The 56,842-nt window shown below is 63.7% G+C and carries 52 protein-coding genes and 1 tRNA gene (2 of these 53 only partly in view); 20 read left to right on the top strand and 33 right to left on the bottom strand.

Annotation, left to right across the window (positions count from 1 at the left end; genetic code table 11):
• The 7 genes from RCH14_RS13025 to RCH14_RS12995 form a co-directional block, all read left to right on the top strand.
• Positions 1-38, top strand: the 3' portion of a protein-coding gene (locus RCH14_RS13025; RefSeq protein WP_343026522.1) for a sigma-54 dependent transcriptional regulator. 1,297 nt of this gene lie to the left of the window's left edge; 38 of the gene's 1,335 nt are visible here — the last part of the coding sequence; its start codon lies off the left edge, out of view; its stop codon occupies positions 36-38.
• A gap of 375 nt (positions 39-413) precedes the next feature.
• The gene (locus RCH14_RS13020; RefSeq protein ID WP_343026521.1) at positions 414-2,693 is read left to right on the top strand and encodes a hypothetical protein; all 2,280 of its coding nucleotides are present in this window, start codon (positions 414-416) and stop codon (positions 2,691-2,693) included.
• A gap of 100 nt (positions 2,694-2,793) precedes the next feature.
• Complete coding sequence (locus RCH14_RS13015; protein ID WP_343026520.1) at positions 2,794-3,195, top strand: hypothetical protein; 402 nt, start codon at positions 2,794-2,796, stop codon at positions 3,193-3,195.
• On the top strand, positions 3,192-3,881 hold the full coding sequence (locus RCH14_RS13010) for a C39 family peptidase (RefSeq protein WP_343026519.1): 690 nt from the start codon (positions 3,192-3,194) through the stop codon (positions 3,879-3,881). The genes RCH14_RS13015 and RCH14_RS13010 overlap by 4 nt, the downstream gene beginning before the upstream one ends.
• Before the next feature lie 12 nt (positions 3,882-3,893).
• Positions 3,894-4,403, top strand: coding sequence for a hypothetical protein (locus tag RCH14_RS13005; RefSeq protein ID WP_343026518.1), 510 nt, complete (start codon positions 3,894-3,896; stop codon positions 4,401-4,403).
• A gap of 38 nt (positions 4,404-4,441) precedes the next feature.
• A complete protein-coding gene (locus RCH14_RS13000; protein WP_343026517.1) occupies positions 4,442-5,848 on the top strand; it encodes a hypothetical protein in 1,407 nt (468 codons plus the stop codon).
• 193 nt (positions 5,849-6,041) lie between these two features.
• Positions 6,042-6,248, top strand: a complete 207-nt coding sequence (locus RCH14_RS12995) for a cold-shock protein (RefSeq protein ID WP_183554103.1) — start codon at positions 6,042-6,044, stop codon at positions 6,246-6,248.
• Positions 6,249-6,596: 348 nt separating this feature from the next.
• Here the strand turns inward: RCH14_RS12995 and RCH14_RS12990 are convergent, their stop codons facing one another.
• The 7 genes from RCH14_RS12990 to RCH14_RS12960 all read right to left on the bottom strand — a co-directional run bounded on the left by RCH14_RS12990 (position 6,597) and on the right by RCH14_RS12960 (position 14,088).
• Positions 6,597-7,328: a PEP-CTERM sorting domain-containing protein gene (locus RCH14_RS12990; protein ID WP_343026516.1), complete on the bottom strand. Its 732-nt coding sequence runs from the start codon at positions 7,326-7,328 to the stop codon at positions 6,597-6,599.
• A 190-nt stretch (positions 7,329-7,518) separates the two neighbouring features.
• Complete coding sequence (locus tag RCH14_RS12985) at positions 7,519-7,956, bottom strand: DUF971 domain-containing protein (RefSeq protein ID WP_343026515.1); 438 nt, start codon at positions 7,954-7,956, stop codon at positions 7,519-7,521.
• A gap of 12 nt (positions 7,957-7,968) precedes the next feature.
• Positions 7,969-8,400: an HIT family protein gene (locus tag RCH14_RS12980; protein ID WP_343026514.1), complete on the bottom strand. Its 432-nt coding sequence runs from the start codon at positions 8,398-8,400 to the stop codon at positions 7,969-7,971.
• Positions 8,397-12,410 carry a DUF3683 domain-containing protein gene (locus RCH14_RS12975; protein WP_343026513.1) on the bottom strand — a complete coding sequence of 1,338 codons (4,014 nt, stop codon included), beginning with the start codon at positions 12,408-12,410 and terminating at the stop codon, positions 8,397-8,399. Before RCH14_RS12975 ends, RCH14_RS12980 begins: the two co-directional genes overlap by 4 nt.
• A gap of 219 nt (positions 12,411-12,629) precedes the next feature.
• Complete coding sequence (locus RCH14_RS12970) at positions 12,630-13,202, bottom strand: flavin reductase family protein (RefSeq protein ID WP_343026512.1); 573 nt, start codon at positions 13,200-13,202, stop codon at positions 12,630-12,632.
• Positions 13,203-13,233: 31 nt separating this feature from the next.
• Entirely contained in the window at positions 13,234-13,542 is a 309-nt protein-coding gene (locus tag RCH14_RS12965) for a DUF1272 domain-containing protein (RefSeq protein WP_343026511.1), read from the bottom strand.
• 42 nt (positions 13,543-13,584) lie between these two features.
• Complete coding sequence (locus RCH14_RS12960) at positions 13,585-14,088, bottom strand: YqaA family protein (protein ID WP_343026510.1); 504 nt, start codon at positions 14,086-14,088, stop codon at positions 13,585-13,587.
• 183 nt (positions 14,089-14,271) lie between these two features.
• Between RCH14_RS12960 and ilvA the strand changes: the two genes are divergently transcribed.
• The 6 genes from ilvA to RCH14_RS12930 all read left to right on the top strand — a co-directional run bounded on the left by ilvA (position 14,272) and on the right by RCH14_RS12930 (position 20,445).
• A complete protein-coding gene (gene ilvA / locus RCH14_RS12955) occupies positions 14,272-15,810 on the top strand; it encodes a threonine ammonia-lyase, biosynthetic (RefSeq protein ID WP_343026509.1) in 1,539 nt (512 codons plus the stop codon).
• Between the two features lie 12 nt (positions 15,811-15,822).
• On the top strand, positions 15,823-16,659 hold the full coding sequence (gene queF, locus RCH14_RS12950; RefSeq protein ID WP_343026508.1) for an NADPH-dependent 7-cyano-7-deazaguanine reductase QueF: 837 nt from the start codon (positions 15,823-15,825) through the stop codon (positions 16,657-16,659).
• A 378-nt stretch (positions 16,660-17,037) separates the two neighbouring features.
• Entirely contained in the window at positions 17,038-17,520 is a 483-nt protein-coding gene (locus RCH14_RS12945) for a PTS sugar transporter subunit IIA (RefSeq protein ID WP_183554119.1), read from the top strand.
• 67 nt (positions 17,521-17,587) lie between these two features.
• Complete coding sequence (gene hprK / locus RCH14_RS12940; RefSeq protein ID WP_343026507.1) at positions 17,588-18,523, top strand: HPr(Ser) kinase/phosphatase; 936 nt, start codon at positions 17,588-17,590, stop codon at positions 18,521-18,523.
• Positions 18,524-18,581: 58 nt separating this feature from the next.
• Positions 18,582-19,460, top strand: coding sequence for an RNase adapter RapZ (gene rapZ / locus RCH14_RS12935; protein ID WP_343026506.1), 879 nt, complete (start codon positions 18,582-18,584; stop codon positions 19,458-19,460).
• Positions 19,461-19,680: 220 nt separating this feature from the next.
• The gene (locus tag RCH14_RS12930) at positions 19,681-20,445 is read left to right on the top strand and encodes an SDR family oxidoreductase (RefSeq protein ID WP_343026505.1); all 765 of its coding nucleotides are present in this window, start codon (positions 19,681-19,683) and stop codon (positions 20,443-20,445) included.
• 197 nt (positions 20,446-20,642) lie between these two features.
• On the opposite strand, the gene RCH14_RS12925 is transcribed toward RCH14_RS12930, so the two are convergent.
• From RCH14_RS12925 to RCH14_RS12890, 8 genes are all read right to left on the bottom strand, one after another.
• Complete coding sequence (locus RCH14_RS12925) at positions 20,643-21,719, bottom strand: enoyl-CoA hydratase/isomerase family protein (RefSeq protein ID WP_343026504.1); 1,077 nt, start codon at positions 21,717-21,719, stop codon at positions 20,643-20,645.
• A 99-nt stretch (positions 21,720-21,818) separates the two neighbouring features.
• A complete protein-coding gene (gene hpf / locus RCH14_RS12920; RefSeq protein WP_183554132.1) occupies positions 21,819-22,175 on the bottom strand; it encodes a ribosome hibernation-promoting factor, HPF/YfiA family in 357 nt (118 codons plus the stop codon).
• 74 nt (positions 22,176-22,249) lie between these two features.
• On the bottom strand, positions 22,250-23,737 hold the full coding sequence (locus RCH14_RS12915; RefSeq protein WP_343026503.1) for an RNA polymerase factor sigma-54: 1,488 nt from the start codon (positions 23,735-23,737) through the stop codon (positions 22,250-22,252).
• A gap of 14 nt (positions 23,738-23,751) precedes the next feature.
• Complete coding sequence (gene lptB, locus RCH14_RS12910; RefSeq protein WP_343026502.1) at positions 23,752-24,507, bottom strand: LPS export ABC transporter ATP-binding protein; 756 nt, start codon at positions 24,505-24,507, stop codon at positions 23,752-23,754.
• Entirely contained in the window at positions 24,504-25,052 is a 549-nt protein-coding gene (gene lptA, locus RCH14_RS12905) for a lipopolysaccharide transport periplasmic protein LptA (protein ID WP_343026501.1), read from the bottom strand. The genes lptB and lptA overlap by 4 nt, the downstream gene beginning before the upstream one ends.
• Before the next feature lie 45 nt (positions 25,053-25,097).
• Positions 25,098-25,703 carry an LPS export ABC transporter periplasmic protein LptC gene (gene lptC, locus RCH14_RS12900; protein ID WP_343026500.1) on the bottom strand — a complete coding sequence of 202 codons (606 nt, stop codon included), beginning with the start codon at positions 25,701-25,703 and terminating at the stop codon, positions 25,098-25,100.
• 5 nt (positions 25,704-25,708) lie between these two features.
• Positions 25,709-26,245 carry an HAD family hydrolase gene (locus RCH14_RS12895; RefSeq protein ID WP_343026499.1) on the bottom strand — a complete coding sequence of 179 codons (537 nt, stop codon included), beginning with the start codon at positions 26,243-26,245 and terminating at the stop codon, positions 25,709-25,711.
• On the bottom strand, positions 26,245-27,267 hold the full coding sequence (locus RCH14_RS12890) for a KpsF/GutQ family sugar-phosphate isomerase (protein WP_343026498.1): 1,023 nt from the start codon (positions 27,265-27,267) through the stop codon (positions 26,245-26,247). The genes RCH14_RS12895 and RCH14_RS12890 overlap by 1 nt, the downstream gene beginning before the upstream one ends.
• Positions 27,268-27,376: 109 nt before the next feature.
• On the opposite strand from RCH14_RS12890, the gene RCH14_RS12885 reads away from it, so the two are divergent.
• Entirely contained in the window at positions 27,377-29,356 is a 1,980-nt protein-coding gene (locus tag RCH14_RS12885; RefSeq protein WP_343026497.1) for a cation:proton antiporter, read from the top strand.
• A 3-nt stretch (positions 29,357-29,359) separates the two neighbouring features.
• Here RCH14_RS12885 and RCH14_RS12880 read toward each other — a convergent pair whose 3' ends face one another.
• The 4 genes from RCH14_RS12880 to RCH14_RS12865 form a co-directional block, all read right to left on the bottom strand.
• Entirely contained in the window at positions 29,360-30,478 is a 1,119-nt protein-coding gene (locus RCH14_RS12880; protein ID WP_343026496.1) for a DUF484 family protein, read from the bottom strand.
• Between the two features lie 111 nt (positions 30,479-30,589).
• A complete protein-coding gene (locus tag RCH14_RS12875) occupies positions 30,590-31,435 on the bottom strand; it encodes an MOSC N-terminal beta barrel domain-containing protein (RefSeq protein ID WP_343026495.1) in 846 nt (281 codons plus the stop codon).
• A 181-nt stretch (positions 31,436-31,616) separates the two neighbouring features.
• Positions 31,617-32,708, bottom strand: a complete 1,092-nt coding sequence (ychF, locus tag RCH14_RS12870; RefSeq protein ID WP_343026494.1) for a redox-regulated ATPase YchF — start codon at positions 32,706-32,708, stop codon at positions 31,617-31,619.
• Between the two features lie 139 nt (positions 32,709-32,847).
• Positions 32,848-33,960, bottom strand: a complete 1,113-nt coding sequence (locus RCH14_RS12865; protein WP_343026493.1) for a patatin-like phospholipase family protein — start codon at positions 33,958-33,960, stop codon at positions 32,848-32,850.
• A gap of 106 nt (positions 33,961-34,066) precedes the next feature.
• On the opposite strand from RCH14_RS12865, the gene RCH14_RS12860 reads away from it, so the two are divergent.
• Entirely contained in the window at positions 34,067-35,815 is a 1,749-nt protein-coding gene (locus RCH14_RS12860; protein WP_343026492.1) for a DUF3857 and transglutaminase domain-containing protein, read from the top strand.
• Between the two features lie 21 nt (positions 35,816-35,836).
• Here the strand turns inward: RCH14_RS12860 and pth are convergent, their stop codons facing one another.
• The 7 genes from pth to RCH14_RS12825 form a co-directional block, all read right to left on the bottom strand.
• On the bottom strand, positions 35,837-36,421 hold the full coding sequence (pth, locus tag RCH14_RS12855; protein WP_258837205.1) for an aminoacyl-tRNA hydrolase: 585 nt from the start codon (positions 36,419-36,421) through the stop codon (positions 35,837-35,839).
• A gap of 125 nt (positions 36,422-36,546) precedes the next feature.
• Complete coding sequence (locus tag RCH14_RS12850; protein WP_332530634.1) at positions 36,547-37,140, bottom strand: 50S ribosomal protein L25/general stress protein Ctc; 594 nt, start codon at positions 37,138-37,140, stop codon at positions 36,547-36,549.
• 204 nt (positions 37,141-37,344) lie between these two features.
• Positions 37,345-38,295, bottom strand: coding sequence for a ribose-phosphate pyrophosphokinase (locus RCH14_RS12845; RefSeq protein ID WP_183554159.1), 951 nt, complete (start codon positions 38,293-38,295; stop codon positions 37,345-37,347).
• A gap of 145 nt (positions 38,296-38,440) precedes the next feature.
• Positions 38,441-38,517, bottom strand: a tRNA-Gln gene (locus RCH14_RS12840).
• 83 nt (positions 38,518-38,600) lie between these two features.
• Positions 38,601-39,494, bottom strand: a complete 894-nt coding sequence (ispE, locus tag RCH14_RS12835; RefSeq protein ID WP_343026699.1) for a 4-(cytidine 5'-diphospho)-2-C-methyl-D-erythritol kinase — start codon at positions 39,492-39,494, stop codon at positions 38,601-38,603.
• Between the two features lie 11 nt (positions 39,495-39,505).
• Positions 39,506-40,132, bottom strand: coding sequence for a lipoprotein insertase outer membrane protein LolB (lolB, locus tag RCH14_RS12830; RefSeq protein WP_343026698.1), 627 nt, complete (start codon positions 40,130-40,132; stop codon positions 39,506-39,508).
• Positions 40,133-40,194: 62 nt separating this feature from the next.
• Positions 40,195-42,036 carry a tetratricopeptide repeat protein gene (locus tag RCH14_RS12825; RefSeq protein ID WP_407070076.1) on the bottom strand — a complete coding sequence of 614 codons (1,842 nt, stop codon included), beginning with the start codon at positions 42,034-42,036 and terminating at the stop codon, positions 40,195-40,197.
• A 60-nt stretch (positions 42,037-42,096) separates the two neighbouring features.
• On the opposite strand from RCH14_RS12825, the gene mutM reads away from it, so the two are divergent.
• The 5 genes from mutM (at position 42,097) to RCH14_RS12800 (ending at position 48,053) form a co-directional block, all read left to right on the top strand.
• Positions 42,097-42,930 carry a bifunctional DNA-formamidopyrimidine glycosylase/DNA-(apurinic or apyrimidinic site) lyase gene (gene mutM / locus RCH14_RS12820; RefSeq protein ID WP_343026490.1) on the top strand — a complete coding sequence of 278 codons (834 nt, stop codon included), beginning with the start codon at positions 42,097-42,099 and terminating at the stop codon, positions 42,928-42,930.
• Between the two features lie 21 nt (positions 42,931-42,951).
• Positions 42,952-44,904, top strand: coding sequence for a dynamin family protein (locus RCH14_RS12815; RefSeq protein ID WP_343026489.1), 1,953 nt, complete (start codon positions 42,952-42,954; stop codon positions 44,902-44,904).
• On the top strand, positions 44,901-46,013 hold the full coding sequence (gene mutY, locus RCH14_RS12810) for an A/G-specific adenine glycosylase (RefSeq protein ID WP_343026488.1): 1,113 nt from the start codon (positions 44,901-44,903) through the stop codon (positions 46,011-46,013). Before RCH14_RS12815 ends, mutY begins: the two co-directional genes overlap by 4 nt.
• Before the next feature lie 134 nt (positions 46,014-46,147).
• Complete coding sequence (locus RCH14_RS12805; RefSeq protein WP_343026487.1) at positions 46,148-47,242, top strand: type IV toxin-antitoxin system AbiEi family antitoxin; 1,095 nt, start codon at positions 46,148-46,150, stop codon at positions 47,240-47,242.
• Positions 47,205-48,053 carry a nucleotidyl transferase AbiEii/AbiGii toxin family protein gene (locus RCH14_RS12800; protein ID WP_343026486.1) on the top strand — a complete coding sequence of 283 codons (849 nt, stop codon included), beginning with the start codon at positions 47,205-47,207 and terminating at the stop codon, positions 48,051-48,053. Before RCH14_RS12805 ends, RCH14_RS12800 begins: the two co-directional genes overlap by 38 nt.
• 50 nt (positions 48,054-48,103) lie before the next feature.
• Here the strand turns inward: RCH14_RS12800 and RCH14_RS12795 are convergent, their stop codons facing one another.
• The 7 genes from RCH14_RS12795 to RCH14_RS12765 all read right to left on the bottom strand — a co-directional run.
• Positions 48,104-49,240, bottom strand: coding sequence for a deoxyguanosinetriphosphate triphosphohydrolase (locus RCH14_RS12795; RefSeq protein WP_343026485.1), 1,137 nt, complete (start codon positions 49,238-49,240; stop codon positions 48,104-48,106).
• 8 nt (positions 49,241-49,248) lie between these two features.
• Entirely contained in the window at positions 49,249-50,859 is a 1,611-nt protein-coding gene (gene aroKB, locus RCH14_RS12790; RefSeq protein WP_407070079.1) for a bifunctional shikimate kinase/3-dehydroquinate synthase AroKB, read from the bottom strand.
• 151 nt (positions 50,860-51,010) lie between these two features.
• On the bottom strand, positions 51,011-53,068 hold the full coding sequence (locus RCH14_RS12785; RefSeq protein ID WP_343026483.1) for an Ig-like domain-containing protein: 2,058 nt from the start codon (positions 53,066-53,068) through the stop codon (positions 51,011-51,013).
• Between the two features lie 96 nt (positions 53,069-53,164).
• On the bottom strand, positions 53,165-55,375 hold the full coding sequence (pilQ, locus tag RCH14_RS12780) for a type IV pilus secretin PilQ (RefSeq protein WP_343026482.1): 2,211 nt from the start codon (positions 55,373-55,375) through the stop codon (positions 53,165-53,167).
• Positions 55,372-55,914: a pilus assembly protein PilP gene (locus RCH14_RS12775; RefSeq protein ID WP_343026481.1), complete on the bottom strand. Its 543-nt coding sequence runs from the start codon at positions 55,912-55,914 to the stop codon at positions 55,372-55,374. Before RCH14_RS12775 ends, pilQ begins: the two co-directional genes overlap by 4 nt.
• Positions 55,914-56,597: a type 4a pilus biogenesis protein PilO gene (locus tag RCH14_RS12770; RefSeq protein ID WP_343026480.1), complete on the bottom strand. Its 684-nt coding sequence runs from the start codon at positions 56,595-56,597 to the stop codon at positions 55,914-55,916. The genes RCH14_RS12775 and RCH14_RS12770 overlap by 1 nt, the downstream gene beginning before the upstream one ends.
• A protein-coding gene (locus RCH14_RS12765; protein ID WP_343026479.1) for a PilN domain-containing protein crosses the window boundary here: on the bottom strand, positions 56,594-56,842 show its final stretch. 369 nt of this gene lie beyond the right edge of the window; the window shows 249 of its 618 coding nt (coding positions 370-618); its start codon lies beyond the right edge, outside the window — the gene reads right to left on this strand; its stop codon occupies positions 56,594-56,596. The genes RCH14_RS12770 and RCH14_RS12765 overlap by 4 nt, the downstream gene beginning before the upstream one ends.

Below are 56,842 nucleotides of genomic sequence, written 5' to 3'. Positions count from 1 at the left end.
TGTATCGCCTGATGGCCAAGCACGAAATCTCGGTGTAGGCGCGAACCTTCATCCCGCGTCAGCCCCGTCCTACCGCGTTCCCCCTTGAATTTACAGCGTTTTTAAGCAGCCTGCTTGCCAGACGGCAGCACGCTGGCGTACCGCATTCGCTCTACAAACCGTCATCGTCGCTTGCAATTTGATACAGTTTTTTGAGTAGTTCTGCAACACTGTAACAAGCGCGGGACACTTGTCGTTTCAGCTATTGGTGTGCTTCATCGTTCGGCTGCAAGGCTGGCGAACTCATCAAATTAGTCCTACAAAATCAACGACTTGCTCAAGCGGCCTTTGCTGGCACGACACCTGCTAATACGGAAGTGGACCGGGCGTCATGAGACCTCGGGAACGTAAACCACGATATTAGGGGAGCAACAATGAAGCGCACTATCCTGGCTACCGCGATCGCCCTGGCTTTCAGCATGGCCCACGCACAAGAGAACACCGTGAACGACGTCCGTGGCGGCAATACCCAAACGTCGACGATGACCAATACCACCAATACCAACACGGACAACAGCTCGCTGACCGATTCCCGCAACAGCAACAATACCGCAACGAGCACCAACACCGACAACAGCCAGTCGAACAGCAACAATATCGCGACCAACACCAATAACAGCCAGGCCGACAGCAACAACACGGCAACCAACACCAGCACCAATACCAACAACAGCCAGAACGACAGCAACAACACGGCGACCAACACCAACACCAACAACAGTCAGAACGACAGCAACAACACGGCAACCAACACCAACACCAACACCAGCACCAACACCAACACCAACAATAGCCAGAACGACAGCAACAACACGGCGACCAACACCAACACGAACACCAATACGAGCACTGTCAACAACCAGGTGGACAACTCGGACAACCGCGTCACGAACAACACGACGACCAACAGCAACAGCCAGACCAGCAATCAATCCGACACCCGCAACAACACCAGCAACACGCAGATTGACAGCAACGACACGACCAACACCGCCACCACCACCACGACCACCAACAGCAGCGACAGCAGCCAGGACAGCTCGGGCCAGAACAACAGCTCGGGTGACGCCCGTGCCGAAGTTGCCGGCGCAGCAGCCGCCAACAACGGCGGCACCGCCAGCTCGTCGGTGGCCAATTCGTTCAACACTTCGTCGGCGACCGCCACGAGCAGCCTGACGGGCAACGTCAGCGGCAACACCATCAGCAACATCGGCAACACCGCGCAGAACTCGGGCGGCGCCAACGGCGCATCCGGTTCCGGCGCCGCCGGCGGCGTAGGCAATGGCGGCGGGGCCAACGGCACCGGTGCAGCCGGCGGCGCAGCCTCGGGCGCGGCAGGCGCGGCAGGTGGTGCGACAGGCTACGCTGCCGCTGGCACGGCCTCGACGGGCGCATCAACCGTCGGTAACGCCGCCGGTGGCGACGGCGGCGCAACGGGTTCTGCAAGCGCCACGGGCGGTTCAGGCGCATCCGGCGCCATGGGCGGTTACGCTGCCGGCGGCAACGGCGCCGCAGGCGGCGTCGGCACAGGCGGCTCGGGCGCAATGGGCGGCGCGGCCAATGGCGGCGCGGGCGCGGAAGGCGGCGCGGCCACCGGTGGCGCAGGCGGCTCGACCGGCTCGCTGGCCGGCGGCAATGGTGGCGGCAGCGGCGCGGCCACAGGCGGCGCAGGCGGCGCGGGCGGCAATACCGGCTGGGCATCCGGCGGCGCAGGCGGCGCGGGCGGCCTGGGCGGCGCAGGCGGCATGGGTGGCACCTCGTCAGGCTCGAGCCTGACCGCCTCGAACGGCGCCAGCGGTGGCGGGGCCAGCATCGGCGACGCCACGGCCACGACGGGTGCCGGCGGCACGCCGGGCAGCGATCCGGCAGCGGCCGGCGGCGCCAGCGGCGCATCGACCAATACCGGTGGCACCAGCACGGCCGGCAGCCCGACCAGCGGCGCCAGCACCAACGGCGCGGGCGACTCGATGGCGGGTGCGGGTGGTGCCGGTGCAGCCGGCGGCGGCGCCGGCTCGGGCGCCGCATCGTCGAACACCTCGGGTAGCGGCGCAGCGGGCGGCGCGTCGACCGGTGGCACCGGGGGCGCCGGCGCGGCACTGGCCGGCACGGGCGGCGCAGGCGCCACCGGCACGGCAGGTGCCGGTGGTTCGGGCGCAGCAGGCACGGCGGGCACGGGAGGCAACGGTGCGACCGGCACCGGCGGCGCCGGCGGCGCCGGCCAGGGCGGTACGGCAGGCACCGGCGGCATGGGTGGTTCGGGCGCTGAAGCGACCGCATCGACCGGTGCCAGCGGCGCGGGCGGCGCAGCAACTGGCGGCTCGGCCACGGGCGGCTCGGCGAGCTCGGGTGATGCAAGCTCGGGCGCCGGCGGCAGCGGCGGTGCCGGTGGTGCAACCACATCCGGCGCAGGCGGCTCGGGCGGCGAAATGATGGCCGGTGCAGGTACCGGCGGCTTCGGCGGCTCGGGCACCGGCGGCAATGGCGGCACCAACAACGTCAGCTCCGGCTCCTTCGACATGTCGAACTCGATGAACAACATCGCCCAGTCGGCAGCCGGTATCTCGATCATCAGCCAGAACAATGGCTTCTCCTCGCTGATCCAGCAAAGCGTCAACGTGCAGTCGAACTTGAGCGTCGGCGGCGCAGGCCAGTAATCAGGCAATGGGTGCAGCACGCGCAGCGATCACGCTGCGCGTGCTGCACTCCCGCCATGCGGCGCTTTGCCCGCATGGCGGCTCTTTCGAGCGAGGCATCATGAAAAAATTACACCAGATTGGATTTCTATTGCTGACGGCAGGCGCTGTTTTGCCATCGGCGGCCCAGGTCAACGAGCCGGCCAGACTGCCGGTGGTGGTGAGCTTCCTGTCGACAGTGAACGTGGCGCCGGCCGACGGCGACGATCTCGCGAGCGGCTGGGGCACCACCACCGACGCCGCTGTGCTGGGCGACCTGCGCGGCGGCACCGACATCATCACCACCGAGGCGACGCTGCGCGGCACGGTCGGCAACAACACGGCCACCAACGTTACCAGCGGCATGAACGTGATCAGTGGTGGCTCGTTCGCCAACTCGTCGGGCTTGCCGGTCGTGATCCAGAATTCTGGCGCGAACGTCCTGATCCAGAACGCGACCGTCATCAACCTGCAATTGCAATGAACATGACACCAGGCCCTTACTTGGTGCTGCTCATCGCACTGTGCGGCGCCCTCCTTGCGCCGCACAGTGCGAGTGCGCTGGATCTTGCCGTGGTCGGGCGCGTCAACGTGCCGGTGACCAGTCTCAGGGACATCAAATTCCAGCGTACGCTGCGCCAGCAATATGACTACAGCTGCGGCGCCGCCGCGCTGGCCACCTTGCTGTCGCACCACTATCACACGCCCACCCTCGAGCAGGACGTGTTCCAGCAGATGTACGCCAGCGGCGACCAGGACAAGATTCATAAAGAAGGGTTTTCGCTGCTCGACATGCAGCGTTTTCTCGCCACGCGCGGCTTTCGCGCTGACGGCTTCAAGCTGCCCATTGAAAAACTGATCGCCGAAGAACTGCCGGCCATCGTTCTGATCACCGACCGCGGCTTCAACCATTTCGTCGTCATCAAGGGTGCCGAGGACGGCCGCATCCTGATTGGCGATCCTTCCACCGGCAACCGCGTCGTGAGCATGGAGCGGTTCCAGGAAATCTGGCGCAACAAGATCCTGTTCGTGATCCACAGCCACAAGGACCAGGTCGCCTTCAACACGCCGGAAGACTGGCGTGGCGCGCCGCGTGCGCCGCTGGGCATCGGCATGCACCAGGACCAGCTCAGCGCAACCTTGCCCAAGTTCGGGCCGGGCGATTTTTAACGGGGACCTGCCATGCGCCTTCCACCCTACCCTTTGCACACTGTCCTGCTGGGCCTGCTCACGGGTGCCCTGCCGCTCGCCCAGGCGGCCGAGTCATTCATACCGGCGCTTGGCATACCGGTTGACGCCGCCGCCCTGGACGCCGCCCGTGGCGGCTTCGAGGTGGCCGGCGGCCTGTCGCTCTCGCTCGGGATCGAGCGTGTCGTGTCGGTCAATGGCGAAATCATGGCGCGCACCAACATCGCCATTCCCGACCTGGCGGCCATGACGGCCGAGCAGGCGCGCCTGACCCAGGATGCGCTGGGCGCGGCGCGGATGATCCAGATCGGCGGCAACAACTACGCCGCTGCCGACCTCAACCTGCCCAATGGCGCAACGCTGCTCCAGAACACGCTCAGCGGCCAGGATATCCGCACGGCGACCACCATCTCGTCGACCGTCAACAGCATGTCGCTGATCAAGGACATCAATTTCCAGTCGACGATCCGTGACGCCGTCGTGCGTTCCCCGGGCGGACTATAAAACGACAAAACCATCAACAACCACTCTGGAGAATCTGGATGTATCCACACGTCGCGCGGCTCGGCGCTGCGGGCCTGGCGGCGGCCCTTCTGGCGCCGCCCGTACTCGCTCAACAAGGTGTCCCCCTGTCGAATCATGGCGCACAGCCATTCTCTACCGAACTGTCGCAATTAAAGGACGAACTGGCGCAGCAGCGCGCGCTGGTCAATCGCCTGCTGCAGGAAGTGCAGGCGCAGCGCGAGCAATTGCAACGCATGGGCACGCCAGCGGATGGCGTGCTGCTGTCGCAGCAGCGCGGTACGGGCGGCGCGATGAGCGGCCAGGCGCCGGTGGCCGAGCCGCCCGCACTGCCGCAGATAGTGACGGGTGTACCGGCACCGCTGCCGCCACAGCCCCGCCCGGACCAGCCCGGCATGCCCGCCCCTGCGCCGGCCCGGGCCACCGCACCGGCGCAAGCGCAAAACACCAGCCGCCAGCAACCGAATCGACCGCCGGAAGTGGCACCGATCGGCGACCAGCCGGGCGTGCTCACGGCGCGTGGCACGTACGTGCTCGAGCCATCGATGCAATACGGCTACTCGTCGAGCAACCGCGTGGCCCTGGTTGGCTACACGGTGATTCCAGCCCTGCTGATTGGCTTGGTGGACGTGCGTGAAATCAAACGCAATACCTTCACCACCGCGATCACCGGCCGCACCGGCATCAACAACCGGATGGAAGTCGAGGTCAAGGTGCCGTATGTGTACCGCTCCGATGCCACCGTCAGCCGGGAAATATTCACCGGCACGGCGGTCGAACGCGTGTTCGATACGACCGGCAAGGGCATGGGCGACGTCGAAGTCGCCGGCCGCTACCAACTCAATAACGGCGGCGCCGACAAGGGCTATTACATTGCCGGCCTGCGCTACAAGAGCCGGACAGGTCGCGACCCGTTCGAAGTGGTCACCGACTGCGAACGTCGCTGCATTGGCGAGAACGTCACCGGCACCGGCTTGCCGCTGGACCTGCCCACCGGCTCGGGCTTCCACTCACTGCAAGGCACGCTGACCTGGCTGTATCCATCCGATCCGGCCGTGTTCTTCGGCAGCCTGAGCTACGTGCACAACTTCAAGCGCGACGACGTGACACGCGTGGTGCGCAATGGCGAGCGTGAACCGCTCGGCTCGCTGCAACCGGGCGCCGTGCTGGGCTTTAACTTCGGCATGGGCCTGGCGCTCAACGACAAAGCGTCGCTGAGCCTGGGCTACGATCACAGCACGATCGGGCGCATGCGTCAGAACGGCGCGACCTCGATCGGCGCGGTACGCACACAGCTGGGAACCCTGCTGCTGGGGTACTCCTACCGCCTCAGTCCGAAACGCTCGCTCAACATCGCCGTCGGCGCTGGCATCACGCGTGACACGCCGGACGTGACGCTGACGCTGCGTGTGCCAATGACTTTCTAACCAGAAATTTATCCTTGAAATTGGTCATGCAGGGGGGATGACTTGTGGTAAATACGGAGACGATTGAAAAATCTTGCTTCCAATTTAAGAGTTTGCCCTATAATCAGATTCGCAATGTAAGGCGTCACCCTGGTTTTTGTCCTAGGTACGCAAACAGGGCATCAACGTAAAATTAATTTTTGAGGGAATAAAAATGGCGACTGGCATTGTTAAGTGGTTCAATGACGCAAAAGGTTTCGGTTTCATCACGCCTGACGGCGGCGGCGAAGATCTGTTCGCACACTTCTCGGCGATCAACGCCAACGGCTTCAAGTCGCTGCAAGAAAACCAGCGCGTGACGTTCGACGTCACCACCGGTCCTAAAGGCAAGCAGGCTTCGAACATCCAGCCGCAAGCTTAAGGTCCGCTGGCCCGCCACGGCGGGCAAGCAACGCAAAAGAGCACATCTTCGGATGTGCTCTTTGTCTTTGTGGCGACAGAAAAGCGGGGGTCAGGTCTGACATTCGACAGAAAAGCGGGGGTCAGGTCTGACATTCGGACACGATCTCGACAGTCGGCTATCCCAAACCGGCTGGCGTGGGGCAATGCTGATACGGGCAAGACACCATCGCAAGTGGTTAAAGCTGAGGTCGTGTCTGAATGTCAGACCTGACCCCGGCTGTTGGGCCCCGGCTGTTGGCCCGCGCCTGTGTGCTCCACGAAAAAAAACCTCCCGTCAGGGAGGTTTTTCAATCCGATAGCAACAAGGTTATTTGCTGATGCGACGACGTGCCAGACCGAGACCTGCCAGGCCGAGGCCGAGCAACGCGAGCGAGGCCGGTTCTGGGACCGGCGCAACGTTATAGCCAACCACCAGGTTATCGACCTCGAACGCGCGGGCGGTGGTTCTGAAGCTGAACGACGTGAACTCTTCTTCGGGTGTGAAGAACAGATTGACATAGATGTTCGAGGTATCCGCGTTCTGGTTGCCCGGCTCGCCCTGGAACATGTCGATCAGCGAAGCACCCGTCACCGTCTGGATGACGGCGCCGACAGCGTTATAGAAGATCAGGTCGTTGTACATATCGATCGATCCGTAATACAGGCCCAGATAGTTCAGGCTTGCCCCGCCGCCGAGAGAGTTCAGCAAGCCCGTATAGTTGAAATTGATTTCTGAACTGGTCGTGCTGCTGCCGGCGCTCGGACCATAGGCAAAATAGGTCGTGTCGTTGGCCGGTGCTGCGTACACGCCCGGGAGATGCCCTTGCGCATAGCCCAGCGCGCCGCCTGACACGGTCGAGATAGCGACCATATCGGCGGCCATCGTCGGCCCCCCACCAGGTGCATCGAACGTTTCGACAAACACGTTGTTCGTTTGCAGACTGGTTTTGCCAGACCCGTCCGCCGCGACTGCGTAGGCGTACGTGATTTCTACAGCGTGTGTCACGGAAGCCGACATCAGCAATACCGATGCCAGCCAAGGAACCAATGCGTTTTTCATGAAGGTCTCCGGTGGATTGAAACCTGGTAGTTAGCATTAACCATGCCACCGGAAAAAACTTCTAATAAACAGTCACTTAACAATAAATCTTTGTGGAAACGTAATTGTTATCGACAGTATATTACTGTTACATACTCACTGTTACATTGACCTTTATACGAGGCCGGCTGACAGCCAGTTCGCCGCCAAATCAGCAGCCGCAGCTGCCCGAACCGCAACCGCCGCCGCCCGATTTCGCCGCCGCCACCTGTGCGAACTGCGTCACCGGCGCGCGGCCGCTCTCTTCGTCGTAGCCGGCCGCCTGCAGGCGCGCCACGTACTGCTTCCACAGCGATTCCTGGCTGCGGCCCAGCTCATACAGATAATCCCAGCTGAAGATGCCGGAATCGTGGCCGTCCGAGAAAGTTGGCTTGATCGCGTAGTTGCCGACCTGCTCGACGTCGGCGATGCCGACTTCGCGCTTGCCCAGTTGCAGCACTTCCTGGCCGGGGCCATGGCCCTTCACTTCGGCCGATGGCGAATACACGCGCAGATATTCGAACGGGAGCGAAAAGGCGCTGCCGTCGTCGTAGGCGACGTCGAGCACGCGCGATTTCTGGTGGACAGTCAATTCGGTAGGATGGGGCATGACACTCTCTATTCAGGAAAAACGGCGCGCGATGGCGGCGCCCAATTGGTCGTGCAGCGCACGACGCGCCGCGAGGATAGCAGGTTCTGTCGCGCGCACCGCCTGCGCCCAGACAGGCGCCGGGAAATGCGCATCGTCGGCGTAGCGCGGAATGACATGCCAGTGCAGGTGCGGCACTACGTTGCCGAGGCTGGCCACATTGACCTTCAATGGCTGCATCACCTCGCGTACCGCCGCCTCCACCTGGAACACGGCGTCGTTGATCAGCAAGCGGTCATCCGCAGACAGGTCGCTCATCTCGCGCACATGGTCGTGCCAGATCACGCGGCAAAAGCCGGGATAGTTGGCGTCGTCGACGACGATGACGCTGAACTTCTCGCCGGCCCAGGCAGCAGGCGCGGCGAGCTCGCACAACTCGCAGCCTGGCTCGCGCAACGCCGTCATACCAGCACCCGCTCGATGCCGCCGGCATTGGCGCGGGCGACGTACTCTGGGAGCCAGTTCTCGCCCAGCAGGTGCTTGGCGATTTCAACGACGATGTAGTCGGCCGTGGTGCCGGAATCGTCGTTGTAACGGCTCAGGCCCTGCAGGCACGATGGGCAGCTGGTGAGAATCTTGACGTCGCCCTTGAAGCCGTCTTCGCGCAGCTTGTCGGCACCCTTGACCATCTCGCCTTCCTTGCGCGAGCGGACCTGGGTCGCGATGTCCGGGCGCGAAACGGCAAACGTGCCCGACTCGCCGCAGCAGCGGTCGTTCTTCTCGATCTTCACGTTGTCCACCGTCGACACCAGCGCGTTGACCGTCTTGATCGAATCCTGCAGCTTCATCGGCGTGTGGCACGGCTCGTGGTACATGTAGCGGGTGCCGTTCACGCCTTCGAGCTTGACGCCTTTTTCGAGCAGGTATTCATGGATGTCCATGATGCGGCAGCCCGGGAAGATCTTCTCGAACTGGTACGTCGCCAGTTGGTCGTAGCAGGTGCCGCACGAAACCAGCACCGTCTTGATGTCGAGGTAGTTGAGCGTATTGGCCATGCGGTGGAACAGCACGCGGTTGTCCGTCACCATCTTCTCGGCCTTGTCGAACTGGCCGGCGCCGCGCTGCGGATAACCGCAGCACAGGTAACCCGGCGGCAGCACGGTCTGCACGCCCACTTCCCACAGCATCGCCTGCGTGGCCAGGCCCACCTGCGAGAACAGTCGCTCCGACCCGCAGCCCGGGAAGTAGAACACGGCCTCGGTATCGGCATTGGTCTTCTTGGGGTTGCGGATGATCGGGACGATCTTGTCGTCTTCGATGTCCAGCAACGCGCGCGCCGTTTTCTTGGGCAGGTTCCCCGGCATCTTCTTGTTGATGAAGTGGATGACCTGCTCGCGCACGGGCGCCTTGCCAACCGTTGGCGCTGGCGCCGCCAGCTGCGGCTTGGCAAAGCCCTTGAGCATGCGGTTGCCGAAGCGCTGCGCCTTGAAGCCAAAATCAACCATCACCTTGCGCGTAGCATTGATGGTGGTCGGATCGGTGGCGTTCAGGAAGAACATCGCCGCGCGGTTGGCCGGCTTGAAGCTGCGCTTGTCCATCTTGCGCAGCAGGTTACGCATGTTCATCGACACGTCACCGAAGTCGATGTTGACGGGGCATGGCGTGACGCACTTGTGGCACACGGTGCAGTGGTCGGCCACGTCCTCGAACTCTTCCCAGTGCCGGATCGAGACACCGCGGCGGGTCTGCTCTTCGTACAGGAACGCTTCGATCAGCGCCGACGTGGCCAGGATCTTGTCGCGCGGCGAATACAGCAGGTTCGCCTGCGGCACGTGGGTCGTGCAGACGGGCTTGCACTTGCCGCAGCGCAGGCAGTCCTTGATGCTGTGGGCGATCTCGCCGATATCGCTTTGCTGCATGATCAGCGACTCGTGGCCCATCAGGCCGAACGACGGCGTGTAGGCGTTGCGCAGGTCGGCGTGGGCGCCTTCCAGATTGAGCAGCTTGCCCTTGTTGAAGCGCCCTTCCGGATCGACGCGGATTTTATAGTCGCGGAACTCCTGGATTTCTTCGTCCTTCAGGAATTCGAGCTTGGTGATGCCGATTCCGTGTTCGCCCGAAATCACGCCGTCGAGCGAGCGCGCCAGCTTCATGATGCGCTCGACCGCCTTGTGCGCATCTTGCAGCATGTCGTAGTCGTCCGAGTTCACCGGCAGGTTGGTGTGGACGTTGCCGTCGCCGGCGTGCATGTGCAGCGCGACGAACACGCGCGAACGCAGGATGCGCTTGTGGATCGCCGTGCTCTCGTCGAGGATGCAGGTGTAGGCGCTGCCGTTGAAAATCTGGCGCAGCGGCGCGCGCAGCTCCGCTTTCCACGAGATGCGCACCGTGTGGTCCTGCACCGCGTCGAACAGGCGCGCATCGGGCTGGATCGCCAGGCGCGCATCGATCGCGCCCGACAGATGGTCGAGCCCGAGCGATTCGAGCCCCTCGCGTACGTCGGCCAGCGGCGCATCCAGATTGGCCAGGATGAAGCTCCAGCGTTTGGTCACCAGGTCGACCAGCGCGCGCGCCTGCAGCGGGCGGTCGCCCATGATCTCGTCGCGCTCGACGCCTTCGCCGCTGCTGGCGTCGTCGCTCTTGGCCAGCGGCAGATGGTCGCTGGCCAGGTAGGTGCGCAGGCCGTCGGCCAGCTGCAATTTGTTCTTGATCGACAGCTCGACGTTGATGCGCTCGATGCCGTCGGTGTATTCGCCCATGCGTGGCAGCGGAATCACCACGTCTTCGTTGATCTTGAAGGCGTTGGTGTGGCGCGCGATGGCCGCGGTGCGGGCGCGGTCGAGCCAGAACTTCTTGCGCGCTTCGGGGCTGACGGCGACAAACCCTTCGCCCACGCGGGTGTTCGCGATACGCACCACTTCCGAGGCGGCCAGCGCCACCGCGTTTTCGTCGTCGCCAACGATGTCGCCAAACAGCGCCATCTTCGGCAGCACGCCGCGCTTGGACTTGGTGGCGTAGCCGACCGCGCGCAGATAGCGCTCATCCAGGTGCTCGAGGCCCGCCAGGCGCAGCGTGGCAAATGCCGGGTCGCCGTTCTTCGGCAAGCCGTTGAGGTAATTGGTGATCTCGACGATCGATGGAATCGCGTCGCGCGCCTGGCCAAAGAATTCGAGGGCCACGGTGCGCGTGAACTTCGGCATCTTGTGCAGGATCCAGCGGCCCGATGTAATCAGGCCGTCGGTGCCCTCTTTCTGGATGCCCGGCAGGCCGGAGAGGAATTTGTCGGTGACGTCCTTGCCCAGGCCTTCCTTGCGAAAGCGCTTGCCGTCGATGATCAAGGTCTCGGTACGGAATGGCGCGCCTTTCGGTGTGCCCTTGACCGATGGATGCGTCCATTCGAGCAGAAATTCGGCCTGCGGCGCATCGTGGATCTTGCCCAGGTTGTGGCCGATGCGCGTGACATCGAGCCAGTCGCCGTTGGGGTCGACCATGCGCCACGAGGCCAGGTTGTCGAGCGCAGTGCCCCACAACACGGCCTTCTTGCCGCCCGCGTTCATCGCGATATTGCCGCCCACGCAGGATGCGTGCGCGGAGGTCGGATCGACCGCGAACACGAAGCCGGCCTTCTCGGCCGCCTGCGACACGCGCTGCGTGACCACGCCCGCATAGGTGTGGATGGTCGCGTACTCGCGGTCCAGACCCGGCATGGCGGTCATTTCGACCTCGCCGATGCCGATCAGTTTTTCGGTGTTGATCACGGCCGACATGGGCGTGAGCGGAATCGCGCCGCCCGTATAGCCGGTGCCGCCGCCGCGCGGGATGATGGTCAGCCCCAGCTCGATGCAGCCCTTGACCAGGCCGGCCATCTCGTCTTCGGTATCCGGCACCAGCACCAAAAACGGATACTCGACGCGCCAGTCGGTGGCGTCGGTCACGTGCGAGATGCGGTGCATGCCGTCGAAGCGGATATTGCGCTTTTCGGTGTACGCGCCCAGCACCTTCAGGGCGCGCTTGCGCAGGTCGTACGTCTCGGAGAATTCGCGGCCGAAGTCATCGACCGCGCGGCGCGCGGCCGCCAGCAACTGCTCGACGGCGCTGCTGCGCGCTGCGGCCACGGCCGGGTCGCCGTCGTCCTGCGCATCGACCGTGGTACGGCGCTTGTCGACTTCGGCCAGGCGATGGTGCAGCGCCTCGATCAGGTTGGCCCGGCGCTTCGGGTTGTCCAGCATGTCGTCCTGCAGGTACGGATTGCGCCGCACGACCCAGATGTCGCCCAGCACCTCGTACAGCATGCGCGCGGAGCGGCCGGTCTGGCGGGCGCCGCGCAAGCTGCCCAGCAACTCCCACGACGCCTCACCGAGCAGCCGGATCACGATTTCGCGGTCCGAGAACGAGGTGTAGTTGTACGGAATCTCGCGCAGGCGCGCGGGCGCGTTATCGGCTAGCAGGGTATGGATATGTGCGGGGGCGTTCATGAATACTCGTCGACTGTCGGACAGGCCCGAAGGACGTTCATTCTATCGTATTGCGTTGCACCACGCTTGGAGCGGCCCCGCCTGCCGCTGCGCGCGACGCAACAAAATATTCATACTGTGTGGGATATGCAAACATTATTTACCCGCAGACGCATGCGGGCTGTATTTATCAAGCCGGACGACAGGAATGGCATATGTCGTCCGGCCAGGTTTGCACCGTTATCTCGGGCTGTCCGGGACCTCGAAGGCGTCGCCGGTCTCGAAGAAATGCCCACCGGCCACATAATGAATGCTCTTCTTGCCACCTGCCGACAGATTCCAGTGGCCATCGGCAAACACCGCCGGATCGGCCCAGGCCGCCACGACTTCGCCCAGGAACAGGTCGTACGTGTCCTGGATATGCGGTTCGGGGAGCACGCGGCACTCGAGCCAGGCCAGGCAGCCGTCGAGCAGTGGCGCGCCGACCTGTTCGCCGGTCCAGGCGCCGGCGCCGAATGCCGCGAATTTATCCACGTCGCGGCCCGACGTCGATCCTACCTGCAAGGTCAGGCGCGCCAGCTCGCGCGACGGCACGTTCAGCGCGAATTCGCCGGACGCCTCGATCAGGCTGCGGGTCAGCGTGTTCTTGTCGATCACCACCGCCACCTTGGGCGGATCGAAATCGAGCGGCATCGACCAGGCGGCCGCCATCACGTTGACGGCGTCGCCGTGGCGCGTCGATACCAGGACCGTCGGGCCGTGGTTCATCAGGCGGTAGGCTTTGGCCAGGGGTACGGGAAGGCGGTCGGTCATGCCGGAGTCCTTGGGTTGATGACGCGGGCGCTCAGCGCTGCGCCGGCGGGATATCCGTCAGCGGCGCGGCGAACGCGGTGTGCGCGCCCGGATCAACGGGGCGGTGTTTTACCGTCGTGCCGGCCGGGTCGTTGCCGAGATAATTGCCATTCTTGCGATTCTGCGCTGGCCGGATCGGGCGTGGCACGAAGCCGCCGCCGCAGTTCGGGCACACGTTGAGCAAGACGGTATCGACGCAAGTGGCGCAAAACGTGCATTCGTACGAGCAGATGCGCGCCTGTTCCGACGCCGGTGGCAGCGCGACGTTGCAGTGTTCGCAGGTGGGACGCAGTTCAAGCATGGCAAATTCTCTTGGTGAAAGGAAGGTTGAGCTGGGTCGGGACTATCCCGTAATCCGCGTCAGCATGTCGCCGAGCGACTTCCAGAAACTGTCCGGCACGTACAGCAGCGCCAGCGTCATGGTCAGGTAGCGCGCGAACTTGCCGATCGCCATATACATCAGGCTTGGCCAGAACGGCAGGTGCAGCCAGCCGGCCAGCGTGCACAGCGGATCGCCCACGCCCGGCAGCCACGACAGCAACATGGTCTTGGCGCCGTAACGCTTGAGCCAGCCGAACCAGCGGCTCTGGCGCTCTTTGGCAAAAGCCACCTTGGCGCGGTAGCCAAGGAAGTAATCGACCGCGCCGCCCAGCGTATTGCCGACGGTGGCCACGAGGATCGCGGGCCAGAACATGGCCGGATTGGCCTTGATCACCGCGAACACGGCCGGCTCGGAGCCGAGCGGCAGCAGTGTGGCGGAAATAAAACTGATGATGAAGACGGAGGTCAGCCCGACGGTCGGCGCAGCAACGAAGTCAAGCAGCCATTGAACAGCGGTTTCGATCATGCGAGCTTAGGCGAGGGAAATAGGCGTCCATTATAATGGTCTGGTACTTTCGTCACGACACGATACGATCGCCTGTCACCCAGCGCGCCGTAGCGTACTGCGCGCCACGGTCACCCACCCTAGCGGAACAGTTTGCGTCGTCCGTCCCGCCAGCCGCATTGGCCTGACCCTTGTGTTTCGACCATGACTACCGACTATCTCAAAAAAATCCTGACCGCGCGCGTTTATGACGTTGCCGAACAAACGCCCCTCGATCTGGCCCCCACGCTGTCTGCGCGCATGGGCAACCGCATTTATTTCAAGCGCGAGGACATGCAGAGCGTGTTCAGCTTCAAGCTGCGCGGCGCCTACAACAAGATGGCCAACCTGACGCCCGAGCAGCGCGCCCGCGGCGTGATCTGCGCCTCGGCCGGCAACCATGCGCAGGGCGTGGCCCTGTCGGCGTGCCGCCTCGGCTGCCGCGCGCTGATCGTGATGCCCACGACCACGCCAGCCGTCAAGATCGACGCCGTCAAGGCGCGCGGTGGCGCCAGCGTCGAGATCGTGCTGCATGGCGACTCGTACACCGACGCTTATAACCACGCCCTGCTGCTGGAAAAAGAACAGCGCATGACCTTCGTGCACCCGTTCGACGATCCGGACGTGATCGCCGGCCAGGGCACGATCGGCATGGAAATCCTGCGCCAGCATTCCGGCCCGATCCACGCGATCTTCGTCGCCATCGGCGGTGGCGGCCTGATCGCGGGCATCGGCGCCTACGTCAAGGAAATTCGCCCGGACATCAAGATCATCGGCGTGCAGACGCTCGATTCGGATGCGATGGCGCGCAGCCTGAAGGCCGGGCACCGCGTCACGCTGAACGACGTCGGCCTGTTCTCCGACGGCACCGCCGTGCGCCTGGTGGGCGAAGAAACCTTCCGCGTCGCCCAGATGGTGGTCGACGAGATCATTCTGGTCGACACCGATGCGATCTGCGCCGCGATCCAGGACGTGTTCCAGGACACGCGCAGCATCCTCGAGCCAGCCGGCGCACTGGCCGTGGCCGGCGCCAAGGCGTATATCGAGCGCTCGCAGATGGACCGCGAGCCCATCAAGAATGAAACGCTGGTGGCGATCGCCTGCGGCGCCAACATGAACTTCGACCGCCTGCGCTTCGTGGCCGAGCGCGCTGAGCTGGGCGAATCGCGTGAAGCAGTGTTTGCCGTGACCGTGCCCGAACAGCGCGGGAGCTTCCGTCGCTTCTGCAGCCTGGTCGGGCCACGCAACGTGACAGAATTCAATTACCGCATCAGCGATGCCAGCGAAGCGCATGTGTTCGTCGGCGTGCAGGTGGGCAGCCGCAGCGAATCCGGACTGCTGGCGCGCACCTTCGAAGAGCATGGCTACAAGACGCTCGACCTGACCGGTGACGAGCTGGCCAAGCTGCATATCCGCCATCTGGTTGGCGGCAAGAGTTCGCTGGCCCATGACGAATTGCTGTATCGTTTCGAGTTCCCTGAACGACCGGGCGCGCTGATGCGCTTCCTGGACAGCATGGCGCCGAACTGGAATATCTCGTTGTTTCACTACCGCAACCAAGGCGGCGATGTGGGCCGCATTCTCGTGGGACTGCAAGTGCCGCCAACCGAAATGGCCGAGTTCCGGCAATTTCTGGCATCGCTCGGTTACCGTTACTGGGACGAAAGCAGCAATCCCGTCTATAAATTGTTCTTGGGCGCCTGACGCCCCATCTCCATGAATACACCTGACCAATCGCCCCTTGGCAAATCCTCCGCCTACCAGAGCCAGTACGCGCCCGAGCTGTTGTTCCCGATCGCGCGCCAGCAAAAGCGCGATGAGCTCGGCCTGTTCGCGGATGCCGGCACCATGCCGTTCTTTGGCGTCGACATCTGGAACGCCTATGAACTGTCGTGGCTGAACATGCGCGGCAAGCCGCAGGTGGCGATTGCGACGATCACGGTGCCGGCCGATTCGCCGAACATCGTCGAATCGAAATCGTTCAAGCTGTACCTGAACTCGTTCAACCAGACCCGCCTGGCCGGTCCGGACGCCCTGCTGGCCCTGCTGCGCGACGATCTGTCGGACGGCTTCGGTGCGCCGGTCCACGTCACGCTGACCAGCCCGGATGCATTCGGTGCGATCAAGATGGGCGAACTCGACGGCGTGCTGCTGGACCGACTCGATGTCGAGATCGACGGCTATTCGCCATCCCCGGAACTGCTCAGCGCGGACCAAGAAAATGGGCAAGTCGAGGAAACGCTGGTGTCGCACCTGCTCAAGTCAAACTGTCTGGTCACCGGCCAGCCAGACTGGGGCACGGTGCAGATCCGCTATGTCGGCCCGCAGATCGAGCAGGAAGGCTTGCTGAAATACCTGATCGGCTTTCGCGAACACAACGAGTTCCATGAGCAGTGTGTCGAGCGTATCTTCATGGACGTGCTGCGCCAGTGCAAGCCCACCAAACTGGCCGTGTATGCACGCTACACCCGGCGCGGCGGCCTCGATATCAATCCATGGCGCGCCAATTTCTCTACCGGCAAACCGCCCAATTTGCGTGGCGCGCGCCAGTAAATATCGCGTTTCTGACAAGATGCGATTCGCACGCCTGTACGTTTTTCGCGACAGCCGTGCGTCGGGATGCGTAGTATGCCCCGGCTTGCCACACTGCTGAGCTTGCTTGTTTTTTCGGCAGATCGCGTGCAAAAATCGGCCAATCCCGGCGCAGGCATGGTTTTACCTGCCGCGCCCTGTGATTTGTTGAAGAAATTGCGTGACGGTCTTGATGAGAATCAATACCGCCACCGACCCGTTTCGACGGGTAGCGTGCGACGGTCCAGGCAACTCGTCTGACTGTCGCGATTTCGAGTGTCCCAGGCAGAAAACAGGCCTATAATCCGTGCTCGCAAGCACGCCACTTGTGCCGCGAACTTGTGCCACGCACCCCATGTTATGACCAATTTAAGCAAAATCCTCTCGCTCGAAAACGTCCAGCTCGACATCGAAGTGTCGAGCAAAAAGCGCGCTTTCGAGCAAGCCGGCCTGATCTTCGAGAACAATTGCGGTATTGCCCGTTCGATTGTGTCCGACAACCTGTTCGCACGCGAGCGTCTCGGCTCCACCGGCCTCGGCCACGGCGTGGCCGTTCCGCACGGCCGCATCAAGGGCAGCAAGAGTCTGAAGGCGCCACTGGCCGCGTTCGTGCGCCTGAAGGAACCGATTCCGTTCGAGTCGCCCGACGGCCAGCCGGTCAGCCTGCTGTTCTTCCTGCTGATCCCTGACCATGTCACGCAGCAGCACCTCGAGATCCTGTCGGAAATCGCCGAGCTGTTCTCGGACGAAGCGATCCGCACTGCGCTGGCGACCGATGCCGACCCGAAGGCCGTCCACGAGCGCATTATCAACTGGCAACCCAGCCTGCAAGCTCTGGGTTAAACTTCACGTCACTGCTACCGCGCGGCAATAATGTCGCGCGCCATTTTTTGTGACGAAGACGATGCCCATGCTGCAGTCCCCGCTGACCATTCAACGGCTGTACGACGATAACCGCGACAGCCTGCAGCTCGGCTGGTTCGCGGGCTTTCCCGGCGGCGAACGCCAGATCGCCGGCGACGCCGCGTCGGCCGCCGACCAGGTCGGCCACCTGAACCTGATTCACCCAGGCCGCATCCAGGTCTTCGGGCACCAGGAACTCAATTACTACCACCGCCTCAAAGCCAATTCGCGCACCCACGTGATTGGCGAACTGATCGGCGGCGGCCCGCCGGCGCTGATCATCGCGCAAGGGCTGGAAACGCCGCCCGACATCCTGGCGATCTGCGACGAGCAGAACATCCCGCTGTTTTCCACGCCGCTGCCGGCCGCGCAGGTGATCGACTTCCTGCGCGTGTACCTGTCCAAGAAGCTGGCCCAGCGCGTGATCATGCATGGCGTGTTCATGGACGTGCTGGGCGTGGGCGTGCTGATCACCGGCGAGTCGGGCCTGGGCAAGAGCGAACTGGGGCTGGAACTGATTTCGCGTTCGCACGGCCTGGTGGCCGACGATGCGGTGGAATTCTCGCGTATCGCACCGAACATGATCGAGGGCCGCTGCCCGCCGCTGCTGCAAAACCTGCTCGAGGTGCGTGGCCTGGGCCTGCTGGACATCAAGGCGATCTTCGGCGAAACGGCGGTGCGTCGCAAGATGCGTCTGAAGCTCATCGTCCACCTGGTCAAGCGCGGCGCGCAGGACGAAGAAGTCGAGCGCCTGCCCTTTCACTTCCCGACCGAAGACGTGCTGGGTCTGCCGATCCGCAAGGTCGTCATCCCGGTGGCGGCCGGCCGCAACATCGCCGTGCTGCTCGAGGCGGCCGTGCGCAACACGATCCTGCAACTGCGCGGCATCGACACGTTGCAGGAATTCATGGAGCGCCAGCGCCAGGCCATGAGCGCCGACTGACCCGTCGCCAGCGGCCCTGGGGTGTACGGCCTTGCGGCGCTTGCGGTATCATCGCCCCATGCACATCGTCCTCATCACCGGAATTTCCGGCTCGGGTAAATCCGTGGCCCTGAATGTCCTGGAAGACGCCGGTTACTACTGCGTCGACAACCTGCCGCCAGCCCTGCTGACGGCCCTCGTCAATACCGTCAGCGAAAGCGGCGGCGGCAAGATCGCCGTCGCGGTCGATGCGCGCAGCGCCGAATCGCTGGCCGAACTGCCCGTGAGCGTGCGGCGCCTGCGCGAGGACGGCCACTCGGTCAAGGTCATGTTCCTGACCTCGAGCACCCATTCGCTCGTGGCGCGCTTTTCCGAAACACGCCGCAGCCACCCGCTGTCGCACCAACTGCGCCCGGGCGAAAACCCGGCCTCGCGCCTAACGCTGATCGAATGCATCGCTGAAGAACGCGAGCGCCTGTCGTCGATCGAGAACCTGGGCCACGTGATCGACACGTCCGAGCTCTCGTCGAACAAGCTGCGCGGCTGGATCAAGGAACTCGCCGAGATCGACCACGCACCGCTGACGCTGTTCTTTGAATCGTTCGCCTTCAAGGTGGGCGTGCCGCTCGACGCCGACTTCGTGTTCGACGTGCGCGCAATCCCGAATCCTTATTACGACCTGGCGCTGCGCCCGCTCAACGGCAAGGATACGCCCGTGATCGCCTTCCTCGACGCGCAACCGAGCGCGATCGAGATGCTGTCCGACATCCAGAACTTCGTCGCCAAGTGGCTGCCGTCGTTCAAGACCGACAACCGCAGCTACCTGACGGTGGCGGTCGGCTGCACGGGTGGACAGCATCGCTCCGTGTACATGGCCGAACACCTTGGCGCGCATTTCGGCGCGACCGAGCGCGTGATTGTCAGGCATCGCGAGCAGCCGAAGCATCCGGCGGCCTAGTTCAACGTCAGAACGAGGCATCGGTGTATCTGCGCTGCCTCGATCTGTTGCTTTCTCCCTCTGTGGGCGTGGCAGATGACTTTTTGAAGTCGATGCGCGGCGAGGTGTCTTCGGCACCAGCGGCCGCATCATCAAATTATTTGAAAGCAATAAACGAATAGATCATCACCCGTTAGCTGGTTAGGCTGTGAATCTCCTCCACACTTTTACAGGAGTCACAATGCTTCAGTTATCAGGGAAAGTAGCCATCGTCACTGGCGCAAGTTCAGGCATTGGCTACGAAACGGCTAAATTGTTCGCAAGCGAAGGTGCGAAGCTTATTGTCAGCGCTCGCCGCCACGGCGAACTTGCCAAACTGGTCGCGGACATCGAGCGCCATGGTGGTGAGGCAGTTGCCATTGCCGGAGACATCAGGGAGGAGAACCTTGCGCGCGCACTGGTTGACATGGCAGAAAGCCGCTTTGGCGGACTCGACATCGCTTTCAACAACGCTGGTACGACGGGGGACGCAGCCCCGGTAGCCGATATACCAACTGATGCCTGGCAAGCTACGCTCGATACAAATTTGACGGGCTCTTTTCATGGTGCGAAGTACCAACTGCCCGCAATGGTAAAACGCGGCGGAGGCTCGATCATTTTCACGTCGACATTCGTCGGCAGCACCGTCGGTTTTCCCGGAATGGGTGCATACGCCGCCAGTAAAGCCGGGCTGATCGGTCTAATGCAGGTCATCGCCGTCGAATATGGCAGGTACGGCATCCGCGCCAACGCGCTACTCCCAGGAGGGACCGATACACCGATGGGCCGAGCGAGCGCCAATACCCCTGAGGCGCTGGCTTTTGTGGAAGGCTTGCACGCCCTCAAACGCATCGCGCGGCCAGAGGAGATCGCCCGCTCGGCACTCTATCTCGCGTCTGATTCCTCCAGCTTCAGCACTGGATCAAGTCTTTTGGTGGACGGTGGCGTGTCAATCAACCGCACATGACAGGAGAAACGCCAGTGCCACCCCGAGCCTGTCCTGGTAACGGTCGCACTGCGACATCTCGCTCATGACGAATTGAGACGCTAGGAATCCTTTCCTGGTCCTCGATACGCATCGGGGTTCCTCATCGGTTCATGAAGCCACGATGGTTGCACCGGCTGCACGAAAAGTCACGCGCAAACGGATATGCATGAAGAGGCTTATGCGAGATGGCGCAGCGGGTGCGCATGCACCGGCCACACCGGCGCAAAGAAGCGCGCCACCATCGCGTCGGTCACGAGATCCAGCGACGGCGGATTCCATTGCGGCGCATTGTCCTTGTCGATCACGAGCGCACGCACGCCTTCGAGTACCTCGCCATGCTCGAAATTGCGGCGCACGAGCGAGCGCTCCAGGCGCAGGCAGTCGGCGACATCGAGCGACGCGCCGCGCAGCAGCAGCTCGCGCGTCACGCACATCATCAACGGCGAGCGCAGGCGCATCGCGCGCAACGCCTTCTGCGCGAATGGTGTGTCGTCACCCTCGAGCGACGCCATGATCGCCGCCACCGAGTCTGCGCCGAAGTGCGCATCGATGCACGCGCGGTTGGCCTGCAATTCGCTCTCGCCGGCATGCTGGCTGGCGAGAGCGCGGATCGCCGCCTGCAGATCCGCGCCCGGCGTCGCCTCGATCAGCGCCTGCAAGGCCGCCAAATCAGCGCCAGGTACGAACACGTCGGCCAGGCCTACGTACAGCGCATCGGCCGCGCCGATCGTCAAGCCGGTCAAGCCCAGGAACATCCCCAACTGCCCCGGCGCATGCGACAGAAAATGGCTGCCGCCGACATCGGGGAACAGGCCGATATTCACCTCGGGCATTGCCATCTTCGTGCGCTCGGTCACGATGCGCAGGGCGCAATCGGGCCCGCCCTGCGCGATGCCCATGCCGCCGCCCATGACCACGCCGTCCATCAGTGCGATATACGGTTTTGGATAAAAATGGATCAGGTGATTCAGTGCGTATTCTTCGGTGAAAAAATCTTCGAGCAGTGCGCTGCCATCTTGCGGCGAGGCGTTGCCGACCTCGTGGAAGAAGCGGATATCACCGCCCGCGCACAGTGCTTTTTCGCTGCTGCTGGTGATCACCACCGCATCGACGGCGGCGTCAAGCTGCCAGTCGAGCAGGATCGCGGTCAGCGCGCGCACCATGTCCAGCGACAGCGAATTGAGCGCCTTTGGCCGGTCGAGGGTGATGATGCCGGTGCGGTTGGCAATGCGGGTCAGGACGTGTTCGGACATGGCGTGATCCATCGGGAGGAAACACGTATTTTACCGGCAGCGGGATGCAAAAAGGGCGTCTCTGAAAGACGCCCCTGGCGATGGTGACCTGCGCTTGAATCAGGCGGCAGCGACGTCTGCTTCGTCGACGTCCAGGCGTTTGATCGCTGTGCGGTTATGGTCTTTCAGCATCTGCTTGTGCTTCAGGATTTGTCGATCCAGTTTATCCATCAACATGTCGATCGCGGCATACAGGTCTTGCGCGACGCTCGCCACGTGCAGGGTCTTGCCCGACACCTGGACATTGATTTCAGCTTTTTGCCTTTTTTCTTTTTCGGTGAGGTTATCGACGGCCAGGAAGACGTGGGTATCTATGACTTGATCGAAATGGCGAATAATGCGTTCCAGCTTATTCTGAACGTATTCACGGATGGCAGGGGTTACTTCGAGATGGTGACCACTGATGGTGAGGTTCATACACACTCCTTTGAAGATGTCACGTCGCTTGCACCATACAGGAGCTGAAGGCACAGGCTGTATGAGCGGCGTTGTTACAAGGCTTTGCGGAGACTGACGGGGGGGATCTTGAGCGCTTCACGGTATTTTGCGACCGTCCTGCGCGCAATGACCATGCCTTGTTCCCCGAGCATTTCCGCGATCTTGCTGTCGGATAATGGATTCTTAGGGTCTTCTGCTCCTGTCAATTGTGCGATGAGCGCACGGATTGCCGTTGAGGATGCTTCGCCTCCCGCCTCGGTGGCAACGTGGCTACCGAAGAAATACTTCAACTCGAACATGCCGTGCGGGGTCAGCATGTATTTCTGCGTTGTGACACGAGAAATCGTGCTCTCGTGCAGACCTAGTGTATCAGCTATCTCGCGCAAAACAAGGGGCCGCATGGCAACCGCGCCGTGGCTGAAAAAGTTGCGCTGGCGCTCGACAATGGCCTCGGCCACACGCAGGATCGTGTCAAAACGCTGGCGCATATTCTTGATGAGCCACTTCGCCTCTTGCATCTGCGCGCCCATCTGGCTCTCGCTGCGGCCCTGCTTGAGCATCGTGGCGTACAGGCTGTTGACGCGCAGGCGCGGCATCACGTCCGGGTTCAGCGTGACCGCCCAGCCATTCTTGGCGCGCCGCACCATCACGTCCGGCACCACGTAATCTGACACGTTCGACGCGAACGCGGCGCCCGGGTGCGGGTTGCACTGGCGGACCACGGCCTGCACTTCGCGCAGATCTTCATCATCGCAATCGAGTGCTTTTTTCAGCTTGCTGTATTCGCGCTGCGCGAACCAGGTCAGGTACCCTTCGACGATCTTCAGGGCCATGCGGCGCGTGACCATCGGCACGCCCGGCATGCGCCGGATCTGCAGCGCCAGGCATTCGGATGCGCTGCGCGCGCCCACGCCCACCGGGTCCATGCTCTGCACCATCGCCAGCGCGCAGCGCAGTTCGTCCAGGTCGACCTCGAGTTCTTCCGGCAGGCGTGCGTGGATCTCGTCGAGCGGCTCGTCCAGATAGCCGTTGTCGTCCAGCGCGTCGATCACCAGTTCGGCCAGCGCGCGGTCGCGGGTTGAGAGCAGCGTTTCGCGCACCTGTTCCATCAGGTGTTCGCGTAGCGTGATCGCGCATGCCTCCAGCTGCGGGCGGCCGTCTTCGTCGTCGCTGCTGCTACTACTGCCGGACGACGCGCCGCTGCCTTCGTTCCAGTCGGTGTCGGGCCGGTCGCCATCGACCGCGCCGCCTTCGGCGCCCTCGCCCTCGGCCGGTGCGCTGCCCTCGCCTTCGGCCTGCTGGCCCGGCGCCGGCGGCGCCTCGCCCGGCGCCGGCGCATTGTTGATGGCGCCATCGCCCAGCAAGCGCACCGAATGATCGAGCGGATCGTCGAGCCGTTCGAGCAGCGGGTTATCGCCCAGTATCTGCTCGATCTCCTGATGCAGTTCGAGCGTCGACAGCTGCAGCAAGCGGATCGATTGCTGCAGCTGTGGCGTGAGCGCCAGGTGCTGCGAGGTGCGGAGCTGAAGGGACTGTTTCATTGATTGACCATGGCTTACATGCGGAAATGTTCACCAAGGTACACGCGGCGCACCGACTCGTCGGCGATGATATCGTCGGGACGGCCGGATGCGAGCACCGCCCCCTGATTGATGATGTAGGCGCGGTCGCAGATGCCGAGCGTCTCGCGCACATTGTGGTCGGTGATCAGGACCCCGATCTTGCGCTCCTTGAGGAAGCGCACGATGCGCTGGATCTCGATCACGGCGATCGGGTCGACGCCGGCGAACGGCTCGTCAAGCAGCACGAAGCGCGGGTTGGTCGCCAGTGCGCGCGCGATCTCCACGCGGCGTCGCTCGCCGCCCGACAGCGACAGCGCCGGGTTCTCGCGCAGCTTCTCGATCTGCAGGTCGGCCAGCAGGCTGTCGAGGCGGTCGTTGATCTCGGTTTTGGTCAGCGACTTGCCGTTGACCTTTTGCAGTTCGAGCACGGCGCGGATGTTTTCTTCCACCGTCAGCTTGCGAAACACCGAGGCTTCTTGCGGCAGGTACGACAGGCCCAGCACCGCGCGGCGATGGATCGGCAGGCTGGTGATGTCGGTGCCGTTGATGCTGATCGAGCCGGCATCCGACGGCACCAGGCCGACGATCATGTAGAACGAGGTGGTCTTGCCGGCGCCGTTCGGGCCCAGCAAACCCACCACCTCGCCGCATTCGACATCGAGCGACACGTCGCGCACGACCAGGCGCTTGCCATAGCTTTTCTGCAGGCCCTTGACGACCAGCGTGCTGCGATCGTTCAGCTCCGTCATTGCGTGCCTCCGGCCGGCGCACGCTTGGGCGCCAGGATTAGCGTGCCGCGCCCGCCGCCAACCTTGCTCTCGCCGCTGACGTCATTGCGCACGGCGACGACTTCCTTGCGGTTGTCGTACGAGATGAAGGGGCCGGTCATCTGGTTGGTCATCCGGTCGTTTTCGAGTTCCTTGACGACGGCGTTCGAGTACAGGCGCACCAGCTCCGAACGTTCGTCGTATTCGATGCGTTCGGCCTGGCCCTCGACCCACAGATTCGGGCCGCCGTCGCGCTTCTGGCGGAACGTAGCGGGCTTGCCGTTGGCCGCAGTGAGCGTCACGCTCATATAGCCTTCGGGCGTCTCCCTGACCACGGCGCGTTCGGCCTTGACCAGCAGCGTACCGCGGGTGAGGATCACGTTGCCGGTGAAGGTGCGAACGCCCGCGACGCCATCGAGGTCGCCGTTATCGTATTCAAGCGCCGCCTGCTTGAGCGAGTCGGCCTTTTCGGCCATGGCGGTCAAGGAAAGGAGTGAAAAGAAAGCGGCAGCAAAGAGTTTTTTCATGATGGTGCTGGTCCTGGGTTAGTACGCGCGCATGGCTGGTGGCCTTCAGCGCTGGCGTGGCGGATAGACGATACGGCCGCGGCCGGACAATTGCATCTGCATGGTCGCATTGTTGGCGACCAGGCCGACGGCCTTGAGACTGGACGCGCCAAGCTCCATGTCGATCGGCTGGTCGGTCTTGACGATTTCTTCGTCGGGCAACACGGTCATGGCCTGCGTGCGCACGCGCAGTGCTTCGCTGACGGGCGTCTTCGGGCGCTGCAAATCGACGTCGCCGAACAGTTCGACGCGGTGCTCTTCATGGAAGATGCGCGCAGTCTTGGCCACCACCGTCGTCGGCGGGCGGCCCGGTTCGACGCCGCGCATGAGCGGCTGCTCGACGTTCGACACATCGCCCAACGGAATGTGGGCCAGGCGCTTGCCCGATACCACATAGCTCGGCTGGCCGCTCGGCGTCATGCGCACGAACGAAAAATTCTCGACGATGTAATCCGGCTCGTCGGGCGGGCCGCCCAGTTGCGCATCGATCTCGGTCGCCTGCATCAGCTGCAGCAGCCAAAAGCTGCCGAAGGCGAAGAACACGCCGATCACGATCATCGCCAGCAGGTTCCAGCGGTGCGAGGTGCGTTTGTTGGAGGCGATGGTGGCCATGGCGCTCAGGCGAAATATGGCGCGAGCGCCTGGTCGTAGGTGCCCTGCGCGCGCATGACCAGGTCGCAGATCTCGCGCACCGCGCCGCGCCCGCCACCGTTCTTGGTCACGTAATGCGCGCGGTGCTGCACGTCCGGATGGCCCGACGGCACGGCGACGGCAAAACCGACGCGCGCGAACAGCGGCAGGTCGATCACGTCGTCGCCGATGTAGCCGCATTGGTCGGCAGTAAAACCGGTAGCCTCGAGCAGCTTGGCAAAGCCGATGCGCTTGTCGTGATTGCCCTGGTGGACATGCGAGATGCCCAGATCGGCGGCGCGCCGCACGACAATCGGCGACAGGCGCGCGCTGATGATCGCAGTCTGCACGCCGCTTTTATTCAGCATCTGGATGCCCAGGCCATCGAGCACATTGAAGGTCTTGGTGACTTCGCCATCGGGGCCGTAGGTCAGGCTGCCGTCGGTGAGCACGCCGTCGACGTCGAAGATCATGACCTTGATGCGCGCGGCGCGCTCGATGTGGGCCAATACGGGAGTGTTCATCAAATCACCTTTGCGCGGGTCAGGTCGTGGATGTGCAGCGCGCCGACCAGCTGGCCCGCCTCATCGATCACGAGCATCTGGTTGATGCGAAATTCTTCCATCACGGCGACCGCGTCGACCGCCAGCTGCTCAGGCCGCACGCTGCGCGGATTGGCGTGCATGACGTCGCGAATGAGCACGTTCGAAAAATCGTGCATGCGCTCGATCACGCGGCGCAAGTCGCCGTCGGTAAACACGCCCAGCGGTCGGCCGTCAGGGTCGACCACGGCGGTCATGCCCATGCCCTTCTGGCTGATCTCGAGCAGCGCCTTGACCAGCGGGACATCCATGCCCACTGACGGGATGGCGTCGCCGGTGCGCATCACGTCGCGCACGTGCGTGAGAAGGCGCCGGCCCAGCGCGCCGCCCGGATGCGACAGCGCGAAATCCTGCTCGCGAAAACCCCGCACGTCGAGCAGCGCCACGGCCAGCGCGTCACCCATGGCCAGCGTGACGGTGGTGCTGGTGGTCGGCGCCAGATTGAGCGTGCAGGCTTCTTTCGCCACCGCGATGTTCAGGTGGACATCGGCCAGTTTGGCCAGGCGCGAGGCCGGCTTGCCGGTCATGGCGATCACGCGCGCGCCCAGGCGCTTCACGGCCGGCAGGATGTCGAGCAATTCGGACGATTCGCCCGAATTCGAAATCGCGATCAGGATGTCATTCGCCGTGACCATGCCCAGGTCGCCGTGCGCGGCTTCGCCCGGGTGCATGAAGAACGCCGGCGTACCGGTGGACGACAGCGTGGCGGCGATCTTGCGGCCGATGTGCCCCGACTTGCCCATGCCCGAAACCACCACGCGGCCGGTGCCGGCGTAGATCAGCTGCGCGGCGTCGACGAAGCTGCTGTCGTCGCCCAGGCGCGCGTGCAACGCCACGATGGCGTCGGCCTCGATGGCGAGGGTCTGGCGACCCAGTTCCAGCACGCGCTGCGCCAGGGTTTCATCAAAACTTTTCAGCATTATTTGGTCATCAGTTACACTCATTACAGAAGTATAAACGAATTGCGAAAGCAAAAAACTTGCCAGTCGTAACATTCGATGACAAGCACGCCTCGCGGCGCATCGCCACCACAACCACCGCCCGCTTCACCCCATGCATTCTGGCCTCGAACTTACCCTGTTGCTGCTTGGCTGCGCCGTCCTTGGCGTGGTCGCCTTTCGCACCCTGCAGCTGCCGCCGATGCTCGGCTACCTGGCCGTCGGCGTCCTGATCGGCCCCCACGCCCTGGCCCTGGCCGAAGACAGCCCCACCACCCACGCGCTGGGCGAATTCGGGATCGTCTTTTTGATGTTCTCGATCGGGCTCGAATTCTCGCTCGGGCAACTGCGCTCGATGCGGCGCATCGTGTTCGGCCTGGGACTCGGTCAGGTGGTCTCGACCGTCGTCGCGGCCATGAGCATCGGCCTGCTCGCGGCCTACCTGATGCCCCACCTGACCCTGGCCTGGCAGGCCGCGTTCGCGCTGGGCGGGGCGCTGGCCATGTCGTCCACCGCGATTGTCGTCAAGCTGCTCACCGAGCGCCTCGAGCTCGAGAGCGAACATGGACGGCGCATCATCGGCATCCTGCTGTTCCAGGATCTGGCGGTGGTGCCGCTGTTGATCATGATTCCGGCGCTGGCGCGCGATCCGGAAGACATGGCCATCACGGTGGGCCTGGCCGCGCTCAAGGCGGGCCTGGTGCTGGCGCTGCTGCTGTTCTTCGGCCAGAAGCTGATGGGGCGGTGGTTCACGATCGTGGCCAAGCGCCGCTCGCAAGAGCTGTTCATGCTCAACCTGCTGCTCGTGACACTGGGTTCGGCCTGGATCACCGAGCAGGCCGGCCTGTCGCTGGCGCTGGGCGCTTTCGTCGCCGGCATGCTCATTTCCGAAACACCCTACAAGCACCAGGTGGAAGAAGACATCAAGCCGTTTCGCGACGTGCTGCTTGGCCTGTTCTTCATCACGATCGGCATGCTGCTCGACCTGCGCCTGGTGAGCCAGTACTGGTGGCAGGTCACGCTGCTACTGGCGCTCGTGGTGCTGCTCAAGGCCGGCCTGATCGTGCTGATGGCGCGTGCGTTCGGCGCGCCGCTGGGCACTGCGCTGCGCACGGGTCTCGCGCTGGCGCAGGCCGGTGAGTTCAGCTTCGTGCTGCTCAGCCATGCATCCGGCTCGAAGTTGATCGACCCGTTCGTGATGCAGCTGGTGCTGGCCTCGATGGTGCTGTCGATGCTGCTGGCGCCCTTCATCATCGGCTACATGGACCGGATCGTGATGAAGGTCGCGGCCAATGAATGGATGATGCAGTCGCTGCAACTGACGCAACTGGCCACGCGCACCATGACCACGCAAAAGCACGTGATCATTGCCGGCTTCGGGCGCAGTGGCCAGAGCCTGGCCACGCTGCTCAAAGAAGAAGCATTGCCGTGGTACGCACTCGACCTGGATCCGGAGCGGGTGCAGAAGGCGCAGGCCGCCGGCGCCTCGGTGTCGTATGGCGATGCGGCGCGCCGCGAAAGCCTGATCGCAGCCGGCGTACACCGCGCCAGCGCGCTCGTGATCACGTTCGCCGACACGCGCCAGGCGCTCAAGGTGCTGCACCTGGTGCACGAACTGGCGCCCGCCCTGCCCGTGATCGTGCGCAGCCATGACGATGGCGACATGGACGTGCTCAAGGCGGCCGGCGCGACCGAGGTGGTGCCGGAAGCCCTCGAGAGCAGCCTGATGCTCGCCTCGCACGCGCTGGTCACGCTGGGCGTGCCGCTGCGCCGCGTGGTGCACCGCGTGCAGACCGCGCGCAAGGGCCGCTACGCCACGCTGCGTGGCTACTTCCACGGTGCGGACGATAGCGGTGCGGATCTCGAACAGGGCCAGGTGAAGCTGCATTCGGTGCGCCTGCATGCGCAGGCCGGCGCGGTCGGCATGGCACTGGGCACGTTGCGGCTGGCCGACGTGGCGGTGGAAGTAACGGCCTTGCGGCGCGGCGGCCAGAATATCGCACCCGGGCCGGCCGTGCTGCTGGCGGCGGGCGACGTCGTGGTGCTGCGCGGGGACAGCGAGGCAGTCAGCCGCGCCGAAGAGCGGCTGCTGTAGCCGTCACGCGAACGTGACGACCTGGTTGCGGCCCGCGGCCTTGGCCTGGTACAGCGCGGCATCGGCCGCCGCGATCAGTTCCTGCGCCACGCCTTCGATGGCGTGATCGCGCTCGAAGTCGGTCAATGCCGCCACACCGATCGACACCGTCACGCTCACCTGCTCGCCCGTGCTCAGGTCAACCGGCAGGCCGGCCACGCCCGTGCGGATGCGGTTGGCGACAATGCTGGCGTTTTCCAGGTCGGCGTCGATCAGCACCACGACGAATTCCTCGCCGCCGAAGCGGCACAGCGTATCGGACATCCGCAGTTCGGCCTTGATGCGGGTGCACACCTCGCGCAGCACGTCGTCGCCGCCCTGGTGGCCGACCGTATCGTTGACGCGCTTGAAGTGGTCGATGTCGATGTACATACAGGACAGGCGGTAGCCCTGGCGCCGCGCGCGCGCGATTTCTTCGGCCAGGCGCCGGTCCATGTAGCGCCGGTTGTAGGCGCCGGTGAGCGAATCGGTCAGACCGATGTACTTGAGCATCTCGTTGCTGATCACGTTCTCAAGGCAGATCGCGATGATCGAGCCCATGTGCTCGACGAAATCGGTGCCCAGCGCCGGCGTAAACCGGCCCGGGTCCGCGCTCCCCAGGTTCAGGCTGCCGATCAGGCGCTTGTTGCGCAGCAGCGGCACCAGCGCCACGCTGCGCAGGTTGGCGGGCGGCTGCGGAAACATGACCTGGTGCCGGCCCGGCACATAGGGGCCCAGGATGGGCCGCGGCTGACGCTCCGGCGCCATGTCAAAGCCAAGCTCGATCGCATGCTCGCAGAACATCAAGTTGGGCAACGTGTCGAAATCGACGCCGAGGCGGTGCATGACCGTGTAGATATCGGCGTTCTGGTCGATCAGCGACAGCGTGACGATATCGAGGTCCGAGATCACCGGCAGCGTGCTGAAGATCGTGCCGACCAGGTCAGGAAAACTGCCGGCGCCGACGATCTGCAGGTCGAATGCCTGGTGGCGGCACATGATCTCGTGATTGCGCTCGGCCTGTTCGAGCAGATACGCCATGCGTGCGCGCAACGTCTCGTTTTCCGCCATCAGGTCCCGCGACGAAATGCCCGGCTCGTGCATGAAGAATTCCTTTCAGCAATAACCGTAACATTACGCCATGTTCCCGGGCTTGGATATGAAAAACCGCCTGATCGAGGGGCCGGTTAGGCGATTTTGCGACAGTGGCGCACTCTAGAAGGCCAGCTCGACGTTCAATGGCTGGCCGACCCGCAGCGTCTGGCCAATGCCCTCCTGCACGATCACGTTCATGCCGACCGTGACGGCGCCATCCATGCGCGGATTGGCGCGCCAGGCTTGCAGGATGTCGAGCGGATCGGGACCGGGAATACCGGTGGCCTGGTCGACCGCTGGAATCGGGCAGCGCGCGCAGGGCTTGACCGGGCACAGCGTCATCCCATCGCCATGGAACGCCGCGACGAAATCTTCCTCGAACGCGCCGATACCATCGACGACGACGTTGGGGCGGAAGCGGTTCATCGGCAACGCGGCGCGCCCGGCCTGCGCGAGTTTCGCGTTGATGTCGTCGAGCGAAGCCTGGCCAATCAGCAGAATCGGGTAGGCGTCCGAAAAGCGCGCGGCGGCCGGGACGCCTTTGGTCCACTTGGTGCTGGTCGGGCGATGGACGTCGGGGCGAAAGCGCACCAGGCGGCATGGGGCTTTGACGGCGGTAGCGAACCAGCTGGCGGCTGCGTCGCCGCAATCGGCGGCGGGGATGCGGTCTTCCCAGAGCAGCACTTCAATGGTGGGCGCAGCGGCGTCGTGCGCCAGTGGCAGGTGCAGGGGCGGCATGCCGGGGGCGTTGGCGACCAGCGCTGTGGCTTCGATGCGCGGCGTGACCGTGGACATGCGCGGCACTTCGCGCTGGGTCAGGAACAGGCCGTCGGGCGTGACGAGCATCCATTCGCGGTCGTGCACGCCGTTGGCCGAGAGGCCGTCGAGGGCAAGACGGGCTTCGGGGACGGACAGGCCGGCGCAGGATTTGATCGGGTAGATAACGAGTTCGGTGAGGGTGGCCATGTGCTCAATCTCGGGCGGCGTAAAAAAAGGCCCAGCAGGGCCAATGCCGTAGGGTGGGCGGGTTTCCCGCCCACGCGTTCGACCCGCTTTCGCTATACCACGGCGCGAAGTTGGTTTGAACGCGTGGACGGCATCGCCGTCCACCCTACTTTGCTAGCGCGCCGGGCATCCCGGACGCGGATCAGACGTTGAACAAGAAGTTCAACACATCGCCATCCTTGACCACATATTCCTTGCCCTCAGCGCGCATCTTGCCCGCTTCTTTCGCGCCAGCCTCACCCTTGAACGCCAAAAAGTCGTCATACGCGATCGTCTGCGCGCGGATGAAACCACGCTCGAAGTCGGTGTGGATCACGCCCGCCGCCTGCGGCGCGGTGTCGCCCACGTGGATGGTCCAGGCGCGCACTTCCTTCACACCGGCGGTGAAGTAGGTCTGCAGGCCAAGCAGCTTGTAGGCGGCGCGGATCAGGCGGTCCAGGCCCGGCTCTTCCATGCCCATGTCGGACAGGAAATCGGCCTTGTCGGCATCTTCCATCTCGGCGATTTCGGACTCGATCGCGGCGCTGATGGCGACGATCGGCGCGTTCTGCTCCTTGGCGTACGCGGTCAGCAGGTCCAGCAGCGGGTTGTCGGTAAAGCCCGTGTCGGACACGTTGGCCACGAACATCGCCGGCTTGGCCGTGATCAGGTGCAGCGTCTTGATCATTTCCATTTCGTCGGCGTCCAGGCCCATCGTGCGCACTGGTTTGCCCTGGTCCAGGTGCGGCATCAGGCGTTCGCAGACGGCAACCAGCTTGGCCGCGTCCTTGTCGCCCGAGCGCGCTTTCTTGCCTTCGCGGTGGATCGCTTTTTCGACGGCGGTCATGTCGGCCAGCGCCAGCTCGGTCTGGATGACTTCGATGTCGTCCAGCGGGCTGACCTTGCCGGCCACGTGGATCACGTTGTCATCGACGAAGCAGCGCACGACGTTGATGATCGCGTCGGTCTCGCGGATGTGCGACAGGAACTGGTTGCCCAGGCCCTCGCCCTTCGACGCGCCGGCGACCAAGCCGGCGATGTCGACGAATTCGACGATGGCGTTGACCATGCGTTCCGGTTTGACGATGGCCGACAGCGCATCCATGCGTGGATCCGGCACTTCGACGACGCCGACGTTCGGTTCGATGGTGCAGAACGGATAATTTTCAGCCGGGATGCCGGCCTTCGTCAGCGCGTTGAACAGGGTGGACTTGCCGACGTTTGGCAGGCCGACGATGCCGCATTTGAGGGTCATGAGAACTCTTTCTGATTCGGTAAAAAGCGAGCGATCAATGAACCGCTCTAAACCCCGCATTGTAACCCGGACGGGCTTTCTGCTGAAAAAAACGGCGCACCGCACTCTGCTGCAATGCTCCTGATCGCCCAATGACAAGCTAGATTGGCTGGATGCGCGCAAGGTCCGGCCGCAGCGCGAATTCGGCCAGTTCATCCCGCAGGCGCTCGCCCTCCCCGATCGCGTGACGCCATACGCGGATGCGCTCGTCATGATCGAGGCCGAACGTCGTGAAGTCGGTCCGGTCCGGCAATTTGCCGCGCGGTAGCGAACGCAGGAATTCTGCGGACGGCGTCACCAGCAGCACATTCGCCAACCAAGCGCGGTTGGGGCCGCGCGCCGCGCGCCGCCACGGCATGCTCTTGTCGAGCCAGCCCGGCACGATGTGGTCGGTGAAATGGGGATAGAGCACCAGTTCGCTCTTGTCCGCGCCGGCCGCGCGCGCGTAGGGCAAGGCCAGGTGGTAGTCGATGATGCCGCCATCCCAGTAGCTGCCGGCGGGCGCCCCGGCGATGTCCGTCACCGCTTGCATGATCAATGGCAGCGTGCCCGATGCCAGCAGGCCAGGGACCAGATTCGCGCGGGTCAATGGCGAGAAATGCGTCGTGAAACGGTCGAACGGCTCGTGCAGCCATCGCGCGTCGCCAAGTGCGTCGCCTGCGCGCGTGCCACCGATGACCACCCTTTCCATCAACCGCCCCAGCCAGGCCCGTGAGCCGGCATTGTGCAGCGCGGCCGAGGCGAAGCCGCGCAGTTCGGCGTGGCGGCCGACAGGCGCGGCCAGCGAACGCAGGCCACGGTCGGCCAGGATGTGCAGGCGGTGATGGGGATGCGCGACGATGTCGTCTTCGTGCCCGCTCACCAGCTCGGCCAGCAGGGCTTGCACGACAGCGTCGATTTCTTGCGCACTGGGTTTCAGGCGCGTGTAGCGCTGGCCGGTGTAAAGTTCGGCCAGGCGGGCAAATGCCTTCGCCGGATCCTTCTGGCACGCGGCCGCCATGCGCCAGGCGCCGATCGAGGCGCCGATCAGCGTGCGTTCGCGCGGCGCCGTGGGCAGCCACTCGCCGAACAGCCACGCATCGAGCGATGCGAAAATCAGACCCTTGGGGCCGCCCGCCGCAGCCGGCACGATGGCAATGTCCTGCGCGCGCAAGCCATGCGCGGCGATCTGGGCCATGGCAAGGGGGCCGGCCTGGAAGGTAAGCGCTCTCATCGTGAAATTATCGCAGAACTTCTGCCGACAGCAGCCGCTTGCGCGGCATCAATCCTGCACCGACGCCGCTCCGTACCATGGGTCGGTCGTGTGTCGGGAGATCGAGATGATGCTGCGCTTTGTCGTCATGCTGTGTCTGCTTCTATGGCCATTACTGGGCCTGCAGCCGGCATCCGCGCGTGATACGGGCGTCGACCGCCACGTACGGCACTTTATGGTCGAACCCAGTGGCGCCTACCTGGTCACGGTCGAACAAATCAGGACCATCGCCCAGCGCGATGTCCTGCACGACTACGCACGGTACGAGATCGGCTACAACCAGGCGCTCGAGGACATCATCGCCGTCGAGGCGTATACCGAAAAGGCCGACGGACGCAGGCTCACCGTGCAGCCGCAGCAGATTCTCGACCAGCCACAAGCCGCTTCGGTCGACGCTCCGATGTTTCAGGTCATGCGCCTGAAGCGTGTCATGTTTCCCGACGTCGAAGCCGGCGACCGGGTGGCGGTGCGCTACGTCGTGCGGCGCCACACGCCGCTGTTTCCTGGCCACTTCGAAGACCTGCCCAGTGCGCGCTTCCAGCGCCAGCGCGACTTCCGGCTGGTCTATGACATGCCGGCCACGATGCTGCTGCATGCCGACGCCACCGGGCTCGTTCCGACCGCCGCCGCTGACCTGCCCGCGCCCGCCGCCGGCAAGCGCCGCTACGCCTGGCGCTATCTCGATGGCGACAATGCCCGGATCGAGGCCGGCTCGGTCAGCGAACTTGACTACGGCAAGCGGCTCGCCGTCTCCACCTTCGCCGATTACGCCGCCCTTGCCCGCGCCTACCAGGACCGCGTGGGCGCACGCGCGCTGCCCGACGACACGGTGGCGGTGCTTGCAGCGCGCGTGACTGGTGATGTGGTCGAGCCCCGTGCGCGTGCGATCGCATTGTCCGACTGGGTACGCCGCAACGTGCGTTATGTGGGTGTGCACCTTGGTCCCGGCGGCGTGGTGCCGCACGCGGCGGCCACCGTTCTGGCGAACCGCTATGGCGACGCCAAGGACCACGCGACGCTGCTCGTCGCCCTCCTGGCCAGCGCCGGCATCGACAGCACCGTTGCCCTCGTCAACAACGGCAACGCCTACCGGTTGCCGGCCGCGCCGACGCTGGGCGTGCTCAATCACGCGATCGTCTATGTGCCGTCGCTGCAGCTGTATCTCGATTCGACCGCCGACAGTGTGGCCGGCGGCTTCTTGCCGGCGGCTTTGCTCGGCAAGCCGGCAGTGCTGACGCACTCGGGCGAGTTCGCGATGCTCCCCTTCTTCCAGCAGGCGCACAGCCGAACGCTCACGCAGTTCGCCATCCAGCCCGATGGCAGCAGCCGCTTTACGATCACACGCACCAGCAGCGGCGCCCTGGCAGAGCCATACCGGCGCGTCCCCGATGGCGATGTCGCAATACCGCTGCGCAGCCCCAGCAACGGTTTCACGCAACTGCCCGGCCCGGCGCGGCTGGCCACGACCTACGATCTGAGGGGCGGCCTGGGCGATGCCGTGTTCGTGTTCGCGCAAGAACCCGAGCGACGCCAGGACTTCGTGTGTCCGGCGATCGATGCTGAGGACGAAGTGCGCTTTCATCTGCCGACGCGCTCGCGCGTGCTGGCCCTGCCGCGCGCCGTGCACGTGGACGACGCCAACTTTGCCTACCGCTCACGCTATGCGCGGCGCGGCGCGCTGGTGACGGTGCAGCGCCGGCTCAAGTTCCGCCACACGGCGGCAACCTGCACGCCCGACGACTACCGGCGCATGCGGCCAGCGCTCGAGCGCATGCTGCGCGACCTGCGCTCGCAGGTCGTATTCAGGCGCAGCTGAAGCTGGCCGTACAGCGGCCTGTCAGGCGGTGTGCAAACGCATCGTGGCGGTATCGAACTTGCCTTCGCAGACCAGCGGAATGATGTGCAGGCTTTTGTCGATCGATTCCTCGATCAGGCTCTGCTCTTCACGGCGCGGGCGGTGCAAGACAAAGTCGGCCACCACCTGCTGCAGGTTCATCGTGCGCGGGTGACCGATGCCCAGGCGCAGGCGCCAGTAATCCTGGGTGCCCAGCGCGGCCGTGATGTCCTTCAGGCCGTTGTGGCCGCCTGACGAACCACCCTTCTTGAGCTTGGCAACGCCCGGTGGCAAGTCGAGTTCGTCGTGCACGACCAGCACTTCATCCGGATTGATTTTATAAAAACGCGCCAGGCCGCCCACTGACTGCCCGGACCGGTTCATATAGGTCTGTGGCTCGAGCAGCCAGACATCGTTGCCGGCAATGGACGTCTTGGCAACCAGGGCATTGAAACGCGATTCGCGCTGCAGGCGGCAACCGGGCAAGCCATTGGCCAGATTGTCCACGAGCCAGAAGCCGGCATTGTGGCGGGTTTGTTCGTACTCGGGGCCGGGATTGCCGAGGCCAACGATCAGTCGAATGGACATGCTTAAGATTCTGTCGAGAAAAGGCGATTATCGCCGAAAGGTGCAAATCAAAAAATAAAAACCCGCCGGGCAAGCCGCGGCGGGTTTCTGTGCGATGCGCCGCCGGAGCGACGCGTCAGCTGCGATTACTCGGCAGCTGGGGTCTCTTCAGCGGTGACTGCGCCGCGTGGGATGGTTGCGGTGACGATGGTCAGGTTCTGGCCATGGGTCAGTGCGGTGACGCCTTCTGGCAGGACCAGGTCGTCGGTGTGGATCGAGTTACCGGCTTCCAGGTTTGCCAGGTCGACTTCGATGAACTCTGGCAGTTTGCCTGGCAGGCACGACACTTCCAGCTCGTTCAGCACGTGCGAGATGACAGCGCTGTTCAGCTTGACGGCTGGCGAGTTCTCGGCGTTGACGAAGTGGAAAGCGACTTTGGTGTGCACTGGCTTCGACGAATCGACGCGCTGGAAGTCAGCGTGCAGGACCAGTTGCTTGAACGCGTGCATCTGGAAGTCACGCAGCAGGACTTGCTGGGTCTTGCCGTCGATTTCCAGGTCCAGAACCGAACCGTGGAACGCTTCTTTTTTCAGCGCGTGCCACAGGGCGTTGCCGTCCAGGGCGATCAGCTCAGGGGTACCTGCGCCACCGTAGATGATACCTGGCGTTTGACCAGCTTTACGCAGGCGGCGGCTCGCTCCGGTCCCCTGCAGAGTGCGGTTGAATGCGACTACTTTCATGTGATACTCCAAAAATAAAACAGGCCCGAATGCCGAAGAAAACGATCAACAGCCCGGTAGCCAAGTGGCGACCACCCCCGCGACCAGGGGCAGTCAGGAAAGAGCGCATTGTTACGCGCTCAAAAGATACGGAAATCCTGGATGCTACAACGGCGCGCCGGCTGATCAGCCAGGCGCGCCGCGAAAAACGACGTCGATATGAACTTAGTCGACGAACAGCGAAATCACCGAGTCACCCTTGACGATCCGCTTGAAGGTCTCTGCCAGCAGCGGTGCGCAGGTCAGCTGGCGGATCTTGCCGCACGCGGCGCCGGCAGCGCTGAGCGGGATGGTGTCGGTGACGACCAGTTCGTCCAGCGGCGAGTTCGCGATGCGTTCGATCGCCGGGCCGGACAACACCGGGTGCGTACAGTAAGCAACCACCTTCTTGGCGCCGCGCTCCTTGAGCACTTCGGCAGCCTTGCACAGCGTGCCTGCGGTATCGACCATGTCATCCATGATCACGCAGTTGCGGCCTTCGACTTCACCGATGATGTTCATCACTTCGGACACGTTCGCCTTCGGGCGACGCTTGTCGATGATCGCCAGATCGCAACCCAGGCGCTTGGCCAGGGCACGGGCGCGCACCACACCGCCGACGTCCGGCGAGACGACCAGCAGGTCGTCGTAGTTGCGCTTCTGCAGATCGCTCAGCAGGATTGGCGATGCGTAGATATTGTCGACCGGGATATCGAAGAAACCCTGGATCTGGTCAGCGTGCAGGTCCATGATCAGGACGCGCTCGACGCCGGCTTTTTCGAGCATGTTCGCCACGACCTTGGCCGAGATCGCAACACGCGCCGAACGCGGGCGACGATCTTGACGGGCATAACCGAAGTAAGGAATCGCCGCAGTAATGCGGCCAGCCGAGGCACGCTTGAGAGCGTCGACCATCAGGATGATTTCCATCAGGCTGTCGTTGGTCGGTGCGCAGGTCGATTGCAGGACGAAGACGTCCTTGCCGCGCACGTTCTCATTGATTTCGACCATGACTTCGCCGTCAGAAAACTTCGAGACGACAGCCTTGCCGAGTGGAATACCGAGGCTTTTTGCGACCCCTTCTGCTAGCGCCGGATTGGCATTGCCGGTAAAAACCATCAGGTTTTCGTAAGCCATGGGAGTCCCAAAAGGTAAGAAGCGTTAATACAGTAGAAAAACAATCAGCCGGCTATACCGGCTGATTAACATGCTGATGTGGTGCTTGGCACCGCATCGCGATTCTCTTGCTGGACGCGTCGGCATCGACAGAACAAGAAAACTTTGGCAGGGGAACAAGGATTCGAACCTTGGAATGCCGGAATCAAAATCCGGTGCCTTAACCAACTTGGCGATTCCCCTACACGACCTGTAGTGCTTGCCGCTTCACATTGTGCTGCACATCTTTCTGTGCTGCTCAGCGTCGCGACAGGCAAAATTTTATTCTACAACTCACTGATTTGCAAGAGCGATTTTTTCAAAGGGTGTGTCTTCAGCGACTTCGCTTTCCATGCCACATACTTCTGCGGCACCTGCGCCAACACCTGGTTGGCAGCGTCTTCGCTGGAGACTGCGCAAAACACGCATGCCCCTGAGCCAGTCATCCTGGCATCGCCGTAGCTGCTCAACCATTCAACCGCCTCGGCTACCGGCGGGAACAGGCGCATCGCCACGTTCTGCAAATCATTTTTACCAAACCCCACCATGCTGCCTGAATTGGTGTGGCTGGAAAAGTCCGCTATTCTGACCGGCTTTGCGTCCCTTGTCAAATCGGTTGCAGAAAAAATGGCAGGCGTTGGCACCGCGACGCCGGGCTCGAGCACGACGTACCAGCAATCAGGACCCTCTACGGCCTGCAGGGTCTCCCCCACCCCTTCCGCAAACGCCGTCTCGCCAAACAGGAAGAACGGAATATCGGCGCCCAGCGACAAGCCCAGCGCCATCAATTCTTCGCGCGTCAGGCCTGCCTGCCACAAGTAGTTTGCGGCCATCAGCGCCGTTGCGGCATCGGACGAACCACCGCCCAGACCACCACCCATCGGCAGGATCTTGTCGACCGCCACATCGATGCCCGGCGGCAGGCGCCCATGGCGGCGCGCGTATTCTTCCTGCAACAAGCGCAGCGCGCGCACGATCAGGTCCTGGTCATGCGGCACACCGGGCACATCGTTGGTGCGCACGATGCGCTCGTCGTCGCGCAGGTCGAAGTGCAGGCGGTCGGCGCGGTCGATCAGCTGGAAGACGCTTTGCAGCAGGTGGTAGCCATCGGCGCGCCGGCCGATGACGTGCAAAAACAGGTTGAGCTTGGCCGGGGCCGGGCAATCGTGCAGGGAACGCATGCGCATGGGGGTCAAATCGCCGGGTTGACGACGATGCGGATCGCCAGATCCTGGATATCACCCGACGCGGCGCGTTCGGCCTGGATCAGGCGCGGCACCGGCGCAGCGGCAGCAGCACCGGCCGCTGCGTCACCACCGCCGCCCCCCTGCCAGTCGACGAAGCGCAGGCGCCAGCCATCCTTCGTCGTCACGCTGTTGCTGGCCGGCGAAGCGCGAAAACGCTGCCCCTGTGCATCGACCGCGTAACCCTGCAGCCAGTCGCGCAAGCCTGACACGGGCAGTGGCCAGCCGAGCGTCTGCTGGGTGAGGCTATCGATGTCGGCCGCCGTGCGCGGCGCCTGGCCAGCCTGCGTCAGCGTGGCCGAGCCTGGCGTGACAGTGATCGCAGCGACCGTCTGGCCCAGCGGCGACATCAAGGTGACGTCGGTCGTGCCCGGGCGCTGCTCCCAGTTGAAACTGCCACTGATCGACTCTGGCCGGCCATCCTTCTGGTAGTTCACCGACAGGCGTCCAGCCAAGTCAATGGTTTCGCGATAGGCGCCGACCGTGGCGGTGGACAGGTTGGCGGTACTTGTCGCGCAACCGGTAAGGACCGTGGCGGCAAGGGCGAGAATGGCAAGGCGTCGGGTAATCAGCATCATAGGACAGCAAAAAAGGGCAGCCAGCAACGCTGCAAAACAATTGGACGGAGTGGATTATTTCACAAGGACAGGCCAAGGCGGGCCAGCGTCTCGCGCAGCGCCTCGTTCTGCGGGTCCTTGGCGCGGGCGTCGCGCCAGAGTGCCTGGGCAGCGGACTTATCGCCTTTTTGCCACAGCACTTCACCCAGGTGAATACCGATTTCAGCATCCTTGCGCAGGCCATAGGCGCGGCGCAGGAACTTTTCGGCCTCGTTCAGATTGCCCATGCGATAGTGAATCCAGCCCATGCTGTCCATGATAAATGGATCGCCCGGCGCCATTTCGAGCGCCTTCGCGATCAACCCGTAGGCTTCCTGCAGGCGCACATTGCGTTCGGCCAGCGAGTAGCCGAGCGCATTGTAGGCGTGGTGATTGTCGGGCGCCTGCGCCATCACTTCGCGCAACTGCGCCTCCATGACATCGACCTTGCCCAACTTTTCGGCCAGCAGCGCGAAGTCGTACAGCAAATCGGGATTTTTCGGGAAACGCTGCGCCGCCGTTTCCATCAGCGCATACGCTTCGGGCAGCTGGTTGGCCTGGCGCAGCAATTGCGCATCAGCCGCCATCAGCTGGGCCTGGCGCTCCGGTTCGGTCGGCTTGACCTCGGCCAGCAGAGCACGGGCAGCAGCCAGGTCGCCGCCCTTGCCCGTCAAATGCGCGCGGCGCAATTGTGCGTTGAAACGGGTTTGCTCATCGGTGTTGTCGGGCACCTTGTTCAGCCACAGCAGCGCGCCGGCAAGGTCGCCCCGCTCTTCGGCCAGCTGCGACAGGATCAACAGCGCGCGCGAGGGATCGCGTTCATCATTCGGATTGCGGCCGAGCACATCGACGAAGCGCGTGAAATAGGTTTCGGCGCCACGGGCATCGTCCGTCTGCGTGGCAAGGATGCCCAGCGCGTACAGCGTTGCGGCATTGTCGGGCTGCACCTTGAGCAGCGCTTCGAATTCGCGCCGCGCGGCCGGATAATCCTTGCGGTTGACCAGCACGCGGGCATAGGCGGCGCGCACGTCGTTCGCCTTTGGATAGCTCTTGAGGAATTTCTCCATCATGGCCACCACCTGCGCTTCGTCGTCGGTGACCTGCGCCAGCATCAACAGGGCGATCTCGGCGTCGGGCTTGGCCTCCAGCGCCGACTGGGCATACGTGCGCGCAAGTGCCTTGTCGCCGCGCACCAGCGCGATCTGGGCGCGCACGATGCGCGCTTCCATCATCTTGTCGTACGGCTCGATCAGGCGCTCGAGCATGGCCAGCGCGGCGTCCTTGTCCTTGGCCCGGCCGAGCAACTGCTGGACCTGGAACATCAGGATGCCGCGCCGGGCGGCCGGCGCTTCGCGCAGGCGTTCCTCGAACACGGGCTCGAGCTCGGCGATCTTCTCGGACGTGACCACCATGCCGACGAAATACTGGGTCGCTTCGTCGGATTCGGGATCGAGCCGGTACCACAGGCGCACCGCGGCGAGCGTATCGTCGGCCTGCTTGGCGGCGACCGCCATCTCGGCGGCGCGCCGGGCCAGGCGCGGATCGCGCGTCTGCTGGGCCAGGCTCAGCACCGTGAGGTAGGGGCCTTGCCAGTCGCCATTGCGAAACGCAAATTCGGCCTTAAGTAACTGGTCGAGCATGACCGGGGTCATTTCGACCTTCGGCAGGCGGGCTTCTTCCTCGGCTTTTTGCCTGGCGGCCTGCGCTTCGTCATCGAGGGGTGGCTCGGCGGCGGGCGTGGACGCGGCCTGCACATCAGCGGCGACGGCGTGCTGTTGCGGCACGACAGCACATGCAGTCAACAGACCGGAGAGGGTTACAATGGCGAAAGCGTTTTTCAAAGCAAGTCCAGAAGTCCAAAGTGAGTTTGATTCTACGCTCATGCGCAGACCTGCCGCGCATGTGCTGCGCTGTCAACTGACTCTACACGAATCCCCTTAGGCATGCCTGAACTCCCAGAAGTCGAAGTTACCCGGCGCGGCGTCGCGCCCCATCTCGAAGGCCGCATCGTCGAGCACGTCATTTGCCGCCGCGAAGGGTTGCGCTGGCCCTTCCCGCCCGGCCTGTCCGCGTTGCTGGCGGGCCGCCGCATCCTGGACATTGGGCGGCGTGGCAAATATCTTTTGATTAATTTTGAGCACGGCACATTGATCATTCACCTTGGCATGTCGGGCCACCTGCGCGTGCTGCCACCTGGCATCGAGCCACGCACGCACGACCACTTCGATCTGGTCGTGGACGGCCCCGAGGGCCAGCAAGTGCTGCGCCTGAATGACCCGCGCCGCTTCGGCGCCGTGCTGTGGCATGCCAACGAGGACGGTCCGCTGGCCGAGCACGTGCTGCTGCGTGGCCTGGGCGTCGAGCCGCTCGACGACGGTTTCGACGGCGCCCTGCTGTTTCGCGAAACCCGGCGCCGCAGCGCCCCGATCAAGCAGGTGCTGCTGGCCGGCGACATCGTCGTTGGCGTGGGCAATATCTACGCATGCGAAAGCCTGTTCCGGGCCGGCATCAACCCGAAAACGGCGGCCTCGCGCATCAGCCGTGTGCGCTATGACCGGCTGGCCGAAGCGATCCGCGTCATCCTGGCCGCAGCGATCGTCCAGGGCGGCAGCACACTGCGTGACTTTATTGCTGTAAATGGCCAGTCTGGATATTTCCAGCAGACATATTTCGTCTATGATCGTGCTGGCGTGCCCTGCCGCCAATGCGCGTTGCCGGTACGTCAGATCAAGCAAGGGCAACGATCGACGTTCTACTGCGCACAGTGCCAGCGCTAGTCCTCCCTACGAGCAAACACGATGCAGGATTTACAACAGTACGGCGCCTGGCGCGCCCGGGTCGCCGCCTCCCTCACCAGTTACGGCAGCGCACTGCGCGAAGCCGGGCTGATCGACGCGGCCGGCGAGCAGCTACTGGCACGCGCGCTGGGGCGCCTGCGTGACGATCGCCTGTCGGTGGCCTTCGTGGCCGAATTCTCGCGCGGCAAAACCGAGCTGATCAACGCACTGTTCTTTGCCGACTACGGCCAGCGCATCCTGCCATCGAGCGCCGGCCGCACCACCATGTGCCCGACCGAACTGCTGTGGGATGCGAGCCTGCCGCCCTGCCTGCGCCTGCTGCCGATCGATACCCGTGCCGGCCACCTGTCCACCGGCGACTACCGCGACGATCCCGCCGCCTGGACCGTGTTCCCGCTCGAGCTCGACTCTCCGGCCGCCATGCACGACACGCTGCGCCAGGTCAGCCAGACGCGGCGCGTCTCGACCGTGGAAGCGCAGCGCTACGGCCTGTACGACGCCGACGATCCCGACCTGGCCGCCAGCCTCGACCCGGACGGCACGATCGAGATCCCGCGCTGGCGCCATGCCATCATCAACCTGCCGCACCCACTGCTCAAGCAGGGCCTGGTGATTCTCGACACGCCGGGCCTGAACGCCATCGGCACCGAGCCCGAACTCACGCTGAACCTGATCCCGAACGCCCATGCGGTCCTGTTCGTGCTGGCCGCCGAGACGGGCGTGACCAAGAGCGACATCGAAGTCTGGCGCACGCATATCGGCGCCGGGCCGGGCCGCCTGGCCGTGCTCAACAAGATCGACGCCATGTGGGACGAGCTCAAGTCGCCCGAGGCGGTGGACGCCGACATCGCACGCCAGCAGCACGACGTGGCGCGTCAGCTCGGCCTGTCGGCCAGCCAGGTGTATCCGGTGTCGGCGCACAAGGCGCTGGTTGGCCGCATCGGCGGCGACATGGCCCTGTTCGAGCGCAGCCGCCTGGGGGCACTCGAATCGGCGCTGTTCCATGAACTGATTCCGGCGCGGCGCGCGATCGTCGAGCGCCAGCTGCACACCGATCTCGCGGCGCTGGTGGCCAGCCAGCAGATGCTGGTGGCCACGCGCCTGCGCGAGCTGGTCGAGCAGTTGCAGGAACTGCGCAGCCTGCGCGGCAAGAACCAGGGTGTGATCGCGCACATGGTGCGCCGGGTCGAGGCCGAGAAGAAGGAATTCGACGCCGGCCTGTTCAAGCTACAGGGCACGCGCGCCGTATTTACGCGCCTGTCGACCGAGCTGTATACGCTGCTGGGCATGGACGTGCTGCAGGACCGGACCGACACCGTACGCGTGGCGATGAGCGCGGTGCGCTTTGCCACAGGCATGCGCGCGCCGGTGCGCCACTACTTCGACGGCGCCCGCGCCGGCCTGGCCGACGCCGACGCCAAGCTCGCGGAAATCACGTCGATGATGGACGCCATGCACCGCAAGTTCGCCGCCGAGCATGGCATGAGCCTGGGCCTGCCGCCGACGCTGTCGCTGGCGCGCCACCGCGACGAGATCGACGCCATCGAAGAACTGTTTTCGCGCCAGTTCGGCACCGCGACCTTGTGGATGAACAGCCGGGCCACGCTGCTCGAGCGCTTCTTCGATTCGATTGCCTCGCGCGTACGCCGCGTGTACCGCGCCGCCAACGCCGATATCGAAGCGTGGCTGAAAGTGGCCAACGCGCCGCTCGAAGCCCAGATCCGCCAGCACCGCGACAACCTGCGCCAGCGGCAGGCGACCGTGAAACGCATCCACGAAGCCAGCGACAGCCTGGAACAGAAAATCGGCGCCTTCGAGAGCGGTCAGGCCGAACTCGACGTCACGCGCACGCACCTTGGTTCACTGGCCGCCGGCGTGAGCGCAACCTTGTCCGATAACCTACCTAACTCCGCGACGGCCACCAGCGCCGACGCCCACTACACAACTGCATGAAGCGACTGACCGAGTTTGACCAGCTGGCCGATCCGACCTTTTCCCGGGCCGTGATCGACTGGCAGCGCAGCCATGGCCGCCACACCCTGCCATGGCAAAACACCACCGACGCGTACCGCGTGTGGCTGTCCGAAATCATGCTGCAGCAGACGCAGGTCGCCGCAGTACTGGGCTACTACGCCCGCTTCCTGGAACGCTTCCCGACCGTGCACGCTCTGGCGGACGCCCCGGCGGAAGACGTCATGGCCCACTGGAGCGGCCTGGGTTACTACACCCGCGCGCGCAACCTGCATGCCTGCGCCAAGCGCGTCGTGGCAGATTACGATGGCGTGTTCCCGAGCGACCCGGCGCTGCTGGCCGACCTGCCCGGCATCGGCCGCTCGACTGCCGCCGCCATCGCCGCCTTCTCGGGCGGCGTACGCGCCGCGATCATGGACGGCAACGTCAAGCGCGTCTTCGCGCGCGTGTTCGGGATTGATGCCTATCCCGGCATCAAGCCGGTCGAGGATGCGCTGTGGCGTCGTGCCGAAGCGCTGCTGCCGGAAGATGGTGGTATCGAATCGTACACGCAGGGCCTGATGGACCTGGGCGCCACGCTGTGCACGCGCTCGCGCCCCGACTGCGGCCGCTGCCCGCTGCAGGCGCGCTGCGTGGCCTTCGCCACCGGCCGCACGGCCGAACTGCCGGTGCGCAAACCCAAGAAGACAACGCCCGAAAAACGCACCGCGATGCTGGTACTGATCGACGGCGGCGAAGTGCTGCTCGAACAGCGCCCGCAAACAGGCATCTGGGGCGGCCTCTTGTCGCTGCCGGAAGTGGGTGGCCATGTGGCGATGGACGGCGACGCCGATCCCGTCTGCACGGCGGACATCGCGGCGGCCAGCAGCGTCTTCGGCACGCTCGACGAAGTGCGCGCGCTGACGCCGTTGATGCACGGGTTCACCCACTACAAGCTGCACATCGCACCGTTTGCGGTGACGCTGGCCACGCGTGGTGAGCATGGCGCCGGGCACGTGTGGTGGAAGCTCGATGCGATTGGTGAGGCGCCGTTGCCGGCGCCGGTCAAGAAATTGTTGCTGGATTTGTCGCAGCCAAGCCTGTTCAGCTAACGAAACCGGAGACTGGGCATGAATTTCAATTTTCATGAGTTTTCACGCTCCGTGAAAAACAAAATATATTGAAAATTGAGAGTAACATTCATAAAATAGAATCGTTCACGGGCCGTGAAAACGAGGAAAATTGAATGAATAGCCATGCGTTTTCTCCAGATTTTGCGGGAACTGAGGAGCGTTTGATCCTCGATGCGCTTGTCGCGCTGAGAACAAAAGCAGGTATCGATGGCAAGTTGATCGACTCGCAGCCTGAATCCTCCGGAAGAAGCTCTGGCGACGCCAGAGTCATCCTTTCGTATGAAGGCAACTCGATTCATTACCTCGCCGAGTGCAAGTTTTCACTGGACCGCAAAGCGCAGATCGACAAGATTCGTCAGCAACTGGTGAACGGCAGAACACCAGGCCTCTTGATTACAGCCCACCTCACGAGAGAGCTCGCCCATCATTGCAGGGCGACAGGACGCCAATTCATCGATACCAGTGGCAACGCCTATCTGCATGCCGCTGGCCTGTTCGTCTTCATCGCTGGCGAAAAGAGTGAACACAAACCGTCTACCTCACGCATCCCGAAAGGGCTGACGAATCCAGCTGCATTGCGTGTGGTTTTCACCCTATTGGCGAACCGGGATGATCTCGATTCCCCTTACAAAGACATTGCCCGGCATGCCGGTGTGTCACTCGGAACGGCGTACAACGTGCTCGAGGACCTTGAACATCGCGGCTATCTCATCAGTAAAAAAGGGACCGGAGGCCGCAGGCGACTATTGGAAGCCGGGCGCCTGACTGACGAGTGGGCAATCAATTATCCAACCACCTTGCGCAACAAACTCCATGGGCGCCGCTTCAGCGCGCCAGAATCATCATGGTGGAAGAATGTCGATCTGACTGAATTCGACCATGCGTGGAGCGCGGAGGTCGCAGCGAAAAAAATGACTGGCTACCTCAAGCCAGGAACTCAAACCTTGTATGTCGGGCCAGATGACATGGACAAGGTGATCAAGATGCTGGTCAAGCAGCATCGCATCAGGCCTGACGAGGCTGGCGAGCTCGAGATACTGGAAAAATTCTGGCATTGGGATGCTGCCAGCGCTGCGGAACTTGCTCCACCATTGCTGATCTACTCTGAATTACTCGCAATCCTCGATCCACGCACACAAGAAGCAGCCCGGATGATCAAGGAGAAATTCATTGATACCGCGTTCGATCAAGCCGGACCTTCCGGTTGACCCCGTCACGGTGGGCATTCTCCGCGCAGTAGCCCAAGAAACGCAGGCGGAAGGAATCGACTACCTGCTCGTCGGGGCCACCGCACGAGACGTCCTGCTCACGCATGTGCACGGACTCGCCAGCAGGCGTGCAACGTACGATGTGGACTTCGCTGTCGCCGTCAAGAACTGGGGTCAGTTCGCTGCATTGCGAACAAGGCTGATAGCGCGCGGGGCATTCAACGCAAGAGGCGAAGCGCAACAGCGGCTTTATTACAAGGCGCCAGATAGCAATCTGGCGTACCCGCTGGATCTTGTGCCATTCGGCGGCATCTCTGAGGGAACGAATGCAATCGCCTGGCCGCCGGACATGAAGATCATCATGAACATCGCCGGTTACGATGATGTCCTTGCAGCGGCTGAACTGGTGAGATTTGCGCCTGACTTTGACGGCAAGGTCGTGTCTCTTCCCGGTCTCGCCATACTGAAGTTGGTCGCATGGTCGGATCGCGGGAGAGTCGATCCAAAGGATGCGCACGATCTCATCCATCTGATGAACAGCTATGCCGCAGCCGGCAACGTCGATCAGGTCTACGATGAAGATGGCGTCATCGACGCAGGTGAGTACGATCCGGATCTGGCAGGCGTCTATTTGCTGGGCAAGGATATACAGCGCATGGCCAGCGCTGACACGCTTGATCTAGTCAGACATATTGTCGAACGTGACTTTGACCGGCTGGCGCACCAGATGACCAAAACGATGCGCCATCTGGAAGACGCAGAGGCCCATGTCGATAAACGACTGCGGCTTTTGCAACAGGCTCTCGCCTGATGCAGCGACAGGCGCAGCATATCGATGCGATCGATGGTTGCTGCGCCGCCTTAAAAATGATCGAGCGAAAAGATGCGGCGGTGTTCGCGGATCGCGTAGCGGTCGGTCATGCCGGCGATGTAGTCGGCGATCTTGCGCGCCTGCTTGTGCGGATCGTCCTGCACCTGGTAGTCGCCCGGCAGCAGTACGGGGTCCTGCAGGAACGCCTCGAACAGCTCGCGCACGATGCGGCTGGCTTTCACGCGCATGCGGTTGACCTGGAAGTGGCGGTACAGGTTCGCGTACAGGAAGCGTTTCAGTGCCACGGTCTCGGCGCGCATGGCGTCCGAGAAGCGGATCAGCGGCGGCGCGGCGCGCACGTCGTCGATGGTCGCTGGCGCGGCGTCAGCGATCAGGCGCGCCGATGTGTCGACCAGATCGGCCGTCATGGCGGTGATCATCAGGCGGATCGTCTCGTACAGCGCGCGCCGCCCCGGCAAGCCCGGATAGCGCGCCTCGACCTCGCGATGCAGGCGCGCGAACAGCTCGACTTCTTCCATCTGCGCCATCGTGAGCAGGCCCGAACGCAGGCCGTCGTCGATATCGTGGTTGTTGTACGCGATCTCGTCGGCCAGGTTGGTCAGCTGCGCTTCGAGGCTGGGCTGGCTGCGCTCGATGAAGCGCTGGCCCAGGTCGCCCAGCTGGCGCGCGTTGTTCAGCGAGCAGTGCTTGAGGATGCCCTCGCGTGTCTCGAACGTCAGGTTCAGGCCATCGAAGGCGCCGTAGTGCTCTTCGAGATGATCGACCACGCGCAGGCTTTGCAGGTTGTGCTCGAAGCCGCCGAAGTCCGTCATGCATTCGTTGAGCACATCCTGGCCCACGTGGCCGAACGGCGTGTGGCCAAGATCGTGCGCCAGCGCCGTGGCCTCGACCAGGTCTTCGTTCAGGCGCAGGCTGCGCGCCAGCGTGCGCCCGATCTGGGCCACTTCGATGCTGTGCGTCAGGCGCGTACGAAACAGGTCGCCTTCGTGGTTGATGAAGACCTGCGTCTTGTATTCGAGGCGGCGAAACGCGGTCGAGTGGATGATGCGATCGCGGTCGCGCTGGTACTCGCTGCGCGAACCGGGGCCCGGCTCGGCATGCGTGCGGCCGCGCGACTGGGCCGAGTGCGCGGCGTACGGGGCCAGGCCGGCGTCGAAGTCACGCATCAGGCTGCTCATCCGCTGCAGGCCGCAAGCGTCGAGCGCAGCACGTCCAGCGGCGCAGTCGTGATCGACGGACTACCCAGCGGCTTGAGCAGGATGAAGCGGATTTCGCCGCCTTCGTTCTTCTTGTCGACTTCCATCAGCTCGATCCAGCGCGCTTCGCCCAGATCCGGCGCCACTGCCGGCAGGCCCGCAGCACGCACCAGCGCGCGCACGCGCTCCACGGCGGCCGGCTCGATCAGGCCCAGACGCGCCGACAGGTCGGCTGCCATCACCATGCCGCAGCCGACTGCTTCACCGTGCAGCCAGGCGCCATAGCCGAGGCCATTTTCGATCGCGTGGCCGAAGGTATGGCCGAAGTTGAGCACTGCGCGCAGGCCGCCTTCGCGCTCGTCCTTGCGCACGACGTCGGATTTGATCTCGCACGAGCGGGCGATCGCGTAGCCGATCGCCTCACGGTCGCGCGCGATCAGCGGCTCGATATTCGCTTCGATCCAGTCGAAGAAATCGGCGTCGAGGATCGCGCCATGCTTGATCACTTCGGCCAGGCCCGCCGACAGTTCGCGCGCCGGCAGCGTCGTCAGCGTCGCGGTGTCGGCGATCACGGCGCGCGGCTGGTAGAACGCGCCGATCATGTTCTTGCCCAGCGGGTGATTGATGCCGGTCTTGCCGCCCACTGACGAATCGACCTGCGCCAAGAGCGTGGTCGGGATCTGTACGAACGGCACGCCGCGCATATAGCTCGATGCGGCAAAGCCGGTCAGGTCGCCGATCACGCCGCCGCCCAGCGCCACCAGCGTGGTCTTGCGGTCGCATTTGTTTTGCAGCAGTGCGTCGTAGACGAGGTTCAGCGACTGCCAGTTCTTGTGTTCTTCACCGTCCGGCAGAACGATTTCGAGCACGTCGCGGCCCGCCGCGCGCAGATGGCCCGCGACCTTGTCGAGGTACAGCGGAGCCACCGTGGTGTTGGTGACGATGGCGACCTTGTGGCCGCCGATGTGGCGCGCCAGCAGCGCGGCGTCGTCCAGCAAGCCGGCGCCGATCTCGATCGGGTAGCTGCGATCGCCAAGTTCGACGTTGAGAGTGATGTGTGCCTGTTCGTTCATTGCTGTCCTTGCATGCTTGCGCGCGCGGGCGTTTTCCTGCGCGGCCAGCTGGTCCAATATGGTTTGAACCATCGATTGTACGTTAGGCCTGCCGGTGTCGATGACGAGGTCGGCAATCTCGCGGTACAGCGGATCGCGTTCGGTCCAGAGTTGCTCGAGTTTGCCGCGCGGGTCGGCGGTCTGCAGCAGCGGGCGGTTCTTGTCGTGCGCGGTGCGCTGCAGGATGCTGCCGATCGACGCGCGTAGGTAGATCACGGTGCCGCGTTCGGCCAGCAACGCGCGGCTGGTCGGATTGAGCACGGCGCCGCCACCGGTGGCCAGCACCAGGCCCTGCTGCGCCGACAGGTCACGGATCACATCGGCTTCGCGCCGGCGAAAGCAGGCTTCGCCCTCGATCTCGAAGATCCACGGGATGGTGGCGCCGGTACGCGCTTCGATCTCGTGATCGGCGTCGACGAAGCGGCGATTGAGCTTGCGAGCAAGCAATCGACCGATCGTGGTCTTCCCTGCCCCCATCAGGCCAACAAGGAAGATATTGTTGTTCTTGGGATGTGGCACAACCAGACCCGTTGAGATGAAAAAGACGGCCAGTATAGACTGGCCGTCCCGGATTGCGGTCAAAAAGCGCGCGTCCCGCGAGGTGTGGACAGCGCGCGTACGCGCTCGATCAACCCGATTTGAAGGTGTACGGCGTCACGTTGCCGCGTGGCGTGGTCACGCGCAGCGTAAAGCTGCCTGCTGCGCACTCCGCATCGGGGCGCACCGTGGCAGTGTGGATGGTTCCGCCCACATCGTTCGTCGATCCAACGCTCGCCGGCAGGAACGAGGTCGTCGAGAGTTTGATCGCATCGCTCGAGGCCACGGTGGTACCGAATGGCAGGGGGTTGCGGTTCACGTCGTACAGGCGGAAGCTCAGTTGCTGCGCGCTGCAGCCGGCACCGGCCACACCATTGATCACCAGAGGGTCGCCATCTGTCGCGCGCCAGTCACGGCAGGTGCCGTCGGCACTGCACATCTGGCGCACGAGCGTGGCGACCGAACCGCTGAAGATGATCTCGCGCGAGGCCCGGATATAGTTCAGACCCCACTTGCCGTCAGGCGTGCTGCTGTAGCTGGCACGGTTGTACGGGAATGGCAGGTCGCCTTTGGTCGCATTGAAAGCACCATCCGACAAATCGGTATCGAGGAACGGGTCGCCCATGTCGCGTTCCTGGCCACTTTCCACGGTTGGAAATGGCTCGCCGCCGCCCGGGCAGGTATCGACCAGTGGACGATACGCGGTGGTCCCGGTGTAGCCGCTGCAGCTGTACTGGCCGTCACCATTGAGGTCGACGAAGTTCTCGATGCCTTGCAGATAGGCCAGCACCGTGACGCGGCCATTGGCCGGACGGAAATTCTGGCTGCGCAGCGAAACCGTGCAGCCGCCGTTGGTGGTGAGGCACGCGCCCTGTGCCGAGCTGCCCACCGCACCGCCTTCAGTCACGAAGTTGACAGTGGAGCCATCCGAAACCGGATTGCCGTACTGGTCGGCCAGCAGTACCGTGATGTCGGTAGTTTCGTTGTCGTAATCCCGGCCTTCGATATTGTATCTTGCAGCACTCATCGACATCGACTTCTGGATCGGCAGGCCGGTGGAGATGGTCAGCGCGTCCGACAGGCCGCTGATTTTCACGCCGTTGCGGCTTGCTTCGGCGGTCACGCGCACCGGGGTCGGGATCGTGCCCGACGACACCATCGTCATGACATTGCCGTTGGCGTCGGTGGTGGCGCGGGTCGGCGAAACGGTCAGGCCGCCAGTGTAGGTGGTGGCGGCGAAGTCAACATCGACGCCGGCCAGGCCCTTGTCGTTCTGATCAACCACACGGAACGTCAGTTGGGCTGCTTCGGAGCGGCCCTGGCCACCCGAGCCCTTGAGCACGATCGACGTGCCCGACACGCTGCTGCCCGAGAACAGGATGCTGCCGATATTGGCCGGCGAGACGGCGACCTGGATGCGTTGCGACGAGTTGCCGATCGTGACCGTGATCGTGTCGTTCACGCGCAGGCAGCCGTTATTGGTGTAGGTAGCAGTTTGCACGCCATTGGCAAATGCGCCGGCGACCAGGGTGGCAGTGCCATCGCCGGAACACAGCGAGGTCATGCTCAAGCCTTCGACCGTGGTGGCCGGCTGGCCGCCGCTGGTGACCGGGATGTTCAGCGAGAGCGTGCTGAAGGCTGGCAGGCTGGTGGTCGGCGCTTGTGCGAACGACAGGGTGCCCACGGTCAGCGGCGCTGCGCCCACCGACAGATTGACGCTGGCGGTGGCGGTCGTGCCGGCCACCACCGAGCTGGCAGTGATCGCGACTGCACCTGCGGACGACGTGCTGACCGGCTTGACGCTCACGGTGGCCACGCCATTCGCGTCCGTCAGTGCCGAACCGGTTGCGGGGGTGAAGGCCACCAGCTCGCTGGTGGTGAACTGGACGATCGCGCCCGCGACCGGCTTGCCGGCGCTGTCGACCACCGTGGCCTTGATCGAGGCGCTCTGGCCGCCGGACAGCGACGTGATATTGGCGCCGCTGCCATCGGTCAGGGCCAGCGTGACTTTCGGAACCAGCGTGGTACCGCCACCGGTGCCGGGGCCAGTACCGCCGCCGGTGCCGGTGCCGCCGCCGACCGTGCCTGGCGAGCCGCCACCACCGCCACAGGCGGCAAGCGAGGCTGCCACGAGGGCGATTGCGGTCAAGCGGCCAAGGCTGGACCGGCTTGCAAGTGATGAAATGTGTTGCATGACGTGAGTTTCCCTATTGTTCTATTTAAAAGGTCGCGAACTGCACGCCGTTCAGCGTGCGCCCGCCACGTTGTCGTTCACGATCTTCGGGGTAATGAAGACCAGCAGTTCGGTCTTGCTGCTTTCGCGTGCGGTGGTCTTGAACAAATAACCCAGCAGCGGCACGTCGCCCAGGAACGGCACCTTGCTCTCGTTGGTGCGCTCGGTCTGCTGGTAAATCCCGCCCAGCACCACGGTGCCGCCGTTTTCGACCATCACCTTGGTCTTGACGTGCTGGGTATTGATGGCAAAGCCCGCGCGGGTGTCTTCGCCCTTCGAGTCCTTGCTCACGTCCACCTCCAGCACCACGTTGCCGTCCGGCGTGATCTGCGGCGTGACTTCCAGGCGCAGGTTGGCCTTCTTGAATTCGATCGCGGTGGCACCGCTGCTGGTGGAATTTTCGTAAGGCAGCTCGACGCCCTGCTCGATCAGCGCGACCTGCTTGTCTTCGGTGACCACGCGCGGGCTCGAGATGATCTTGCCCTTGCCGTCCGCTTCCAGCGCCGACAGTTCCAGGTTCAGGAAGCGGTTGGCTGCCGACGAGAACAGCGAGAACGCCAGCGACGAGGCCGGAATGCCGCCGATGCCGGCCGCCGGCAGGTTGACCATCGTCGTGTTGTTGAAGCTGTCCGCGCTGTTGGCCACCTGGCCGGTGGTCTGGCCCACGCCGACCAGGTTGCCGCCGATGGCGATGCGTTCGTTGCCGTTGACCTGCCAGCCCGAATCGCCGCCGCGCATCGTGCGCATGTCGGCAAAGCCCAGCTTGGCGCCGAGGTTGCGCGAGAAGCCGTCATTGGCTTCCACCAGGCGCGCTTCGATCAGCACCTGCTTCGAGGCGACGTCGGTTTTCTGGATCAGCTTGCGGATGTCTTCGATCTTGGCCGCGATATCGGTCACGAACAACTGGTTGGTGCGCGGATCGATGATCGCACTGCCGCGCCGGGACAGCACGCGGTTGCGACCGGCGTCGCCGGCAGCACCGGCACCGACACCGCCCTGGTCCAGGCCAAACACGGTGCGGAACGATTCGGCTTTCTGGTAATTGAGCTGGAAGATCTCGGAGCGCAGCGGCTCCAGTTCGGCGATCTGGGCGCGCTGCTCGAGTTCGAGCTTTTCCTTGGTCAGCAGTTCTTCCTTCGGCGCGATCCACAGCACGGTGCCGTTCTTGCGCATGTCCAGACCCTTGGCGGTCAGGATCACGTCCAGCGCCTGATCCCACGGCACGTTCTTCAGGCGCAGCGTCAGAAAGCCCGCCACCGAATCGCTGGCGATGATGTTCAGGCCCGAGATATCGGCCACGGCCTGCAGCGCGGCGCGCACTTCGACGTTCTGGAAATCGAACGAGAGTTTTTCGCCGCGGTAGCCCTGCGGGTTGTTGCTCGAGCCGGGGCTGTTGCGGTTCGGGTCTTCCACGACCGGGCGCACTTCGACCACCAGTTGCGAATCGCTCTGGAACACCGACTGCTCCCAGGCGCCCTGCGCCTCGATCGTCATGCGCACGTTGTCGCCCTGGGCGCTGGTGGCCACGCGCGTGACGGGCGTGCCGAAATCGGTCACGTCCAGGCGGCGGCGCAGCGCTTCGGGCAGGCGCGCGCCGATGAAGTCGACCGTCACGCCGGTGCCGGTCTGGCGCACGTCGACGGCGACCTGGTTGTTCGGCAGGTCGACCACGACACGCCCGGCCCCATTGGCGCCGCGCTTGAAGTCGAGGTCGCGCAGTTGGGGCCGCGCAGCGGGCGCCAAAGCAACCGGTGCGGTGGGCGCCGCGACCGGCAGGCCGCTGGCGTTGACCGCGCGCGCCACGCCGCCCGTGCCTTCGACGGTCACGATGATCGACTTGCCGTCGATGGCCGTTGCGTAGTTCAGCGCGCGCCCCAGGTTGACCACCATGCGGGTGCGCTCGCCGGCCTGCACCAGGTTCAGGCTGCGCACGTCGCCGAGGTTCAGCTCTTGCATGTTCTTGCCGGTGGCGTTCGCAGTGGCGCCAAAGTCGAGCGCGATGCGCGCCGGATTGGTGATCGCAAAACCGATCGGCGCGCGGCTTGGCACATCGCGCATGGTCACGTTGATGACCACGTTGCTGCCTTGCTGGTTGGCCGTGATCGATTCGATCGCATTGCCCTGGGCCAGGACGGCGCCGGCGCACGTCAACAGCGCGAGTGCCGTGGCAGCGCGCGCCAGCCAGGCCGGCATGGCGAAGCGAATCTGGACATTGGGGGTCATTTACTGCTCTCCTGGTTGTGCTGCAGCTCGATGTTGGCTAGTCGTTCCACCCAATCGCCGGTGGCGTCCTGCACCGATTCCCTGATTTCGATCGCCTCGTCACTCACACGGGTGACGCGGCCAAAATTCTGTCCCAGCCGCTGGCCGGACCGGACGCGGTACAGTGCCCGGTCGATCTGCACCAGCGCGTAGCTTACGCCGCCTTTTTGCATCGTACCGACCATCCGCATCGTGTCGAGCGGGAAGTTCTCGAGCGGCTCTTTTGGACGGTTCAGGTCAGGCTGGTTGGCATTGGGGCTGGACTGCGCCATGCGCGCCAGTTCCCCCAGCAGCTTGGTCTGGTCGAACGGGGCGAGCGCCCCACCCGGCAGGTAGGCGTGCGGCTGGAACGTCTTCGGTTCCGGCAGCGGCTTGACCTTCGAGACGGTGCGGCCCTCGACCTCTTTCATCCAGGCGCGGGTTTCGCCGACGCCGCCATCGCCGCAACCGGCCAGCAAGGCCGCCGTGGCGAGCAGCGCAATCAGGTGAGCTCGTATCATCACTTGCCTTTGCCTTTACCCTTGCCTTTGGCGGCTTTCTTCTCGGCCGCGCGCGCGGCGCGCTGGGCGATCAGTTCTTCCTGGTCGAGATAGCGGAAGGTCTTGGCGATCGCCTCCATCTCGAGGTTGCCTTCCTTGACGCTCACCAGCGACAGGTTGTTGAGCGTGACGATGCGCGGCAGGTTCGCCATGTCGGCGGCAAACGCGCCCATGTCGTGGTATTGCCCGCTCACCTTGATACTGATTGGCAGCTCGGCGTAGTAGTCGCGCACCACTTCCTGGCCCGGCTTGAACAGCTCGAACTGCAGGCCGCGGCCCACGCCGGCCTGGTTGATGTCCGACAGCAGCGCGGCCATTTCCGACTTGCTCGGCAACTGCTTCTCCAGGCGCACCACGTACTGGTCGACCTGCGCCTTCTGCGCCTTGAGCGCTTCCAGGTTGATCGCCTGCGCCATCTTGGTTTCGTACTCGCCGCGCAGCCGCACTTCTTCCTGCGCGAGCGTTTCCTGCTCGGCGAACTGGTCGCTCCAGTAGAAGTAGTAGCCCAGGCCCACCACCAGCGCCACCACGCCCGCCGCGCACAACAGGCGCGGCGCCAGCGGCCACTGACCCGGCTGGCGGCCCTGCAGGTCTTCGAATTGCGCCGCGAACTGGGCGAACTGCGCCTTGATATCGATGTTCATGATTTCTCCGGCGCGCCAGGTTTGGCTGCGGCGCCGTCTTCAGGCGCATCGCTGTTGCGGGCGCGCTTGATCGACACGGCCAGCGTGAATTCGACCACCTTGCGCGCGTTCTTGCTCTGGGTGACGGTCGCGGCGCGCACTTCGGTCAGGTCGGGCTTTTCCAGCCACGCGGACTGGCTCGACAGATTGCGCAGCAGCTCGGCAACCCGTTCCTGCGACTGGGCGGTGCCGGTCAGGATCACGCG

Source organism: Massilia sp. MP_M2 (genome assembly GCF_039123635.1).
Lineage (GTDB): Bacteria > Pseudomonadota > Gammaproteobacteria > Burkholderiales > Burkholderiaceae_D > Telluria.
Note: the sequence above shows the minus strand (reverse complement) of the source record. Positions and strands in the feature narration are given on the sequence as shown.

Bases quoted from the DNA above. Each gene is read 5' to 3' on its own strand.
- RCH14_RS13020 (WP_343026521.1), top strand. From the start codon at position 414: ATGAAGCGCACTATCCTGGCTACCGCGATCGCCCTGGCTTTCAGCATG.
- RCH14_RS13015 (WP_343026520.1), top strand. From the start codon at position 2,794: ATGAAAAAATTACACCAGATTGGATTTCTATTGCTGACGGCAGGCGCT.
- RCH14_RS13010 (WP_343026519.1), top strand. From the start codon at position 3,192: ATGAACATGACACCAGGCCCTTACTTGGTGCTGCTCATCGCACTGTGC.
- RCH14_RS13005 (WP_343026518.1), top strand. From the start codon at position 3,894: ATGCGCCTTCCACCCTACCCTTTGCACACTGTCCTGCTGGGCCTGCTC.
- RCH14_RS13000 (WP_343026517.1), top strand. From the start codon at position 4,442: ATGTATCCACACGTCGCGCGGCTCGGCGCTGCGGGCCTGGCGGCGGCC.
- RCH14_RS12995 (WP_183554103.1), top strand. From the start codon at position 6,042: ATGGCGACTGGCATTGTTAAGTGGTTCAATGACGCAAAAGGTTTCGGT.
- RCH14_RS12990 (WP_343026516.1), bottom strand. From the start codon at position 7,328: ATGAAAAACGCATTGGTTCCTTGGCTGGCATCGGTATTGCTGATGTCG.
- RCH14_RS12985 (WP_343026515.1), bottom strand. From the start codon at position 7,956: ATGCCCCATCCTACCGAATTGACTGTCCACCAGAAATCGCGCGTGCTC.
- RCH14_RS12980 (WP_343026514.1), bottom strand. From the start codon at position 8,400: ATGACGGCGTTGCGCGAGCCAGGCTGCGAGTTGTGCGAGCTCGCCGCG.
- RCH14_RS12975 (WP_343026513.1), bottom strand. From the start codon at position 12,410: ATGAACGCCCCCGCACATATCCATACCCTGCTAGCCGATAACGCGCCC.
- RCH14_RS12970 (WP_343026512.1), bottom strand. From the start codon at position 13,202: ATGACCGACCGCCTTCCCGTACCCCTGGCCAAAGCCTACCGCCTGATG.
- RCH14_RS12965 (WP_343026511.1), bottom strand. From the start codon at position 13,542: ATGCTTGAACTGCGTCCCACCTGCGAACACTGCAACGTCGCGCTGCCA.
- RCH14_RS12960 (WP_343026510.1), bottom strand. From the start codon at position 14,088: ATGATCGAAACCGCTGTTCAATGGCTGCTTGACTTCGTTGCTGCGCCG.
- ilvA (WP_343026509.1), top strand. From the start codon at position 14,272: ATGACTACCGACTATCTCAAAAAAATCCTGACCGCGCGCGTTTATGAC.
- queF (WP_343026508.1), top strand. From the start codon at position 15,823: ATGAATACACCTGACCAATCGCCCCTTGGCAAATCCTCCGCCTACCAG.
- RCH14_RS12945 (WP_183554119.1), top strand. From the start codon at position 17,038: ATGACCAATTTAAGCAAAATCCTCTCGCTCGAAAACGTCCAGCTCGAC.
- hprK (WP_343026507.1), top strand. From the start codon at position 17,588: ATGCTGCAGTCCCCGCTGACCATTCAACGGCTGTACGACGATAACCGC.
- rapZ (WP_343026506.1), top strand. From the start codon at position 18,582: ATGCACATCGTCCTCATCACCGGAATTTCCGGCTCGGGTAAATCCGTG.
- RCH14_RS12930 (WP_343026505.1), top strand. From the start codon at position 19,681: ATGCTTCAGTTATCAGGGAAAGTAGCCATCGTCACTGGCGCAAGTTCA.
- RCH14_RS12925 (WP_343026504.1), bottom strand. From the start codon at position 21,719: ATGTCCGAACACGTCCTGACCCGCATTGCCAACCGCACCGGCATCATC.
- hpf (WP_183554132.1), bottom strand. From the start codon at position 22,175: ATGAACCTCACCATCAGTGGTCACCATCTCGAAGTAACCCCTGCCATC.
- RCH14_RS12915 (WP_343026503.1), bottom strand. From the start codon at position 23,737: ATGAAACAGTCCCTTCAGCTCCGCACCTCGCAGCACCTGGCGCTCACG.
- lptB (WP_343026502.1), bottom strand. From the start codon at position 24,507: ATGACGGAGCTGAACGATCGCAGCACGCTGGTCGTCAAGGGCCTGCAG.
- lptA (WP_343026501.1), bottom strand. From the start codon at position 25,052: ATGAAAAAACTCTTTGCTGCCGCTTTCTTTTCACTCCTTTCCTTGACC.
- lptC (WP_343026500.1), bottom strand. From the start codon at position 25,703: ATGGCCACCATCGCCTCCAACAAACGCACCTCGCACCGCTGGAACCTG.
- RCH14_RS12895 (WP_343026499.1), bottom strand. From the start codon at position 26,245: ATGAACACTCCCGTATTGGCCCACATCGAGCGCGCCGCGCGCATCAAG.
- RCH14_RS12890 (WP_343026498.1), bottom strand. From the start codon at position 27,267: ATGAGTGTAACTGATGACCAAATAATGCTGAAAAGTTTTGATGAAACC.
- RCH14_RS12885 (WP_343026497.1), top strand. From the start codon at position 27,377: ATGCATTCTGGCCTCGAACTTACCCTGTTGCTGCTTGGCTGCGCCGTC.
- RCH14_RS12880 (WP_343026496.1), bottom strand. From the start codon at position 30,478: ATGCACGAGCCGGGCATTTCGTCGCGGGACCTGATGGCGGAAAACGAG.
- RCH14_RS12875 (WP_343026495.1), bottom strand. From the start codon at position 31,435: ATGGCCACCCTCACCGAACTCGTTATCTACCCGATCAAATCCTGCGCC.
- ychF (WP_343026494.1), bottom strand. From the start codon at position 32,708: ATGACCCTCAAATGCGGCATCGTCGGCCTGCCAAACGTCGGCAAGTCC.
- RCH14_RS12865 (WP_343026493.1), bottom strand. From the start codon at position 33,960: ATGAGAGCGCTTACCTTCCAGGCCGGCCCCCTTGCCATGGCCCAGATC.
- RCH14_RS12860 (WP_343026492.1), top strand. From the start codon at position 34,067: ATGATGCTGCGCTTTGTCGTCATGCTGTGTCTGCTTCTATGGCCATTA.
- pth (WP_258837205.1), bottom strand. From the start codon at position 36,421: ATGTCCATTCGACTGATCGTTGGCCTCGGCAATCCCGGCCCCGAGTAC.
- RCH14_RS12850 (WP_332530634.1), bottom strand. From the start codon at position 37,140: ATGAAAGTAGTCGCATTCAACCGCACTCTGCAGGGGACCGGAGCGAGC.
- RCH14_RS12845 (WP_183554159.1), bottom strand. From the start codon at position 38,295: ATGGCTTACGAAAACCTGATGGTTTTTACCGGCAATGCCAATCCGGCG.
- ispE (WP_343026699.1), bottom strand. From the start codon at position 39,494: ATGCGTTCCCTGCACGATTGCCCGGCCCCGGCCAAGCTCAACCTGTTT.
- lolB (WP_343026698.1), bottom strand. From the start codon at position 40,132: ATGCTGATTACCCGACGCCTTGCCATTCTCGCCCTTGCCGCCACGGTC.
- RCH14_RS12825 (WP_407070076.1), bottom strand. From the start codon at position 42,036: ATGAGCGTAGAATCAAACTCACTTTGGACTTCTGGACTTGCTTTGAAA.
- mutM (WP_343026490.1), top strand. From the start codon at position 42,097: ATGCCTGAACTCCCAGAAGTCGAAGTTACCCGGCGCGGCGTCGCGCCC.
- RCH14_RS12815 (WP_343026489.1), top strand. From the start codon at position 42,952: ATGCAGGATTTACAACAGTACGGCGCCTGGCGCGCCCGGGTCGCCGCC.
- mutY (WP_343026488.1), top strand. From the start codon at position 44,901: ATGAAGCGACTGACCGAGTTTGACCAGCTGGCCGATCCGACCTTTTCC.
- RCH14_RS12805 (WP_343026487.1), top strand. From the start codon at position 46,148: ATGAATAGCCATGCGTTTTCTCCAGATTTTGCGGGAACTGAGGAGCGT.
- RCH14_RS12795 (WP_343026485.1), bottom strand. From the start codon at position 49,240: ATGCGTGACTTCGACGCCGGCCTGGCCCCGTACGCCGCGCACTCGGCC.
- aroKB (WP_407070079.1), bottom strand. From the start codon at position 50,859: ATGGGGGCAGGGAAGACCACGATCGGTCGATTGCTTGCTCGCAAGCTC.
- pilQ (WP_343026482.1), bottom strand. From the start codon at position 55,375: ATGACCCCCAATGTCCAGATTCGCTTCGCCATGCCGGCCTGGCTGGCG.
- RCH14_RS12775 (WP_343026481.1), bottom strand. From the start codon at position 55,914: ATGATACGAGCTCACCTGATTGCGCTGCTCGCCACGGCGGCCTTGCTG.
- RCH14_RS12770 (WP_343026480.1), bottom strand. From the start codon at position 56,597: ATGAACATCGATATCAAGGCGCAGTTCGCCCAGTTCGCGGCGCAATTC.